The following is a 57,671-nucleotide window of genomic DNA, read 5'->3' as shown; positions in this document are numbered from 1 at the left end:
TGGCAGAGTGGAGGTTTTGGCCATTAGGCGCTTTCTTGACGTTTGTCACCAAAACTTTCACACCCATAGCTTCAATGTATCCTTTATCTCCGATTTGTCCGCCGCTCTCTGCGTAGAAAGGTGTCTGGTCGAGGATGAATTGACATTCCTGTCCTTTATCAACTTTCGGTTGGCGCTCATTGTCAACCAACAGTTCAAGAATAGTAGCAGTCGTTTCTAAGGTATCATACCCTACAAAGCGACTTTCTACCGTGATGTCACTAAGGACTCCACCCTGCACCTGCATGCTTCCTACATCCTGGCGAGCCGATCTCGCTCTTTCACGCTGAGCTTCCATCTCTTTCTCAAAACCATCATGATCAACTGTTAATCCCTCTTCTTCTGCATATTCTTCCGTTAATTCAACCGGGAATCCGTACGTATCATACAAACGGAAGACATCCTCACCAGGAACGATCTTGTTACCTGCAGATTTTTGTACCTTGATGATGGAAGAAAGAATAGCAAGCCCCTCGTTCAATGTTTCGTGGAAGCGATCTTCTTCATTTTTCACTACTTTTTGGATGAATTCCGCTTTTTGCTTCACTTCCGGATAGAAATCCACCATGATTTCAGAAACAACCGGAACCAACTCATACATGAATGGACGGTTGATTTCAATTTGTTTCGCAAATCGAACCGCACGGCGAAGCAATCTTCTTAATACATAGCCGCGGCCTTCATTGGATGGAAGAGCTCCGTCACCGATCGCAAAGGAAACCGTTCTGATATGATCAGCGATGACCTTGAACGCTACGTCGATTTCACTGTCCTTGCCGTATGACTTACCGGAAATTTCTTCAGTAGCAGAAATGATCGGCATAAATAAATCAGTATCAAAGTTTGTAGGTACTTCCTGAACCACACATGCCATACGTTCAAGTCCCATACCGGTATCAATATTCTTCTTAGGGAGTGGAGTGTACGTTCCGTCAGGGTTATGGTTGAATTGTGAGAACACGAGATTCCATACCTCAAGGTAACGATCATTCTCCCCACCCGGATATAATTCAGGGTCTTCAGGATTGTCCCCATATTCCGACCCGCGATCGTAGAAGATTTCTGTATTCGGGCCACTTGGACCTTCCCCGATATCCCAGAAGTTCCCTTCAATGCGGATGATTCGTTCAGCTGGTACGCCTACTTTTTTGTTCCAGATGTCAAATGCTTCATGATCTTCAGGGTGAATGGTAACCGAAAGCTTTTCGGGATCAAAACCGATCCATTTCGCGTCAGTCAAAAATTCCCAAGCCCATTCAATTGCTTCTACTTTAAAATATTCTCCGATCGAGAAGTTTCCAAGCATTTCGAAAAACGTGTGATGGCGTGCTGTTTTCCCTACATTTTCAATATCATTAGTACGAATCGACTTTTGGGCATTCACGATCCTTGGATTTTGAGGGATGACACGTCCATCAAAATATTTCTTTAATGTCGCTACCCCACTATTGATCCATAAAAGGGACGGATCCTCATGCGGAACCAATGATGCACTTGGTTCCACCCCGTGTCCTTTTTCCTGAAAGAAATCTAAAAACTTCTGACGAATTTCTGCGCCTGTTAATTTGTTCATTTCAAGCTTCCTCCTTTATATGTATGGTTAAAAAAGAATACAAAAAAGCCCTCATCCCTAAAACAGGGACGAGAGCTGTTTCTCGCGGTACCACCCTGGTTATGAATAAAGGAAAGCCCTTCCGCTTTTCTTATATTCATCCCTCAAAACACCTTAACGCGGATAGACGGCAGGCTTTACCTGCACTCAGGATTAGCATTCGGTTATCCTTCATCTAAAATCCCTTACAGCCTGGGGGATTCCTCTCTGGTAGATGGGCTATAACGTACTCGATCCTTCATTGCTTTCATTTTATACGAATACTTGTATATGTTGGATTATAGAAATATTCACTGTATTTGTCAATGTTGATTCTTATTTTTCTAGTCAATCTTCACCATTTGCATGAATGAAATGGGTTCGTCCATGTAATATCGCTACTTTTACCACCGCTAAAAAAGGTACTGCAACAATCATGCCGATCACACCCCCTACCTCACCACCAAGGATAAGGGCACCCATAATAAACAGTGGATGCATATGTAGGCTTTTTCCGACAATGAGGGGCGATAAGATATTCCCCTCAAAGAATTGGAGAACTATGACCATGATGACGACATATATCATCATATTGACTGAAATCGTACTGGCCACAATGGCAGCAGGAACGGCTCCGATAATCGGTCCGAAATAGGGTATTACATTGGTTACTCCAATGATCAACCCGAGGATCAAGGGATACTTCATACCGATCAACCAGAGTGTTAATGCTGAAAGTCCCCCTATGATCAAACAAACTAAAAGCTGTCCCCGGATATAGCCTCCCAGCGATTCATCCACATCCCTTGAAAAAGAGATTGCGCTATCCCTCCATTTTTTAGGAGTAAGCTGCCACAGGAATTTTTTCACTTTCGTAATATCCTTTAATAAATAAAAGGATACGAAGGGAATGATCGCAACAAGCAGCAAGCTGTTCATAAACTTCATCACAGTGGCCAGAACGACTGCGACAAGCCCCGTCAACCAGGCTTCGATCCCGTCGATTCTTTCCTCTAATTGAGATTGTATTCCGTCAGGCCAAGTGGAGGTCTCGCTTTGCACATAGTCCAGCCACCTCTGGTATTGTTTTGTAAAAAGTGGCGCATTCTCTGATAAATCTTTCAGCTGATGTATGATGATTGGAGTCCCCTTATAGACCGCATACCCTAATCCTCCGAAGAAAAGGATGTAGATGAGCATGATCGCTATCCCTCTATGAATGCCCGCCTCATGGATTTTTTCTACTATTGGATGAAGCAAATAGGCAATGAATCCCCCTATCAAAAAGGGAAGGAGCGAAAAGAACAATACTTCCAGGACCGGATGCCATACAGGCTTTAATAAGTAGAGAATATATAGGAATATAGCAAGAATAAGAGCTATTGAAAGTCGGTACAACCATTTGGCATAGGGTTTCTTTTCCATCATCAACACTCCCTTCTCTTCTATATTGTTGGAAGATAGAAGGGTATTTTATTCATTTAGGTATAACATAAAAAAAGACTGACCCGAAAGTCAGCCTTTTAGCTGTTAAAAAAGTTTCTTTACTTGTTTACGAATTCGTTTCATTTGTCTTTGGTTCATCATATTGGATCTTTGTGAATAGATAGAAGCAGCGATTCCTGCTCCAAAACCAACGATGGATGCAAATGTTTTGTTCAAGAAAGACACCTCTTCCTAGCTTAGTCGGCGTTCTTCCTCATCAAACAAGTCGTCTAAGGAGCTCAGTGATCCATCCTCTTCCACTTGATGAGTATGAATGACTCCCTTTGACAAGGAAAGCTCTATATAGCAACCCCAACAATAATATTGGTTGATGCCGATCTTTCCGATATCTTTGCTCTGACAATTTGGACACTTCATCGGTAAGGTTCACCTCTATTACACCAAACCTGGTGTGTATTCCCTACCATCATGACCAATCAGAGCTCATTTTATACTTGTTCAATGAGAATATCCGCTAAAAACGATGTTAGATCACCGTTCTTATATAGTGTGGGATATTTTCTTGATTTCATAAGGAGTAACCTTTTCCAAAGCACCCACCTAAATTTATTTATTCAATTTTCATGATGTTGCCTGCTCACTTACTTCCTTCACATAATCAACCTCAAACCCAAGATCTTCAAGCATCTGGTGATCGGCTGTCCCTTCCTGGCCGGCTGTCGTTAAGTAATCGCCAACAAAAATCGAGTTGGCCGGATAAAGTCCCAGTGGTTGTAAACTGCGAAGATTCACTTCCCGCCCACCTGAAATTCGAATCTCTTTTGTCGGGTTGATGAAACGCATTAAACAAAGGACCTTCAAACAATATCTCGGATCGAGGTCGTTTGTCCCTTCAAGAGGGGTACCATCTATAGCATGTAAAAAGTTCACGGGAATGGAGTCGGCATCAAGCACCTTTAAACTGCGGGACATATCAACCACATCCTGCAATGTCTCTTTCATGCCGACAATGATTCCGGAACAGGGAGAAATCCCTTGTGCTTTCGCTTGTTCAACGGTATTCACCCTGTCTTCATATGTATGGGAAGTGGTGATGTTTTCATGATGATTCTCTGAAGTATTGATGTTATGGTTATAACGGTCCACCCCTGCTTCCTTTAACCGTTTCGCCTGATCGTCTTTTAATAACCCTAAACACGCACATACTTTTAAGTTATACTGCTCTTTGATTTCCTTTACTGCCGAAACCACATGATCGACTTCACGATTGCTCGGGCCCCTTCCACTTGCCACAATGCAATATGTTCCCACATTTAGCTGGTGAGCATTTTCAGCTCCTTTTAGAATTGTCTCTTTATCCACCATGCGGTATTTCTCAATCGGAGCATTTGAAACAATGGACTGTGAACAATAGCCGCAGTTTTCAGGGCATAAACCCGATTTCGTATTGATGATCATATTCAATTTCACTTTGTTCCCATAATAATGTTTTCGAATCAGGTAAGCGCTATGCAATAATTCCAGAAGCTCATCATCCGGACTTTGTAAAATCGATAAAGCCTCTTCATTTTTGATTTCCTCTCCGTCGATCACTCCAAGTGCCAGTTCCTTCCACGTTTTCATGTGAAATTCCTCCCCTTTTATGCCGCTCTTTTTATATTTTTAAATGTACTCTTTGATAAGACCGATTTCTCCAGGCGATGAGCCATAATTCCAGCACACACGGCTAATATGATATCCTTCGGTAGAGGGACCACCATCCAGGCCCATGCAAGTTTATAAGTAAACCCTTCAGGAGCTGCAGCCCATAGCTTGTATGCAGCATACATCCAGTTCGTTCCCACCACATAATTGACAGTCATCCCGACTAGTGCGGCGAAAATGTAGACCTTGATTCCTTTATGTTTTTCTACGATTTTACCTGTAATGTAAGCTGTGAAAATAAACGAAACGATAAATCCGAATGTCGGACTCACAATAGAAGATAACCCTGCTCCAAATCGTGCAAAGACAGGAACACCCACTAATCCTACCAGCGCGTACACTGTCATGGAAATCGCCCCGACCCTGCTTCCAAGGATCGCTCCTGCTAAAATGGCGAAGAACGTTTGTAACGTAATGGGTACACCGCCCACTACCATAAAAGGTACGAATGTGGTGATGTTGGCACCTATCGCCATAAGAGCAACAAACATCCCTGCCAGTGTAAGATCGATTGTCCTTAATTTTCTGTTCATCTGTCTTCCCCCATCTGTCTTTTTTCTACAAGATAAGGATATCCCTTTCCTTGAATATATGTCAACTTAATTTATTTTTACGTTAACAATTATTGTTATCAATAGGCTCATCGCAATGATTGCTTATATTTATAAACTGAAGATCTGCTTAGGCTCTGTCCATTAGTGTGTGCTGGATGGTGAGGGGAACCGCTTCGCTTTCCGCGGACGTTCGGCCGAGCCTCCTCAGCTTCGCTTCCGGGGTCTCGGCACGCCCGTACTTCCGCAGGAGTCTACGCAGTTCCCCTCACCATCTATAAGAAATTCGCCTGACAGAGATTTAAAAGTGACAAAAACAAACTATAGAAAACAGAATTTCAGTACACTATTGAAGATCGACCACTACTCTTCACTAAAGGTTATTTACCGCGGAGCAAAAAAGATTATCTACAGAAAAGAGTGATTTTCGAACTATTTTTTGTCATTCAAGGAACAGATATAGCTATTTATGCAGTAAACATTTGCTACCAAATATAGACCAAATGAATTGTCTGACCCATTTGAAAGTTAGTTCAATATGCTTTTCCTAATTATGAGTTAACACTCATTTTTTTGTACTCTTTCGTAGAAAATTTGTTTATCTATACATACAAGCAGAAACAAGGTAGTAGCACAGAGTGGATTGCAGCGGAAGGCACTTGACTCCTGCGGGAGATAGAGGAAAGGTCGAGACCCCGCAGGGCAAAGCCCGAGGAGGCTTGACTTCCTCCCCGCGGAAAGCAAGTGCCTGGAGCGGAAAGGAACGGTCCTCGTTATGTTCCCACCTTCATCTAGAACACAAATTCACTTATTTGAAAGATGTGCAAAACCAGTGGGCGAGACAGTAAACCAATAGAAAAAGGTCAACGAATGAATAATTTCTACTAGAGAAATATTCATTCGTTGACCTTATGCTTTCATGAAATCATAGGGGCTGATGCCTTCCATTCCAATCATTGGATCCTCATTCAGCAAGAATTCTTCAATGGGTAAACCTTCTACAGGAGAAAGTGCCGTATTCTCTTCACCAGCGGTTATACCGTTCAGTTTTTCGCTTAGAGATGTTTTGCGGAGAAAATCATCTTCCCTCTCCACTCCAAGCTTAAAAGCATCAAGCTCACCGCAAAGAATGAGGAATTGCTTGCTCCTGGTGATGGCAGTGTATAGAAGATTTCTTCTCAGCATCCGATAATAGCTTTTCACGACAGGTAAAATCACAATGGGAAACTCACTACCTTGTGACTTATGGATCGAGCAACAATATGCATGGGTAATTTGCATGAGATCCTGCCTCGTATAGGTGACTTCATTTCCTTCATATGAAACGATGATCATATCTTGCTTCTCGGTGTTTTCCTTCGCATAAAAGATCGAGACGATTTCACCGATATCCCCATTGAAAACATTGTTTTCGGGTTGATTGACCAGTTGAAGAACCTTATCCCCGATACGATATTTCACATCTCCAAAGGCGATCTCTTTCCGGGTACCGTCATTGCTATTGAAGATTTCCTGAAGGAGTTCATTCAATCGATCGATACCTGCAGGGCCTCGATACATAGGAGCAAGGACCTGTATATCCTTTGGGGAGTACCCTTTTTTCTTCGCGTTCTCAACGACTTTTTGAACGACTTCGGATATCTGATTGGTTCTGCACGGGAAGAAGGATCGATCCTTTTGCTGTTTGGTCAGATCTGGAGGAACCTGTCCCTTTTTCATATAGTGGGCAAGTTCAATAATGGAAGAGCCCTCTTCCTGTCTATAAATATCCGTTAACCTGACTGTCGGCACCACTTCCGATTTCAATAGATCCTTCAGTACCTGGCCGGGACCTACAGACGGTAATTGATCCTCATCCCCGACAAATATCACTTGAATATCTTCAGGCAGGGCCTTCAATAATTGATGGGCAAGCCATGTGTCGACCATGGACACTTCATCCACAATTAACAGCTTCCCTTCAATAGCCCGTTCTTCATCGCTCTGAAATCCTTCTTGACCGTTCCAGCCTAAAAGACGGTGAATCGTCATGGCAGGGAGGCCCGTGGATTCTGTCATTCTCTTCGCCGCTCGACCAGTCGGGGCTGTCAGTAAGACAGGGAAGGGTTCATCTTTGTAATCCTTGGGATCCAGGGAACAGCCATGGAGATCAGCAAACAGCTCGACAATCCCCTGAATGACGGTCGTCTTACCGGTACCGGGTCCTCCCGTTAACAGAAGCATGGGAGACATTAACGCTGTTTCGATGGCTTCTTTTTGGGAAGGTGCGTATTGAACCCCCAGTCGGTCCTCTAATGCTCCAAGTGACAGAAGAAATTCGGATTGAGGAAATTGATCTTTATATTGGGTTTGAGACAAAATCTTTTCGATGTTTGTCACGATCCCTTTTTCCGAGAAATAAAGAGAAGGAACATACACCTTTGTGCCTTCTCCAATGACTTTTCCCTCTTCCTCCAAGGAAACCAGTTGACTGGATATTTCAGTGTAATCGACCTTTTCGGGCTGACTTTTCTCAAGGAGCTCCTTCACAGTTACAATGAGTTCTTCTGCCTCGAGATACACATGGCCCTGCTTTACACAAGTTTGTTCAAGGGTGTATAAACAGCCTGCTTTGATCCGGTCGGGATGACTGCCTGTCAAACCAATCTTAGAACCAATCTCATCGGCCCGTGTAAAGCCGATCCCTTCAATATCTTCCACGAGCTTATAGGGGTTATTTTGAATGATCTCAAGTGCCTGCTCTTTATAGGCTTGATAGACCTTCATGGAAATTTGGGGTCCAAAACCCAGATCATTCAGCATGATCATGACCCGCTCCAAGCCTTGATGCTCGGAAAGCGTATCATAAATACTTTTCGCCTTTTCCTTTGGAAGTTTGGGGATTTCATCAAGGAGGCTTGGATTTTCGAGTATTTTCGTGATGGCGTTTTCCCCGATATGCTCCACTATCTTCTCAGCTGTTTTCTTCCCGATCCCTTTAAATAAATCACTTGATAAATAATGGACGACACCTTGTGTGGTTTGTGGGATTTCTTTCTTGAAATGCTTCGCATGAAACTGCATGCCAAACTTTGGGTGTTCTTGAAATCTTCCGTAAAACACATAAGTTTCATCTTCATGTATCTTGGGAAAATTCCCGGTTACGACCGCTTCTTTGTCTTCATAAGAATCATTCGTTTCGTCCACCCGGATACGGACGACGGTATAGAGATTTTCCTCATTATGAAAAATCGTGACAAGGTGTCTTCCTTTTATATAGATTTCTTCCTCACCAAACAGCTTTAAAGAATCTTGCTGGCTCAAATCAGTGAACCTCCTAACTATTCACTTTGTTCATTTTTCAGCTTTTCGATCATCTTGATGCCATAGCCCGCCAGCATATGATCTGGTTGAACTTCGATTGCTTTGTTGAAATACATCAGTGCCGTATCTGCATCATCCTTATGACCTGCATAGGCAACCCCTAAGTTGTAGTAAGCATCTACGTGAGTTGGATCTGCTTCCACTACTTGAGACAAATGCGCAATCGCTTCTTCATATGCTTCAACCTTCGCTAAACATAGACCTAACTGGAAGCGTGCCTCCACGTCATCTTCATTCAGCTCGACGCTTCGTTGTAAGTAAGGAAGTGCGAGTCTCGGCTGCTCTAATTGAAACAGGCTTACTCCAAGCATGAAGTAAACGTCGGCATTCTCCATTCCCTTTGAAACGGCCTTTTCAAACTGATCCTTTGCTTCATCAAAGTTATTTTCATTAAAGTACAGGTTCCCCAGGGAATAGTATGCTGCCCCTGCATTCTCGTCGATCGAGATCGCCCGTTCGAAAAACTTCTTCGCCTTATCATTGTCTCCAACCGACATTAATACGTTCCCGAAATTAATATATCCGACAGGATCCTTAGGATTTTCTTCGATGGTTTCTGTAAAGAGCTTCACAGCCTCTTCTACTTTTCCTTCTTGTAATAACTCAATTCCTTTTAGATTCTTATCCATTTAAAACACCTCTATAGTAGTATGGTTTATGTATGCTTTATCGTTACTAGTATAACATAAGGCACTCCCAATATTGTTATACATCAATGATGAAAAAAGGACTGAGAGAAGAGAGGTGATACATCTCTTCTTCTCAGTCCTTTTTTGTGTTCAGCCTTAACCTACATACGTAAGTTTCTTCTCATCTTTATAAATGGTATCGATCGTTCCTCCACCCAGACACTCATCACCGTTGTAGAAAACAACGGCTTGTCCTGGTGTAACAGCACGTATAGGCTCGTCAAAGATGACTTTCACCTTACCATCTTCCAAAGGAATGACCGTTACTTTGTTATCATCCTGACGGTAACGGAATTTGGCCGTACAGGCGAATTCAGCTGGTTTCTCACCATTTGAAGTCCAGTGAACATCCGTTGCGAGGATGGAATCTGAATAAAGGGCGGGATGCTCAAAGCTTTGACCTACATAGAGCACGTTTCTTTCAAGGTCCTTACCGATGGCGAACCACGGCTCACCTGCTCCACCTATACCCAGTCCATGACGTTGGCCAATCGTATAGTACATCAATCCATCGTGTTTTCCCATCACTTTACCGTCTAATGTTTCCATCGTTCCCGGTTGGGCAGGTAAGTAATTGCTTAAGAAATCTTTGAAGTTGCGTTCACCGATGAAGCAAATCCCCGTACTGTCTTTCTTGGCAGCTGTGGCAAGGCCCGCTTCCTTCGCAATTTCCCTAACCTTTTTCTTATCGATGCCGCCTAGTGGGAACATCACCTTTTCAAGTTGCTCCTGCCCTAACTGATTGAGGAAGTACGTTTGATCCTTATTGTTGTCGACACCTCGGAGCATCTTGTATTCTCCATCACGGTATTCAACCTGTGCATAGTGGCCGGTTGCCAAATAATCTGCACCAAGTTTCAATGCATGGTCAAGGAATGCTTTGAACTTGATTTCCTTATTACACATCACGTCCGGGTTTGGTGTTCTTCCCGCTTTATATTCATCCAAGAAATACGTAAACACTTTATCCCAATATTGTTTTTCAAAATTCACAGCGTAGTAAGGAATACCAATTTGGTTACATACCCGAATCACATCGTTGTAATCTTCTGTTGCGGTACAAACCCCATTTTCATCGGTATCATCCCAGTTTTTCATAAAAATCCCGATGACTTCATAGCCTTGTTGCTTTAATAATAATGCGGCCACAGAAGAGTCCACCCCACCAGACATTCCAACGACCACTCTCGTATCCTTTGGTTCTTTTTTCACTAACGCCACACCTCCTTATTCGTTCAATCGCCCGTTTCAGGCGAGTTTTTTATGTTGTTAATCGCTTCACGATCTTTGCGACTTCATGGGCAGTCCAGACAATCTGCTCATCCGTGTTCCCCTGACCAAAGCTGAAACGGATGGAGTTCCTTGAATTCACTGACTGTTTGCCAAACATCGCGACCAATACATGTGAAGGCTCTATAGATCCAGCCGTACAAGCAGAACCGCTTGAAACAGCGATACCTGACATATCTAAATTCACCAGCATGGATTCTACATCCGTGCCGGGAAAGCTTAAGTTTAGCACATGGGGCAATCCATGCTCAAGAGATCCGTTCTCCTCAAAATCAATGCCTTCTCCGGCTAAGGTCTCTTTCAGTAAAACCTTGAAACGAGAGTAGTGAGAATTCTTCTCTTCAATGGCTTTTTGAGCAATTTCTACAGCCTTCCCCAGACCAACAATGGCCGGGACGTTTTCTGTACCTGCTCGGCGCTTTCTTTCCTGTTCTCCACCATATAATCCAGGCTGAAGTTCCACGTTTTTGTGTGAATAAAGAAAGCCTATTCCTTTAGGACCATTTATTTTATGACCCGAAACCGAAAGCAAATCGATTCCAAGCTCTTTCACGTCAATGTGTGTCAAGCCAAACGCTTGTACAGCATCTGTATGAAAATAAGTTTGATGATTTTGCAGAAGCTGTCCAATCTCTTTAATCGGCTGAATCGTTCCTACCTCATTATTTCCAAACATAATCGTAACAAGGATTGTATCGTCTCGAAGTTCCTTTTGCAGTTCCTCCACCGATATCCTGCCTGTAGGGTCTACAGACAGATAAGTCACCTCAAACCCTTGGGATTCAAGAAATTCACACGCATGTAAAACAGCATGGTGCTCTGTTTGTGTCGTAATGATATGATTTCCTTTTCGTCTATTCGCCTCGGCAGAACCGATGATAGCTAAATTATCCGCTTCAGTCCCACCGCTTGTAAATATGATATCATTGTAATCTGCATGAATACTTTGAGCGATGATGGTACGTGCACGGTCGACAAGATGTCGTGATGCACGCCCAAATGAATGAATGCTCGATGGATTACCAAAGGACTCCTTCATCACTGAAGTCATTTCTTCAATTACTTCAGGATGCATGGGAGACGTTGCAGCATGATCCAGGTACACTCTTTCCATTTTTCGTTACCTCCTAGATATAGAACATGTACGCATCTGATTCACCGTCATCTGAATGACTGGCTAAATCTTCTATCGTTGTATTATCGAGTACTTCTTTAACGGCATCCCTGATCCGGATCCATAGCTCACGTTTTGCCGGTTCTTCATCTTCAATTCCTTCTACAGGACTAATGGGACCTTCAAGGATCCTGATAATATCTCCCGCTGTAATTTCAGATGGCTCATGTCCCAATACATAACCACCGTACGCCCCCCGGATACTTCTAACAAGACCGCCATTACGCAGTGGAGCGACCAGCTGTTCAAGATAATGTTCCGACAGCTCATGCTGCTGTGCGATCGTCTTCAGTGAAGTCGGCCCTTCACCATGGCGTTTTGCTAATTCAATCATAATCGTTAAACCGTATCGGCCTTTAGTTGATATCTTCATGTCCAGCACCTCTACTATATTTAATAACGTCACGTTCAGACGTATTTTTTATTCTGTATAGACTTTTGTTATTATAGCATATCCGTCCTCTAACTGTGAAAGGGGCGGCATCAATCACTTTCCCCACCCCTTTCCTAAAGCCACAATATTTCCTTATGAGAACCTCCTATGATAAAGTGAATTTAACTAGAACGTCAGTTTGGAGAGATGTTTCATGTCGATTAAACCACTTGCCTTTAAGATGAGACCGAGGACCATTGATGAGATCATCGGTCAGCAGCATTTAGTTGGAGAAGGAAAAATCATAGACAGGATGGTAAAAGCGAAGCAGCTGTCATCCATGATATTATACGGTCCACCGGGTATAGGAAAAACATCCATCGCGAGCGCCATTGCAGGAAGTACGAAATACCGTTTTAAAACATTGAATGCCGTAACCAATAATAAAAAAGATATTCAAATCGTTGCAGAAGAAGCCAAGATGTCCGGGAAAGTGATCCTTCTATTGGATGAGGTTCATCGCTTGGATAAAGGGAAGCAGGATTTTCTCCTTCCTTATTTGGAAAACGGTATGATCACATTGATCGGGGCAACGACGAGCAACCCCTACCATGCCATTAATCCAGCAATCAGAAGCAGATGCCAAATTTTCGAGCTAAAGCCACTTACGATTGATGAAATGAAAATCGCCTTGCATCGAGCCATAAAGGATGAAGAGCGTGGATTAGGTGGATATTCACTTGATGTAACCTCTGATGCCATTGAACATTTTGCAAGCAGCAGCTTTGGAGATGTGAGGAGTTCGTTAAATGCATTGGAACTGGCTGTCTTGTCCACTTCACCGAAAGAGGACGGTGTTATTTTTATTGATGTCAATATCGCAGAAGAGTGCCTGCAAATGAAAAGCTTTTCCCACGATAAAGACGGTGACGCCCATTATGATGTCGTAAGCGCGTTTCAGAAATCGATCCGCGGGAGTGACGTGAATGCCGCTCTTCATTATTTAGGCAGACTCGTTGAAGCCGGGGACCTTCCGAGCATCGCCCGCAGATTATTGGTGATTGCCTATGAAGATATCGGACTTGCCAACCCCCAAGCGGGACCAAGAACACTGGCGGCAGTCGAAACAGCTGAGAAAATCGGGTTTCCAGAAGCCAGAATCCCTTTAGCCAACGCGATCATAGAGCTTTGTCTCTCACCTAAATCGAACTCGGCGATCACTGCCATCGACCTTGCACTCGGTGATATCCGTAAGGGAAAAAGCGGTGAGGTTCCGGATCACTTGAAAGACGCCCATTATCAAGGGGCAAAAGAACTTGGTAGAGGGATCGAATACAAGTATCCACACAGCTATGAATCAGGGTGGGTACCTCAAACCTATTTACCAGATAAACTTAAGAACGCTCAATACTATACTCCTAAATCCACAGGCAAGTTTGAACAGGCGATTGCACAGGTGTATGAGAAGATTAATAAGCAGATGAAATAATGGTTTTCTCTGCTTTACAGCAATTTTTAATGAAGATAAAAAAACTTTTGCCACCCTTGGTCTTACTTGTTCCACTTTTCCCCAAACTTGTGCCAGTTTGGGGATTTGTTGTGCAAAATTGTGAACAACGGGTTAATTGCCCAAAGGTCTAAGCGCACATATTCAATCATAAACTTTCAAGAGTCAATGCCATATCACACCACCCCATCATACATTAGTAAAAAGGCCTGGAGGTGTATGGATTGATTATCATTGAAAATGGATTGTCCAGTAGTGGGTTGCAGAATCTATCACCTGTAGAAGAAAACATCGTTAAGGCGCTGGAAAGCAGTCCTACAGAGTATCGTTATGGTAATTTAGGCGAGCTCAGATTTGAGTTGAAGATGCGGGAACGGTTCATTGCCAATGCTAGGAGCATGGATGAAGGTGACGCCAAATTCGCTGCTTTTGAACACTCCTATTTCAACTCTACTTTTTGGATCAAGACTCCCTACGGATATAGACTTCGCGACTCGAAGCTTCCATCAGAGGCCATTGAAGATATATTCACAAATAGCTCTGCCTATAGCTTCGAATGCGTCACCAGCATTGTCCTCATATACTATAAATCGATTCTTGATACGATCAGGACTTCTTATTTCAATCAACTGTTCTCCCCCCTATTAGTCTGGGGTCACAATTATGACGATGATATGAGTATGGTCACCTATGAAGGGGTGGACTATATTCCAGGGGATGTTTACTATTTCTCAAACCCTGACTATGACGATCCGATATGGATGGGGGAAAATTCTGTGTTTTTAGAAGAGGATCAGTATTTCGGGCACGGAGTGGGGATCATGACTCATGATGAAATGATAGAAGCTTTAAATACTCTTCGAAAAAAAGATGCCACTGAACCAGCCTTTCTCCTGCAACAGGTCACACGTTTGAAGTTCTCAGATTTATACCGATATGCATAAAAGTGACGAACTCTGATGAGTCCGTCATTTTTTAGTGCTTTTTTGTTGTCCAGCTACGGCGGCTAGGCCCTCGAGGTCATAAGTCAAACCACCCATAAAGGCAAAGGGCGCCTTTCAGGGTGGTTCGTCTTATGCTTGTCGGGCCTGACCAAGCCGCCTCCGCTTTTCTATGCCGCTACATCTCTTTTATTAAAGACGATGAATGCAAGGAGCTGGAAGATGATGAAGTAGATGATGAGCATGGTGATGGAGAAGCCCATGGTCATTCCGTCCACTAGCGGTGGTGTGAAACCTGTATATTGAGTCAGATCAGTGTTTGCGAACAAACTGAATTTTGCCCAGTCGAATCGAAGAGCCAGCAGACTCGTTGCATTGGCTCCCACAAATAATAGAAACAAGGAGATCCCGATAGCCAGTGAGCTGCTTCTGAACACAGTTGAAATCATGAAGGCCATTGTAGCCATCATCACGACATCAATGGTTTTCAACAAGTACGTTTTGATCAAGTACCCGACAATGTTCTGCTCAACAACCTTGCCATCTACATACGCCAAGTGGGTGGACTGATCTGTTCCGCCAAATAATAGAAGGCCGATCAGGAACGATACGACAAATAATATAAGCAGCATGTTCATTCCGTATAAGATGACGGTGAAATACTTCGATAGAAGAATCTTTGTTCTTGAGATGGGACGAATGAGCAAAAGCTTGATCGTCCCCCAGCTAAACTCACTTGCCACTATGCCTGCTGCCACAATGATGGCAAACAGACCGACAACAAGTACGGAAAAGGCATTCGTTTCAACAAACGTCCAGACCGTTTCTTTTACTTTCGGTTGAATATCATTTTCAATACGATATTCATTCAGGGCAATTCTTCGTTCAGTGTCCTTCTCTATGAATTTGTTCATATTTGGATTTTCAGATAACATTTGTTTATCCGCTTCCACTTGCGCTGAGAGTTCCTGCTTCCAGTTTTCCGATTCCTTGGCTTTCCCGTCATCATATTTCGTAAAAGCTGCTGTCACTCCAATGATCAGAATAAGCAATCCGAGCATGACATATGTTCCGACCCGTTTAAATATTTTTGTCCATTCATTTCTAATGAGACTAAGCATGCACGACCTCTCCTTTTTCATTCGTGATTTCTAAGAACCTGTCTTCCAGTGTCTTGGCAATTGGCATGACACTGAAGATTTGAACATCCGCATCCACTAATGCCCGTATGACATTCGGTACTTGTTCCTTCGTTAAAGCGACCTGTACTTCCGAACCCTTCGTTTCATATTTGATTCCCGGATCGAACTTATTGAGTACAGCTTTGATCTTTTCTACATCATTCACCTCAAAATGGTAAACCTGTTCGGACCCTTCAACGAAATCACGTACCTGCTGTACATCCACAAGCTTTCCGGATTGGATGATCCCGATTCGATCGCACATCATTTCCATTTCAGATAATAAGTGACTGGATACGATGACCGCCATACCCTCTTCCTGGGCTAGCTTTCTGATATACGCACGAATTTCGCGGATACCGGCTGGATCCAAACCATTTGTAGGCTCATCGAGAATGAGGAGCTTCGGTTTATGGAGCAGGCATTGCGCAAGACCCAAGCGCTGTCTCATCCCAAGCGAATAGGTTTTCACTTTATCATTTATACGGTCCGTTAAACCGACCAGTTCGATGACTTCCTTCATTCTTTCTTCTGTGATTCCATTTTGCATGCGGGCAAAATGCTTTAAGTTCTGATACCCGGACATGAATTTATAGAGCTCAGGGTTTTCTACGATGGCACCGACATCCTTTATGGCACCTTCGAAATCTTTTTTGATGCTTTTCCCAGAAATCAGGACGTCTCCTTTTGAGATATTCATTAGTCCTACTATCATTCGGATCGTCGTTGTTTTTCCTGCTCCATTCGGTCCCAGAAAACCGAATACTTCCCCTTCATACACATCAAAGGATAAATTATCGATAATGGTCTTGCCTTTAATGACTTTCGAGACACCCTGTAATTGCACAACCGTCTTCATCACTTCATCTTCCCTTCTTTTTTCGTTGTTTGTTTCAACCACTGCAGGACAGACAATCCTTCTATTTCTCTAAGCTCCTCTACCTGACAGTGCCCTTTAATTTCACCATCATGGATGATATAAGCTTCATCCAGAATCCCTTCAATTTCATCAATTTCATGGGTTGCAATGATCACTGTTTGATTTCCGAAATCGATATAGGATAAGAGACCTTTTACGATGGAGTCCCTTACCATGGGATCCAATCCTGAAAATGGTTCATCCAGGAGCAGGACCTCAGTATTTCGGGACAAGGTAAGAACAAGTTTCAGTCTGCCGCGATTTCCTTTTGATAAATGCTTGATTTTTTTCTTACTTTCCAGATCCATGAATCCCACTAACTCATGTGCACGCTGTATATCAAAGTCGGAGAACTGAGAGGCGTAAAACCGGATCATCCCATCAACGGTAAAGGCTTCATAAAACATATCCAGTTCTGTTAAATAAGCCACTTCACTGGCTCGCTTCCTGGTAATCGGCCTACCGTTCATGGTCACTGTACCTGAATTAGGTAGAACCAAGCCTGCGATCATCTTTAAAGTGGTCGATTTCCCGCTGCCATTTGGGCCAAGCAAACCATAAATCTTCCCTCTTTCGAAGTGAAACGACGTTTTTTTCAAGGCCAATTCATTGCCATATTTTTTGGTCACAGCTTCAAATCTCACAACCAATCCTATTCCCCCCCTCTTTGAACAAAATATCTCTCGACTCTTTTAATCATCTGTTCTTTTGTTAACCCCAGTTCTTTCATGTTTTTAATGAACAACTCGATTACTTCCTCTTGAACTTTTTCGTTCAAAACCGAAAGAACCTCTTCCTTTTCCGTGACAAATGTTCCCTGCCCTCTCCTCGTCTCCACAATGTCCATCCTCTCTAATTCGCTATACGTACGCTGAATGGTATTTGGATTCACCCCCGATTGAACGGCCATTTCCCTAACAGAAGGCAGTTTGTCCCCAGGAGATAATTCTTTTCTTACAATCTCTCGTATGATCCGGTCAGCTATTTGAAGGTATATAGGCTTGGAAGCTGTATATTCTTCTGTCATATACTACACCTCAACCTTACGATCTAATAGCCAACAGGAAATGATAAATACGATAATCATGATCATTCCTTCGAATACAAACGGCAACAACGGGAGCGGGATCATTTCAGGGTCAAAACCTGCATTCGCCTCATTAGATCCAACCGAGAGAAAGACGCCGGAACTCACTTCAACTGTAAAAGTATCGAAAAGTAATCTTTCCACCCACTTAATGCTCATAAGAAATGCGACCACACTTTGATACAAAATGATAAAACCAGCTACAATGATCCATCGTATGTTCTTAATGGATGGATACTTTGAAAGTGAGTGGTAGAAAGTCCACAGGAAAATCGTCCATCCGGAAAAATATAGACCTACTACAGTTACTCCTAAATTAAATAGGACACCTTCTTTAATTGGCCAATAGGAGAAAAGAGAGTCATCAGGGAAGACCGCCATCGTGATCACCCCTAAAAGATCCACTAATAGAAGGGACAGCGTAGAGTATATAAAGGCAATAATCAGTTTCGGCAACAAAAGCATAAATCCACTATTAGGACTATGGAGCCAAAGCTGCGTCTTTCCTTCTAATCGAAGCATGGACAAGACAATACCCGGCAAAAACGCAAAGTGAAACACGCCGATCATGATAATAAACACTTGAACGATTATAGGCTCGTTGACGAAATTTCCGATCACCATTCCTATGATGTAAATCAGAAAAATTATGGCAATCCAGCCATAGAACCAAACCTTGGAGGTTTTGAAGTCTTTCCAAAGAAGACCTTTAAAAGCGTTCATACTTGCACTCCTTCATAACGTGTTTTAGTGTTCTAGTTAGATAGTACACTATGACACGTTTTACCGTCAATCCTTTTTTGACCCAATTAATGGAATTATTTTCAAGAATGTATTCCGCTAAGAGGAGGCTGGAAGTTAGAATTCACCAAACTGTTTAGAGCAAAAAAGACTGAATCCATATGGATTCAGTCTTTTTCTGGGCATTATTTGTCTTTTACCCTTTTGATTTCAATATGCTTTAATAGCTGATTCATCACATGACTGGCTGCAACAAGACCTGCAACGGATGGGACAAATGCGTTTGAAGATGGTGGAAGCTGCGCTTTACGAATCTTCGCATCATCATTACCTACTTCTTTTCTGATTTCTTCACGGATGACGATGGGACTCTCATCAGAGAAAACAACAGTCACGCCTTTTTTTATGCCTTCTTTTTTCAGACGGGTCCGGATCACCTTTGCGATTGGATCCGTATGAGTCTTGCTGATATCCGCAATTTTGAAGCGTGTCGGATCGTTTTTATTGGCCGCTCCCATGCTCGCGATCAATGGAATATCGCGTTTTAAACATTCTTTCATTAAATGTATTTTGTACGAAATCGTATCAGAAGCATCTATGACGTAATCCAATCCCTGATTGAAGAATTCCTCGTAGGTTTCTTCCGTGTAGAACATTTTTAAGGCGATGACTTCACATTCAGGATTAATATCCTTGATGCGGTCCCTCATCAGATCGACTTTCGGCTGACCTACTGTAGAAAGCAATGCATGAACTTGACGATTCACGTTTGTAATATCCACATCATCTTTATCCACTAACACAAGACGGCCTACACCTGACCTGGCTAAAGCTTCGGCTGCAAAGGATCCCACTCCCCCGATTCCGAGTACTGCCACGGTACTATTCTTAAGGGTTTGAAGACCTTCCTTACCGATCGCTAGTTCATTCCGTGAAAACTGGTGTAGCAAAATAATCAACTCCATTATAAGTATTCAACTAGGTTTATACTGAATTAGAATAAAGGATACAGGACTGAAAATCAATATGAAATGTTGTCCTCCTCATTCGTTTACCCTATTGAGAGGAGGTTTAGCCTCAACAAAAAAAGCCAGGCAACTTTCAGCCTGACTCTTCATTCTATAGGATCTTCATTAAAAATCATGTTTGGACGAGTCCCAATCGTGCCGTCGCCATCATTTCCTTCGTTTTGAACCCGCTCTCGGCAGGTGGGTGCTTTATTCCACTATTTGTTAGTCCTCGGCATGAGGCATGAACGCCTAGCAGAAACGTCAAGCTCCCAAAGTTTGAAGTGTTCGGTCAAAACTGTTAGGTAAAAACGTCGCACACATCAGGACTCGTTTGTGATTGTTTAAATAATATCATATCACCTTGATGATTTCAACGAATGACCCTCGGAACTTATTTACATTATTCTACATCCAGCGACAAGGATAACTCTTTTAATTGAGCTTCACTCACTTCACCAGGAGCATCCGTCAACACACAGCTGGCACTTGCCGTTTTAGGGAACGCTATGGTATCACGGAGATTTGTTCGTCCCGCAAGGAGCATCACTAAACGGTCGAGTCCAAGGGCGATCCCGCCATGTGGTGGTGTTCCATATTCAAAGGCCTCCAATAGGAACCCAAACTGCTTTTCTGCTTCTTCTTTTGAGAAACCAAGTACTTTAAACATCTTTTCTTGAATATCACGCTCATAAATACGAAGGGATCCCCCTCCAAGCTCGTATCCATTCAATACTAAGTCATATGCTTCCGCACGGACCGAGGAAGGATCTGTCTCGAAACGTTCCAGGTCTTCTCTCACCGGCATCGTGAATGGATGGTGGGCTGCATAATAACGATTCTCCCCTTCATCAAACTCAAGCAATGGCCAGTCGGTCACCCATAGGAAATTGAACTTTGTTTCATCAATCAGTTTCAATTCTTTCCCTAACTTCAGGCGAAGGGCCCCCAGGGCATCTGCCACTACTGATTTTTTATCAGCCACGAACAGCAGTAAGTCTCCCGATTCTGCATTCGCTGAAGCAGAGATTTGCGCAGCGTCCGCTTCTGTCACAAATTTAGAAATAGGTCCTTTTAAGCCTTCTTCTTCTACCTTTAACCATGCAAGCCCTTTTGCACCGTAACGTGCAACAAACTCTGTCAACCCATCGATGTCTTTACGGGAATACTGGGAAGCCCCGCCTTTTACATTGATCAGTTTCACCTGACCACCGTTTGCTACAGCGCCAGCGAATACTTTAAATCCGGATTCCTTCACGATTTCCGATACGTCGATCAGTTCCATTCCAAAACGCGTATCCGGTTTGTCTGAACCGTAACGACTCATGGCATCATCATACGTCATTCTTTGGAATGGTAATTGAACATTCAGGTCTTTCACATCAGTCATCAGCTTCTTCATCATATCTTCTACAAGGGAAATGATTTGTTCTGTATCCATGAAACTCATTTCCATATCGATCTGAGTGAATTCCGGCTGACGATCTGCTCGAAGATCCTCGTCACGGAAACAGCGGGCAATTTGGTAATAGCGGTCGAAACCGGATACCATCAGCAATTGCTTGAAGATTTGCGGTGATTGTGGCAGCGCGTAAAATTCACCTTGGTGAACACGGCTCGGCACTAAGTAATCACGGGCACCTTCAGGCGTACTCTTCGTTAAGATCGGAGTTTCCACATCCAGGAATCCGTTTTCGTTTAAAAAGTTACGGAAAGAGGTGGTAACATTATGACGCATTTTTAATGTTTCCATCACCGCTGGGCGGCGAAGATCTACATAACGATATTTCAAGCGGACATCATCAGACACTTCCATCTGATCATCTATCATGAAAGGAGGCGTCTTCGCTTCATTAATGATTTGAACCTCTTCTACATGAATTTCCACTTTCCCCGTTTTCAGGTTAGGGTTGACCGTTCCTTCTCCTCTTGCCACGACATTACCTGTCACACTAAGTACGTACTCATTACGAATTTTCTCCGCAAGGGCGAGGGCTTCTCCGGATAAGTCCGGATTAAAGACGACTTGTACGATTCCTTCTCTGTCACGAAGGTCGATGAAGATTAATCCACCTAAGTCCCTTCTCTTTTGTACCCAGCCTTTAATCGTAATTTTTTCACCGATATATGATTCTGTGATATCTCCACAATACGCTGTTCTTTTTGTCATCATGTTCTCCTCCTTGTCAAAATCAACGGGTTCTATTTACCAAGTTTGCCTTTCACAATCTCTACAAAACGATCAAGACTTACTTCTTCCTGCTCACCAGTAGACATATCTTTCAGGTTGATTTTATTTTCCTGTAATTCATTGTCGCCAATGACGGCTACATATTTCGCTTCATAGCGGTCCGCTGCTTTAAATTGACCTTTCACCTTTCGATCAAGGTAATCCTTTTCCGAAGAAATCCCCACCTGTCTTAAATTGTGAAGAAGCTTAACTGCATAGTCCTTCGCTTCTTCTCCCATCGAAACGATAAAACACTCAACGCCTTGCTCGATTGGAAGTTCAACGTTTTCAGCTGCGAGTGCGGAAAGTAGTCTTTCGATACTGAAGGCAAAACCGATTCCTGGAGTTTCCGGACCACCGATCATTTCCACCAGCCCATTGTAGCGTCCTCCACCACAAAGGGTCGTGATGGCTCCAAAGCCTTCTGCATCACTCATGATTTCAAAGGCTGTGTGATTATAATAATCAAGGCCGCGAACAAGAGTCGGGTCGACTACGAATTCAACATCCATACCGGTTAAGTGGGTTTGGACTTTTTCAAAATAGGCTTTCGATTCATCATTCAAGTATTCGAGAATCGATGGCGCCGTAGCCATCAATTCATGGTCACGATCTTTTTTACAATCGAGAATACGCAACGGATTCTTCTCTAAACGATTCTGACAGTCTCCGCAGAATTCATCGATTCTTGGTTTAAAGTGATTGATCAGCGCTTCTCTGTGGGCGTTTCGACTGCCCGTATCACCAAGACTATTAATGACTAACTTTAATTGAGTGAGTCCCAGCTTCTTGTAAATCCCCATCGCGAGTGAAATCACTTCTGCATCAATCGCCGGATCTTCACTTCCCAATGCCTCAACCCCGAACTGTACAAATTGGCGGTAGCGGCCGGCTTGTGGTCTTTCGTATCTGAACATTGGACCGGAGTAAAAGAGCTTCGTTGGTTGATTTGGAGCCCCGAACATCTTATTTCCTACAAATGAGCGAACAACAGAAGCGGTTCCTTCAGGTCGGAGCGACAAGCTTCTGCCTCCACGATCTTCAAACATATACATTTCTTTTTGAACGATATCCGTGGTATCCCCTACGCCTCTGGTAAACAATTCGCTCGCCTCAAAGATAGGTGTGCGGATTTCTTTATACTGATAGGCGTGGCAAAGATTCTTCGCCACTTCCTCTACGTACTGCCATTTTTCTACTTCACCTGGTAGAATGTCCTGTGTACCTCTTGGAATCTGAATGGACAAGTTGATTTCCTCCTTTTATCAAGCAAATTGATATTTATGTAAATAAAAAAAGCCCTCAGTCCCTTGTATATCATACAAGGGACGAGAGCTGTTATTCCCGTGGTGCCACCCTAATTGAAGTCTATCAAGACCTCCACTTAGCCAGTTAACGCCTGGTACGTTCATCTCCTACTAAAGAATCTTTTTCAGAGAGAAACCTCCTGAGTGTTCATTCACTAAGTCACATTGTAGAAATGCTCTCAGCCAAGGCATTTCCTCTCTTTACACGTGGGTGTCAGCTACTATGCTCGATCAACGGTTTTTGTAAATGTTATTTTATTTCTATAATGATACGGATGCCGTTAGTTCATGTCAAGAGGTTAAAGAAAATTTCGTTACGATCTTTCCATTTTCTTTTTCAGTAGCTTAACTTCTTTCAATGATAACCCGAACTCGGAAGCAAGTTCCACGTTTAAGGCATCTTTCTCTCGTTCTAGAAACTGGTGAAAATCCACACCGAACAGCTGGTTATCACCATTTGCATTCATAAACCCTTTTTCACTTGACCTCAATTCCATCATCCTTTCAAAACAATCCTTTACTCTATCATTTCCAATTACCTATTTTTATTTCGTTTTAGAGGAATTTAATTTTTTTTATCGTATTAAAACCATAAGGGATTTTTTTGATATATCGCCGGAATTTTGATCAATATCTACGTGAAAAGATCCGATATTACTATTGGCGTTTGTATTTTAAACAGGAGGTGAAGATGATTAAGAAATTAATTGCAACGATACTGATTGTGCTCATGATCATTCCTTTTCAGTCACTCGAAGCTGATCATGCACATGCAGAAACAGGCACGGCCACGATCAGTGTTTCGACTCTGAATGTCCGTACGGGGCCAGGACTCAGTTACCCGGTTCTGACGAAGGTACATAGAGGGGAAGAGTACAGTATAGTAGACACACAAAATGAATGGTATAAGGTCAAGACCGGTAGTGGAGAGGGCTGGGTGGCTGAGTGGCTTATCTCGGTAGAATCTGCCGCTTCCGATGTTTCTCCCAAACAGGAAGCACGGGTGAACACCGACGGGTTACGCGTCAGAAAAGGGCCCGGCACCTCTGAAGGAATCGTGACGGTTTTAAACACGGGTGATAGAGTATCCGTTTCCGACGAAGAAGGTGACTGGCTGTTCATCGAATCGGGAAATGACAGCGGCTGGGTACATGAGGAATACGTGTCGAAAAACGACACAACTTCTTCCCCATCGAAAAAGAGTGAGAATAAACAAGGGATCATCACCGACAACTCCCTTAATGTACGAACCTCCCCTTCTCTTCAAAGTTCCGTCCTGGGAGTATTGAACAAGGGAGATCACGTAGAGGTAACAGGAAGTGTCAGCGGGTGGTACGAGATTCAATTCGGAAGCGACAAGGCATGGGTGAACGATGCATATGTAGAATTCTCTACGGGCGCTAATGAAGATGAGCCCTCCCCCTCGTCCTCAGATCTTATTGGAATCATTACGGTTCACGGTTTAAATGTCCGTGATGAAACCTCTTTAAACGGGAGCGTGGTTGGAAAGGTCTCTAAAGGGGAGAAATATACCTTATTAAAAAAGAAAAACAATTGGTATCAGATTAAGCTCTCAAATGGAGAAAAAGGCTGGATTGCCGGTTGGTATGTCCAAAAAACCGTTACTGCCTCCGCCCATGAGAGTGAACCATCTTCAGAAAATGAAAACGTCACAGTCCTATATAATGGTACCAACATCAGAAGTGAAGCAAACGCCCGGGCAAGCGTCATCGAACGGGGCTCCAGTGGTGACACCTTCCCCGTCATCAGCAAAAACGGGGATTGGTATGAAATTGAATTAGAGGACGGCAGTGCAGGTTTCGTTGCCGGCTGGGTGGTGTCCATCCGATCCAGCACCGGGGAAAACACCACTCCTTCACGCAAGCGGAGCGGCGGCTTACAAGATAAAGTCGTGGTGATTGATCCCGGACATGGAGGCAGAGACAGTGGAACGACCGGAGCAAGTGGGACATTGGAAAAGCTCCTTACCATGAGAACCGGAGAACTCCTTGCCGAAAAGCTAAAGAGCGCTGGAGCCAAAGTGGTCTTAACAAGGAAAAACGATGAATATCTTTCATTACCATCAAGGGTATCATTATCTCATTATTATCAGGCTGATGCCTTTATCAGCCTACATTTTGACAGCATTCTTGATTCATCTATCGTCGGCCATACTACCTACTATTATCAAAACCAACAGAAAGAACTTGCAGATGATATTCATGGGAGCCTGGCAGATCGATTACCGACGAAAGACCGCGGAGTACGAGTAGGAGATTATCACGTTGTACGTGAAAACAATCAGCCGGCTGTTCTTTTGGAGCTGGGATTCTTAAGTAACCCGGCAGAGGAAGCCAATGTCAACACACAATATTTCCAAGACCTGGCGGCTACGGCTATCTATCATGGATTAGGGGATTATTTTTCCGACTGATGCTGCGATCTGAATAAAAATAAGAAAAGCTGATCCTGATTATTTGCAGGATCAGCTTTTCTTATTTACTTTCTATTATTAACGTAACAGGACCATCATTTGTTAATTTCACGTCCATCATAGCTCCAAATACGCCCGTTTCCACTTTAATACCTTTTTCTTTTAATACTTTATTAAAGTGGTCATAAACAGACTCCGCGTGATCTGGCCTCGCTGCATTCATGAAGTTTGGCCTTCTTCCCTTACGGCAGTCCCCGTAAAGAGTGAATTGAGAGATGGAGAGAATCTCGCCTTCTACATCCAGCAAGGAATGATTCATCTTCCCCTCTTCATCTTCAAAAATACGCAAATTCACTACTTTGTCTGCAACATAACGAGCATCTTCTTCCGTATCTTCATGGGTGATCCCTACAAGTAATACAGCACCTGAATGAATGGCTCCCTTTACTTCTCCATCAACAGTGACGGAGGCTTCTTTACTTCTTTGCAGTACAACCTTCATAAAGAAATCTCCTTTAGTTCATGATTCTTCTTACAGCGTAAATATCAGAAATTTGTTTAATTCTTTCCACGACTTTGTGCAAATGGGAAATATTGTGAATCGAAATGGACATATTGATGGTTGCCACTTTGTTTCGATCGGATTTGCCACTTACAGCCGATATATTCGTCTTCGTCTCGTTTACCGCCTGAAGAACTTCATTCAAAAGGCCTCTTCGATCGTAACCGGAAATTTCAATATCCACATTGTATTCTTTCCGGTCATTCCTATCACTTTCCCATGACACTGGAATGAGGCGCTGCTCTACTTCATCCGCCATTACGTTTGTACAATCAGCACGATGCACAGAAACCCCACGGCCTTTCGTGATAAACCCAACGATCTCATCCCCGGGAACAGGGCTGCAGCAACGGGATAAACGGATAAGAAGATTGTCAATCCCCTCTACCTGGACACCGGCATCTTTTTTACGTTTGACCGGTTGGGCATTCAATTCCTTCATCGTTTCTTCCAGGCTGTCTTCCTGTTCACGTTTTTTCCGGTCTCTCTCCGTTAAGCGGTTGGCGATTTGAGCCGCCGTAATCCCGTTATAGCCAACGGCTGCATACATATCTTCTTCGTTTGAAAAGTTAAACTTCTCAGATACACGTTTAATATTTTCAGGAGTAAGGATTTCTTTCACATCGAAATCTTGATTCTTGATTTCTTTTTCTACTAAATCCCGGCCTTTTTCAATATTTTCTTCTCTTCGCTGTTTTTTGAAGAATTGCTTGATCTTATTCTTCGCTTGGGATGTTTGCGCAAGCTTCAACCAGTCCTGACTGGGGCCGTAAGAATGCTTGGACGTGAGAATTTCAATGATATCCCCCGTTTTCAACTTATAGTCAAGAGTGACCATCTTACCATTTACCTTGGCACCGATCGTTTTGTTACCGATTTCTGAGTGTATACGATAAGAAAAGTCAATCGGAACAGATCCTGATGGGAGTTCCAGTACATCTCCTTTAGGTGTGAACACAAAGACCATATCTGAGAAGAGATCAATCTTAAGAGACTCCATGAACTCTTCCGCATTGGCGGACTCGTTCTGGAACTCCAATATTTCCCTGAACCATGAAAGCTTCTTCTCGAAGGAAACTGTTTCGTCCGCTTCTTTACCTTCTTTATATGCCCAGTGTGCCGCCACACCGTACTCAGCGATTTGGTGCATTTCAAGCGTTCTGATTTGCACTTCAAGAGGATCGCCTTTAGGACCGATGACCGTTGTATGAAGTGATTGATACATATTCGGCTTCGGCATGGCAATATAATCCTTGAACCTGCCGGGCATTGGCTTCCAGCACGTATGGACGATTCCTAATACAGCGTAACAATCCTTGATGCTGTCAACTACGACACGGACGGCGAGCAAATCGTAAATTTCATTGAATTGTTTATTTTGAAGAGCCATTTTGCGATAAATGCTGTAAATATGTTTAGGACGGCCAGAGATTTCAGCTGTAATTTTCACATCCCCCAGCTTATCCTTAACCTCATTTACAACATCATCTAAATACTCTTCACGCTCCGCACGTTTTTTCTTCATTAGGTTGACAATACGATAATATTGTTGAGGATTTAAATATCGGAGCGATGTATCCTCTAATTCCCACTTAATCTTCGATATCCCTAAACGATGTGCCAAAGGAGCAAAGATTTCCAGTGTTTCATTTGCAATTCTTCGCTGCTTCTCCTGTGGCAGATGTTTCAACGTTCTCATATTATGCAGACGGTCTGCCAATTTAATCAGAATGACACGGATATCCTGAGCCATCGCCACAAACATTTTCCGGTGATTTTCAGCCTGCTGCTCTTCCTGTGACTTGTATTTAATCTTTCCAAGCTTTGTGACCCCATCTACAAGCATGGCCACTTCGGCATTGAATGCTTCTTCAATTTCTCCAAGAGAAACACCCGTATCCTCCACTACATCATGAAGAAAACCGGCAGCGACGGTTGCCGGATCCATTTCCAGATCCGCAAGTATTCCCGCTACCTGGATGGGATGAATGATATAGGGTTCACCAGATTTACGGTACTGCTCACTATGAGCATCCCTTGCATACTCATAGGCTTTCTGGACCATCCCTACATGCTCGTCGTTTAAGTATTCTCTTGTTTTATCAATAACCTGTTCAGGGGTTAGTACTTGATCTTTAGCCATGATCAAAATCACCTTTGTATTTTATTATATTTCACTAGTGTTCGATTTTAATGATTGTTACTATTATCAAAAAAAAATAGGGTTATGTAAAGGGGTTAGTGTAAAATTCTCAGATAACATCTATTTTCGTCGATAATTGTCGATGAAAAAATCCGCATTACCCACATCCACCATAGATTTGACCCTTCCAAATAAAAAATAAGGGCTGACATTCAAAACCAGATGTCAGTCCCTTAAGTTAACAGTATATCACATAGTATATACGTGTATTAGAATTGATAAACAATATTAGTATTGCATTAATGTAAGAATATCATAGTTGTCAAGCTTGTCGCGTCCATCAAGGTACGTTAATTCAATTAAGAATGCAGTCCCAGCCACAATTCCACCTAATTCTTCTACAAGCTTGATGGTCGCTTCGATCGTGCCACCCGTTGCAAGCAAGTCGTCCGTGATCAGAACCCGTTGTCCAGGCTTGATTGCATCTTTATGAATCGTCAGAGCGTCTTTACCGTACTCTAATCCGTATTCTTTTTGAATGGTTTCACGCGGTAACTTACCAGGTTTACGTACAGGGGCAAAACCCACTCCCAAGGCATACGCCACTGGGCACCCAATGATGAACCCTCGTGCTTCCGGTCCCACAACCAAGTCGATTTGTTTCTCTTTTGCATACTCTACGATTTGATCTGTCGCGTATCTATATGCATCACCATTGTCCATTAATGTAGTGATGTCTTTAAACCTGATTCCTTCTTTAGGCCAATCCTCAACGATCGTAACATATTGTTTTAAGTCCATGCTTTTACTTCCTCCTCAATTGTAACAGACTCTTCTATCCTTTCATTAAACCAAGTCTTCAACTCTTGATAGGAAGAATATAACAATTCGTTTTCAAGCTCGTATTGTTGTTGTTTCTTCTGATATGTTAGAGATTCAGAAAGATCTTTCTTGGTTTTCTCAGGATTGAGAGAAATAAATCCATTCACTATTGTAACAAACTTCAAATCAAAAAACACCTGTGACATGAAATCTATTGTTTCTTTTGACCAGCCTTTGTATTTAGCCAGGTCATCACCGTGTTTATTTAAATCAAATGATCCACGCTTTGTTAGAAATCCATAGTACCATTTGAAATGCTCACGCGTTGGCATCGTACTGAAAAAATGATCTTCATCCTGGAAGAAATGGGCATAGATCCGGTGAGGTTGACCTTTCTTCAAGAGCTCTTCAAGTATTGGTTTGGAAGTAGGCAGATCCAGAAGAACCAGGCTAGCCTTATCGGTTGCAAGTCCTTCAAGTGAAGAACCATCCTCAAGTAGCATCACATCATCTTTTTCCAAATTCATCTTTTCTAAAGTAGCCGGATTAAAACAAATAATTATTTTATTTTCATGGGGAATTAGCCCATTCCATTTATGCACTTGCTTGATCCCGCGAACGTCAAATAATTGCCAATGCTCAATTTTCACATCTTGTAAAAACACCTGAGGCTTCTTGCGATTATTCCATTCATTGATCGATAATTCACCTATAACAGAGGCATTCGAAAATGGCGTCATATGATCGGCCAGTTCTCCCAATCCAAAACCTACACCGTCCAATTGTACGCCCTTATCTTCTAAGACCAGCTTCAGATGATTTTGTGCAGACCCGATTTTTTTATAGTGTTCGATGCTTACATTGTCTATGATCCACTTCGGTTTTGGATTATGCATCCCAAAAGGGGCAAGAAGCTGAAGCTTTTCTATCGACTCTACTGAGATTTCTTCCACCGTAACAGAAGCATCAAGCTGTGTGACTGGTATAAAGTCATCTTCCGTTAATTCAGTCGAAGCCAACTCATTTAATCGGTTCCTGAACTGGGCTACATCGTCTAACTGTAAGGTCATACCTGCAGCCATCGGATGTCCTCCAAAATGCGGAAGGATATCACGGCAGGTTGATAAATTCTTGAACAAATCAAACCCTGCGATACTTCTTGCCGATCCCTTTGCGGTTCCTTTTTCAGAGTCAAAGCTGAGCACGATGGTCGGACGGTAAAACCTGTCGACTAAGCGTGAAGCTACAATGCCGACTACTCCAGGATTCCAGCCTTCTTTCCCGATTACAAGTACAGAGTTATCCTCCAGGGGAAAATCATTCTCCACCATCTCAACCGCTTCTTCGGTCATTTGAGACACGATCGCCTGTCTTTCTTTATTCAAGCGGTCAATTTCTTCAGCCAGAGCCTTTGCTTCCTCGGCATCTTCTGTAAGCATAAGATCGACGGCAGGGTCTGCATCCCCTAACCGGCCGACTGCATTTATACGGGGAGCAATCATGAATCCAATGGATTCTTCCGAGATTTCCTGTTGTTGAGCATTTGCAATCCTGCATAATGCTTTGATTCCCAATCGGCTTGAAACCCGTAGTTGCGCAATCCCACGCTTGGCCAGAAGGCGATTCTCCCCTCTTAATGGTACTAAATCAGCGATGGTCCCAATCGCAGCAAGATCAAGCAGGTGGACAGGCAGTTCCCCGTAAAGAGCATGAGCCAGTTTGAATGCCACCCCTACTCCTGCCAGTTCTCCAAACGGATAGGTGGTACCCTCGACTTTTGGATGAATCAAGGCAAAAGCCGGAGGTAATTCCGGTCCGGGTTCATGGTGATCAGTAATGACCAAATCGATTTCCAGTTCTTTTGCCAATTTTGCTTCATTCACAGCGGATATTCCCGTATCGACTGTTATGATGAGCGTGAATTCCTCTTCCTTTGCCCAGCGAAAGGCATCTTCATTCGGGCCATATCCTTCGCTGAACCGGTTAGGGATATAGAATTCGACATCTGCACCCAAGTCCCTTAACACTGTCATCAATACGGACGTACTACTTACACCATCAGCGTCGTAATCACCATAAACAAGAATCCTTTCCCCATTTTCAATGGCTTTATGGATTCTTTCCGTTGCTTTTTTCATATCTTCAAAAAGAAATGGGTCGTGAAATGAATCACCTGTATCAAATAAAAAATTCCGGGCTTCTTCTACATCGTCCAAGTCCCGGTTGATTAATAGTTTCGCCACAAGCGAAGGTACTTTTAATTCATTTGCCAGTTCTGATATTTTATGTTGGTCTGATTCTTTCATCATCCAACGTGTTTTTGAGTTTAACATACGTTCACCCCTCAGCCTTACTCATTATACAAAAAGGAGGGTGTGGTTTCAATCTTAATAGAAGGAGGGTTTTTTTCTTATTCAATAAAAAAACAGCCTGGTGGCTAAACCACCAAGCTGTTTACTCTCCCGTTTCTCCTACTGAGCCGGGAGCACTCTTTTTCAAAGGGACTTTTTCGGCCTTTTCTTTATGCATTCCTTCAGCTTGTTCTTTTAACAGTAAATTTTCTTTCTCTAAAGCCTTTACTTTTCGTTGGACGACGAATAATCGAAACAGTCCAACCGACCCGATAATGATTCCGCCCATGAATACAGATCCAAGTATGACTAATATAAGAGGCCAATCAGCTTCACCAAAGAAATAATTGACGGTGACAGGGTCTACATTGATGACAGCGAAAACGGAAACGACCAATGCAAAGAAAATACCTAATAATAACGTCCACTGAAATTTCATCGGATTCCCCTCCTTATGATAAGTCTATTTGTTCATCCCTTTCTTCAGAAGCCGGATTGTACGGATTAATATGAATGAATACATCATTCACATTGGACTCCTCCAGAAGCTTCTTCTTTACCTGCTTCCCGACGCGATGACCATCCTCGACAGTCATATGCGGATCTACGCTGATTTTCAAATCAATGATGACGTAATGCCCATGTTCCCTGGCATGGAGTTCATTGATTTCCTTCACTTCGGGTACAGAGTCCACTATTTTACGGAAGGGTACGATATCCTCCTCGTGCATGACGTGATCCAGCGTATTATGTATGGATTCCGCTCCCAAGTGCCAAGCCATCCTGAGGACAAGGAGTGAAACAAAGATACCGGCTACCGGATCGGCGTATACAAGAAAATCAATATCGAATTTCCCTCCGAGGATGGATGCGGAAATCCCGACAAGTGCGGCAATGGATGAAAAGACATCTGATCGATGCTCATATGCATTGACGATCAAAGCATCACTCTTTATTCTTTTACCCAATCGATATTTATATTGAAACATTGCTTCCTTCACAATAATGGAAAAGATGACGGCATAGATAGCAATTGCTGTCGGAGGTGTTAGAGGATGAAAGAAAGATTCTATGGACGATTTTCCAATCTCAATCCCGACTAAGAACAATAAGACGGCCACAATGATCGCTGCTATGGACTCGGCCTTCCCGTGCCCATAAGGATGATCCTGATCAGGAGGCTGCTTAGCTGCACGTAATCCGATATAGACGGCGAGTGACCCTGCAACATCCGAGGCAGAGTGAACGGCATCTGCAATCAACGCTCTACTATTCCCTAATATACCGGCTCCCCACTTAATAACCGCCAGTACAATATTCCCTACAACACCAATCATTGCAGCTATTTCAGCTTTCCTAAAACGGTCTTCATGATTCAAGCGGTGTCGCCTCCTTTCAACTATTAGTATTGTAACCCAATACCGAAAAAAAACAAAAAAAGACAGGTCCGGGGAGAAACTCTCCCCGGACCCATTCCTACTCTTATACTTGCGGTTCGTCTGACCACGTTTTCTTTTCTTTCACGGTTTTGATCGTACCTTTTTTCTTAAGTTCTTTCTTCTTCAACACAAGCCAAACTTGAGAGGCAATGAATACAGAAGAATACGTACCTGAAATCAACCCGACTAATAAAGCAATGGAGAAGTTACGGATGGACTCACTACCAAAGATCATGAGAGCAAGAACCGTAAACACTACCGTTAATACGGTATTCACTGAACGCCCCATCGTTTGTCTGATACTTTGGTTCACTACATCTTCAATATCTTTATCCGTTTTCAGCCTACGCTTCTTATGAAGATTTTCCCTTAGCCTGTCAAAGGTAACGATCGTATCATTTATCGAGTAACCTACAATGGTTAAGACCGCTGCGATAAATGTAAGATCTACTTCTAGTCTTGTTAAACTGAAGAAGGCAATGATAAAGAATGCATCATGCAGGAGTGCAAGGATAGCACCGGCTGCCATTCTCCATTCAAAGCGGAACGTCACATAGATGACAATTCCGATCGATGCGATCGCTACAGCGATCATTGCATTCTTAGCAAGCTCTTTCCCGATAACTGGTGATACGGTGCTGATGCTTGGTTCAGCTCCATACAATTCGTTAAATCGGTCCTTTAATGCTGCGATTTCATCTTTGTTTAAATCTTCCGTATAGCGAACGACGGCAATATTCCCATCGTCCCCTGAAATCACTACATCTTCAGAAGGCAATTTCATTTCTTTCAATTCGTCTTGAATTTCTTCTGTCTTTAAGCTTTGATCAGCAAGGATTTCCATACGTGAACCACTCACGAAGTCGATCCCCAAATTCAATCTGAAAATGGCCAGGATGATGATTCCCGCCGTGATCAGGATAGCTGATAATCCGAAGAATTTTTTGCGCTGTGCAGCAAAGTCAAAGCGATCGAAACGAGTTGGCAGATCCAGCGTATCGTAATTTTCCGCCAGGTCTTTGATTTCGTTTTTGTTCACGCCGAACCAGCCTGGTTTTTTATTAAAGAAACGGCTGTTTACCCACAGTCCCAGTAATAAACGCGAACCCCATACAGCAGTAACGAAGCTTGTCAGGATACTGACAATCAACATCGTTGCAAATCCTTTTACAGAGCTTGTTCCATATAAGAATAGTACCGTTGCTGCAAGGATCGTTGTGACGTTAGCATCCAATATCGTTAAGAACGAAGATTTATTACCCGCTTGGAAAGCTGAACGAATAGGCTTTCCAACGCGCATTTCTTCTTTGATCCGTTCATAGGTAATGATATTGGCATCGACGGCCATACCGACCCCAAGGATGAGGGCTGCAATTCCTGGAAGTGTCAGGACCCCATTCATTAAGTCGAAAATCAATAGAATTAAGTAAATATAAACAGAAAGTGTAATCGTAGCAATCAGACCCGGGAAACGGTAATATGCAATCATGAATAAGAAGATGATTGCAATCCCGATGATACCGGCAGTGACTGTTTTATCAAGTGCCTGTTGACCGAACTTTGCCCCGACTGAAGTGGAATATTTTTCATCCAGCTTTACAGGGAGTGCTCCTGCATTCAATAGGGAAGCAAGATTCTGGGCACGCTCAACGGTGAAATTCCCTTCAATGATGACTTCATCGGAGTTGATCGGCTGTCTTACAGCGGGATCTGACAAGAATTTCGGATCTTCTTTCCCGACTTCCGCTTGATAAGAATCTTTTCCTTCCTCGAAATCAAGCCAGATCACCAGCTGATTTTGAGGGGCCATTGCAGATATTTCCTTCGTCAATTCATAGAATTTTTCACGATCTTTTAATTTCAAGGAAACGATTGGATTGTTCTTGTCATCGAAGGTTTGCTTCGCAGAACCGGATGCAAGATCCGAGCCATCCAACCGGACTTTATCATTTACGTCGCGGAACGACAGGTTGGCTTGAGTGGACAAGATTTCTCTTGCTTCGTTTTGATCTTCCACTCCCGCTAATTGAACACGGATCCGGTTTCCATCTTCAATTTGAATATTAGGCTCACTGACACCCAATACGTTAATACGCTTGTCCAATGCATCTGCTGTATTGGACACCGTTTCTTTCGTAATTTCCTGACCCTTCTTAATCGGTTGAACTTCATAAAGAACTTCAAATCCGCCTTGCAGGTCCAAACCTAATTTAATGTTATCGACAATACTCTTCGTTGTTCCTCCCATAGTACCTGCAAGTAATACCACAAGTATAAAGAAGGCAATTATTCGGCCACGCTTTACCATTATGTATAGATCCTCCTTGCCGTTTTAAAAACCATACGAACTATGTGCTTCAAAAAGTAATATAATTCCTAAAAAATTCAGGCATTCTCATTATCTATGAGAACGAAAAAGGTGTCAATTTCTTTTCAGGCTATTTTCCGTGCTTATTAGGACGTAGAAGTTCGTTCAACTCATCTTCATTCACATCTGCGAACCAATTGGGGGACCTGTATGCTTCAATCGTTTCAAAACTCATATACTCCCCGGGTTTAACCGTTAACACATCGCTCACTAACTGAAAGAATTTCACATCCGTTTCGGGTTTCTTCCATTTCTTCTTCGTTAAGTAGGACCAAAGTCGGCCGACATCTGCTTTTCCATAGCCAAGAATTTCAAATTCTTCTACTTTGCTTATTAGTGCTGGTTCTAACGATTCATAGAAACGATCATAAGGATGCTGATTACTCTTCATTCCCCGTTCACCCCATCTGGGCTAAATATAGCCGGAATTGTTCACTACTTGTCATGCTTTGTCCACCCTTGTGCATATACATCATTGTATACGATAATACCAATTTTGAGAAGGCAGGGAATTTTATGTCAAAATTTCTTAAGGGCACTATGATCTTAATGATGGCAGCCTTTATTACTAGAATATTAGGGTTTGTTAACCGGATCGTCGTCGCAAGATTCATCGGTGAAGAAGGCGTCGGTCTTTTTATGATGGCTTTTCCGACCCTGATCCTTGTCATCACCATCACTCAAATGGGCCTTCCCGTAGCCATCTCAAAAAATGTGGCTGAAGCTGAATCCAAGGGAGATATCCGGAAGGTCAAAAAAATATTGGTGGTTTCCTTATCGATCACACTTGGGCTTTCCCTCATTTTCACTCCGGCTCTCATTCTGCTTGCCCCATACTTGACAGAAGCTTTATTTACTGATGATCGAATCTATTATCCTTTGGTTGCCATCGCTCCAATTATTCCGATTGTAGCAATTTCCTCTGTCATCCGAGGTTATTTCCAGGGAAGACAGAACATGAAGCCTTCTGCATATTCCCAGGTCATTGAGCAAGTGGTCCGGATTACGTTGATTGCCGTATTAACGAAAACCTTCCTTCCATATGGGATTGAATATGCAGCCGCTGCTGCCATGGTGGCGTCTGTATTAGGAGAACTCGCTTCTCTTCTTTATCTATTTGCCAGCTTTAAAATCAAGAAAAAATTCAAGATTAGACGAAATTTCTTCACCTCGATCCGAAACGGCCGTGAAACGTTTAATGAATTGATGAGTGTGGCCCTTCCTACAACCGGGAGTAGAATGATCGGGTCGATCGCCTGGTTTTTTGAACCGATAGTCGTTGTCAACAGCTTGGCCCTTGCTGGAGTGGCGGCCGGAATGGCAACGAAGCAGTATGGATCCCTTACAGGATATGCGCTGCCTCTCTTGTTCCTCCCGTCATTCATTACGCTCTCATTATCTCAGTCTCTTGTACCAGCCATTAGCGAAGCCAACTCTCAAAAAAACTTCACATTAATTGAGCACAGGCTTCAACAGGCGCTGAGATTCTGCTTGATTACGGGAGGCATATCCGTCGTCATCCTTTACGTCTATGCCAAGCCTCTCATGCAGGTGATGTACGGAAGCGAAAGTGGTGCTGGTTTCTTAATGATAATGGCCCCATTCTTTATATTTTATTACTATCAAGGGCCCCTGCAAGCTGTTCTCCAAGCTCTTAACCTTGCAAGAGCCGCAATGATCAACAGCCTGATAGGAGCCGTGGTAAAAACCGGGGTCATCTTCATTCTTGCCTCTCAACCCGCTTTTGGCATCAATGGGGCCGCTCTCGGGATTGTTACAGGATTCATGCTCGTCACCTTGCTTCATTTCATGACCATCCTTAAATATATTCCGATGACGATTTATTTAAGGGATTACTTAAAGACCGGCTTCGTACTGATTGCCACAGGATTATGGGCTCATTATTCGTATCTATACGTATTTAGCGGTGAAGGCCTGGTTTTCCGCTTATTGTTTGGAGTCATGTCTTCAACGATTGTATACCTTATCCTCTCCATCGTGCTTAAGCTTATCGTGAAAAACGACCTTGCACGCATTCCATTCATCCGCCGATTTATTACGGTATAATCATCACACGAGGCTGGGACATAACTAAAAAACTACCATATAAAGACGAACAATTTCAGTGTATGCTCTTAATATCGCTAATGATTTCCGTGCAAGACTACGCTTTCCGCGGGTAGCTCGTGAGCCTCCTCGGCAAGCCTGCGGGGTCTCACATAAGCTACTTTTCCCGCAGGAGTCTTCGTCTTGCACTCCAATCAACCGCTGGAAAGCGCTAAATCTAAATGTTCATTGGAACAAATAAAAATCCGAACTAATTTGCCTCTAAGAATGCAAATTAGTTCGGGTTTTACTTTTACTAAAACACTTTTGCCCCAGCCTCATGAACGTTAACGAATAGACTAATGATTTTTTTCATCAATATAAAATTGTCCATTTTGAAAGCTGCAAAATGAAATCTCCTGTATATTTTTAAAGCCCCTATCCCTCATTTCCTTCCGTAACCAGAAAACCGTTTTCCCGATCATATCCAGATGAGTGGTCTGGACCTCGCCATCTAATATCAACGGCAAAGTCATGGACTGGGACCCTTCCTCCTCTTCGTCTTTCTTTAATACCGATAATTTCCCTGAAGGTTCCAAGATTGCAAATTCCACATCTGCCAGATTGAAGATATCTTTTTCTCTTAATTGCAGGAGTAGATCATCATAGTTATACCTCTGTTTTCTCATCACCTTATCATCAATTTTCCCATTATGGATGATAACGGAGGGTTTACCATCCAACAGTTCACGAAACGGTTTGGACCTGAGGGAAAACCAGGCAAATACGATTTGGATCATCACAATGACCCCCATTGGAAGCAACGTGTGGATGATGGGGTCCTGAGGTTGTTCAATGGCCATGACAGCCATCTCGGCAATCATGATAAAGACCACTAAATCCAGTATGCTTAGTTCACCGATCTCTCTTTTTCCCATGATTCGAAAAATAAAGATGATCAAAAAATAAAGAAAAAGAGTGCGTATAATAATTAGGAAATATTCCTCCACTACTTTTCCCCCTCATACATTCGTCTTTTGTAGTATCGACAGATAGAGAAAATTAATGGGAGGAATAATTATCCACCTAAAAATGGCCGGATATATTTGAAATACACATAAATGGTTGAAACAGCGAGGGAAATCAACGTCACGGGAACACCAATAAGTAAATATTGATAAAACTTGATATGTACATTTTCTTTCGATGCCAGTCCTGCTATCACAAGATTTGATGAAGAACCAAGCAATGTACCATTCCCCCCTAAACACGCACCCAGAGCCAACGACCACCATAATGGATCCATATTGACCATACCGAATTCACCAAATTCCTGGATGACCGGAATCATGGCAGCTACAAATGGAATGTTATCTACAATGGCAGACAATATACCGGTTCCCCACAAAATGACGAATGCCGTTTTCTTCATATCTCCATCTGTCATCCGCAAAATTTCACGGGCGATTTCATCTATGAAGCCCGCTTCTTCGATCCCTCCCACAAGAAGGAATAAGCCCATAAAGAAAAACAGCGTCCCCCACTCCACCTCTTTTAATATCGATTCCGGGGGATAAATCTTTTCGAGAAGCAGCATCAACAGAACAGCCCCTGCGAGGGAGACGGTCGTCACATCGAGATGAAACATCGGATATAGGGAAAATCCGACCAACACCAGGCCAAGCACAAACAGGGACTGAAGGAGCCCCCTGTCTTTCTTTAAATACTCCTCTGCCTTAATTCCTTTTAGGAGTAACTTTCTGTCTTCCTTGACAAAGAGGACTTCTTTGTACAGGACACACATGATAAGTAAAGTAACGACGTAAACCATCAAAACGACGGGTAATAAATTTTCAATAAAGGCATTAAACGTAAAGTGTTTAACCGCCTGACCGATCATCATATTAGGCGGGTCTCCAATTAAAGTCGCCGTTCCGCCAATGTTACAAGCGAGGATTGTCATAATGAGAAATGGGATGGGAGGAAGTTCAAGCAGCTTCGTCAGTTTAAAAAGGATCGGTACTAATAACATGGCAATCGTTACGTTAGCCAAAAAGGCAGAGCCTACCGCAGCCAATAAGGAAAAAAGGGTCAGAAGAGCCAGTCCATTTCCATTCACCCATTGTGCAAACCTGATGGCGATATACTCAAAGAACCCCGTTTTACTCGTCAACGTTACAATTAACATCATGGAAAAAAGCAGAGTGATGGTCTTCCAATCTATATACGTAAACAACGCCTTCTCAATGGGAAATGCCCCAATTAAAAGCATGGCGACACCGCCTGCCATGGCAGCGAGTACCCGGTTCCACTTCTCAGTCATCAGCAGGATGTATACCGAAACAAACACAATCAACACGATCATCGGAGACATGGTCACAGCCCCTCCTTCTCAAGGAAGTTTCATACTAGTCTATGAGGCTTGACCATGAAAAATTTCTAGTCTTTTTCACGGGATGGATGAATATGCTTGTACTATCACATGAATAAAATTTATTGAGTTAGAAGGGAGAGGACCATCATCGAGGCGAAAAAAATGGGAGGTGCCGTTCTATACGGGACAACAACCATATTTGTCATAGCGATTGTCGCAAGCTTATTATTCTCTTTGCTGCTTCGGTTTACGGAACTGACTGAGGGCTCCATCACATTATTTGTCACCATCATATCGTTTCTGTCTTTATTTGTTGGCGGATTTATGTCAGGTGGAAAAGGAAAGACAAAAGGATGGGTTCTGGGAGGATCAACAGGGCTCATTTACACCCTGGTCATCTTCTTATTTCAATACCTCGGGTATGATAGTCTGTTTTCAATGGAGCAGCTTATCTATCACGGTTGCTACATCCTCACAGCCATGATGGGAGGGATCCTCGGGGTGAATATGAGTGGTGGGAAAAGGGATAACTAGTTTCCGGACCAAATAAAAAAAGGGTACCTCCCAATGTGCCTTGGCACAATGATGAGGAACCCTTTTTTATTATACTTGATCTGCTCTCACTACTTCTCTGATCGCATTACGATCATATGTAAGACGGCTGCCGTCACCACATAGAATGACTACTTTTCCTTCTTCGATAGCATCGATCGCTCCATGCAATCCACCGATCGTGATGATTCTATCACCCTTCGCAAGCTCATTTTGCATTTTTGAAATGGCTTTTTGACGCTTTTGCTGAGGACGGATCAGTAAAAAGTAAAACAGAACGAACATTAATACTAAAGGTAAAATTGTTCCTAAACTTCCTCCCATTCTTTTCCCCTCCTTTCATCTATCTATTTATGGTTTAGCTTTTAGAAGTTTTTCGCATCAGGTCGGTTGAATCCGTATTGCTCGAAAAATTCTTCTCTAAAGTCTCCCAGACGATCTTCACGAATCGCTTGTCTGACTTGCTCCATTAATTTTAACAGAAAATGAAGATTATGATAAGTCGTAAGGCGAATTCCGAACGTTTCGTCACATTTAATTAAATGACGGATATACGCACGGCTATAATTTTTACATGTATAGCAATCGCAGTTCTCATCAATCGGTCTGAAATCCCTTGCGAATTTAGCGTTTTTCACAACAAGGCGGCCCTCGCTTGTCATAAGGGTACCATTACGGGCGATACGGGTTGGAAGCACACAATCGAACATGTCAATTCCGCGCATCGAACCATCGATCAGTGAATCCGGTGATCCAACCCCCATCAGGTATCGAGGTTTATCCGACGGAAGATGTGGCGTAGTGAAATCAAGTACTCGGTTCATGACGTCCTTCGGCTCGCCTACAGAAAGTCCACCTACAGCATAGCCTGGAAAATCCATGGATACAAGGTCACGGGCACTTTGCTTACGAAGCTCTTCGTACTCCCCACCTTGGACGATCCCGAATAACCCTTGATCCTGCGGTCGCTGGTGAGCTTCCAGACAGCGCTCTGCCCAACGTGTCGTACGCTCCACAGAACTCTTCATATATTCATATTCAGCTGGATACGGTGGACATTCATCGAAAGCCATCATGATATCAGAGCCCAATGCGTTCTGAATCTCCATCGCTTTCTCCGGACTGAGGAAGAGCTTATCCCCATTCAGATGATGACGAAAATGGACTCCTTCCTCTTCAATCTGACGAAGCTTACTCAAACTGAACACTTGGAAACCGCCTGAATCGGTAAGGATGGCACGGTCCCAGTTCATAAATTTATGAAGGCCCCCGGCTTCCCTGATGATTTCATGGCCCGGACGTAACCATAGATGATAGGTATTACTAAGAATGATGCCGGATTCCATGGATTTCAAATCCTCCGGTGACATGGTTTTCACAGTGGCCATGGTTCCTACGGGCATGAAGGCCGGCGTTTCGAATGAACCGTGTGGCGTATGAACGCGGCCCAGTCTTGCACCGGTTTGTTTACATGTTTTAATCAATTCATATTTTATTGCAGTCAACGTGTGAAATCTCCTTCCACTTTCCATAAAGGGGTAAATAGTTTGTTTAGCGCATTACTTAATAAACATTGCATCTCCAAAGCTGAAGAAGCGATATTGTTCTTTGACGGCCGTTTCATAGGCATGCATTACGTTTTCCTGCCCCGCAAAGGCACTGACCAGCATGATCAGGGTCGATTTCGGTAAATGAAAATTCGTGATCAGCCCATCGATTCCTTTAAACTCATAGCCTGGATAAATAAAAATATTGGTCCATCCATTTTCTTCTACAAAGGTTCCGTGTTTTGATGCAATGGTCTCAAGAGTACGTGTTGACGTTGTTCCGACCGTTATGATACGGCCTCCCTTTGCTTTCACATCGTTCAAAAGACGGGCCGTTCCTTCAGAAACCTGATAGAACTCAGCATGCATATCATGTTCCTCGATCGTATCGACGGAAACCGGTCTGAACGTACCCAGACCAACATGAAGGGTAATAAACGCAATATGTACACCCTTTGCTTTTAGTTCTTCCAGCAGTTCTTCCGTAAAGTGAAGACCGGCAGTCGGAGCAGCCGCTGACCCTCTTTCCCTTGCAAATACGGTTTGGTAGCGGTCCTGTTCTTCCAACCGCTCGCGAATATATGGAGGCAGGGGCATTTCCCCCAGTTCATCAAGAACTTCGTAGAAGATCCCTTCATAATGGAATTCAAGTATCCTTCCCCCATGCTCTTTTAAACCAACACAGGTTGCTTTTAACTTTCCGTTTCCAAAGACGATCTCCGTGCCTACGCGTATTCGTTTGGCAGGCTTTACAAGCGTCTCCCACTGATCTCCATCCTCTTGTTTCAAAAGAAGCACTTCAATATTGGCACCCGTATCTTCTTTTTGTCCAAAAAGACGTGCCGGTAGTACTCTTGTGTCATTTAAAACGAGACAATCCCCTTCGTGAAGAAAATCAACGATATTTTTAAAATGGAGATGATCCATGGATCCATCCTTTTTATCCAACACCATCAGTTTACTCTCGGAACGATTCTCCAGGGGAGTTTGGGCAATCAGTTCTTCCGGTAAATGAAAATCAAAATCTTCTACTTTCACAATTTGTCACCTAGCTTATTTAAATCTCACCCATGATTCCTATTTAAATCGCCCAATTAAATAAAAGACAACGGAAAGTATAACACTTAACAGAATAGAAGTCATAAGTGGAAAATAAAATGTTGTATTTTCTTTTTTAATCATAATGTCTCCAGGAAGCTTACCTATTTTGATAAATTGCATCAGGAATCCGATAATAAGAATGATTCCACCTATAATCATTAGTAGCTTAGGCAATCCCGTCAATTGTTTGGCACCTCCAGCTGGAAATGTTCATACACAAGATGTGTGACGATCCTCCCTCTTGGAGTCCGTTGGATAAACCCGATCTGCAAGAGGTACGGTTCGTATACATCTTCTATCGTGTGGGACTCTTCCCCGATACTCGCGGCGATTGTATCAAGTCCTACTGGCCCGCCTCTAAAGCGCTCGATTATGCCCTTCAGAAGCTTATGATCGATATGATCAAGGCCCAGCTTATCCACTTGAAGAAGCTCAAGGGCTTCCCTGGAAAGGTTGGTCGTAATATCCCCATTGCCCTTCACCTGAGCAAAATCCCTCACCCTGCGGAGTAACCGATTGGCGATACGCGGGGTTCCCCTCGACCTCTTGGCCAATTCTTCAGATGCACTTGCTTCGATCTTTGTATTTAAAATCGCGGCTGTCCGCTGAACAATTTCATTCAACTGTTCCTCATTATAATATTCCAAACGGCACAAAACTCCAAATCGGTCACGAAGAGGGGCTGATAATGCACCGGCTCGAGTCGTCGCTCCCACGAGTGTGAAAGGCGGAAGATCTAAACGAACAGACCGGGCACTCGGGCCATTCCCTATGACAATATCCAAACAGAAGTCTTCCATTGCCGGATAAAGAACCTCTTCGATGGCCCGTGGCAAACGATGGATTTCATCGATGAACAGCACATCACCGGGCTCCAGTGCCGTCAGGACGGCAGCTAAATCTCCCGGTCTCTCAATGGCAGGGCCGGATGTGGTGCGCAGGTTTACGCCCATTTCATTTGCAATGACAGCAGCGAGGGTTGTTTTCCCCAATCCCGGTGGCCCATAAAGAAGAACATGATCCAGTGTTTCCTGACGCATCTTTGCCGCTTCAATGAAAACCTCCAGGTTATGCTTTACTTTATCTTGCCCAATATATTGTTTTATTGTCTGAGGACGCAAGGAATATTCAAAGGAATCTTCATTTAACTCTGATTCGCCTGATACGATTCTTTCTTCCATCCAGACTTCCTCCCTTCATGGAATCCACTTATTTCAATAGAAGCTGAAGAGCTTTCCTGATGATTTCGTCTGATGTATGCCCTTCTCCTTTTAACTTTGGTGTGATTTTCTTGATTTCACGTTCTGAATAGCCAAGGGCTTTAAGGGCAAGAATCGCTTCATCAAATGCTTCATCCTTCCCTGAGGACACATCGGACCCCTCCGGATTTGAGAATAAACTTGGAAAATAATCAGGCACAACATCCTGAAGCTTCCCTTTTAAGTCCAGGATCATCTGACGTGCTGTCTTCTTACCCACACCGGGAAACTTCGTCAAGAAACTCTCATTCTCTTCTTCAATGGCGGTGATTACCTGCTGGGGAGCACCCGAAGCAAGAATCGCTAAAGCTCCTTTTGGACCAATTCCTGAAACATTTAATAGTTTCATAAATAGCAGTTTTTCTTCCATTGCCAGAAAGCCATAAAGGGCAATAAGATCTTCACGCACATGCTGATATGTAAAAATCTGAATCTCTTGATTTTGATATTTAGAATAAACAAACGGATTCGCCGTATACAACTGATACCCGATCCCATTATTCTCCACCACTACATACTCGGGACCCACTTGAGTCACTGCCCCTTTTATATATTCATACATCTCATTCTCTCCTTGTTCCCACTATCACTATTTATCTAAAGTCTTTCATACCATGTTAAAAAGTTATATAAAACCTATTGTATCATATCACTATTTGAAGTGATGGGAAAGGGAGACATAAAAGAAACACTTGTTCTAATTTTATCAGATTGCGAAAGGCTTTTGCAGGCAAAAATTAAACGATAAAAAAACCAGTGGCATGTGCACTGGTTTTACACTCTTATTTAGGGACGGAGTACGCTTTAAATTGTTCGAGTACCTCTTCATATTCCTGCTTCGACTTAATGGGGATGCCCTTGACTAAATCATCATGCCGCTTACTTTCAAGCTTCTCTACATCAATCTGGAAGAAGGATTGAATAATCTCTGCCTGTCCCGGTTTTCCATTAAAAATGGATAGAACACCATTATCGGATATACCGAAGTATCCATTTGTCTTTAGGAGAGGGGATATATCATCCATCTGCTTTTGAAACACGACCTGTTCTTCCGTCATATCCATCAGCTGCCAATCCTCGTATGCAGCCCAGAAGTCTTCCATGCTCCAAATCGTTTCCTGCACGATTTCCTCACTGACCTCACCATCCAGATATACTCTTTCCAGTATCACCGTGATTGTGTGGGCGGACGCAACCTCTGCCGGTGTTTCATTCAGCTCGCCTCCATCAGCGGCCTGCTTCTCTTCTGTATAAAAGAACGTGAAGTAAAAAGCACCTATTAACAACATCACCATAAACACGATTCGAACCTTAATCGTCATCGTGATCACCTCGAACTTAAATTATGTAACGCTCTATCCACTAGTCTTGCCAAACCATGTTAAGAATATCCAGTCTGAAGTGAATTTTTTCGAGGGACGGACCTCAGGGAGTGCTGTTTCATCTTTCCCTTCTTAAGTAAGTGAACTTTGAATGAACAAAAAAAGACTACCAAAGAGATTGAACTCTTTAAGTAGTCTCACCTTGCTTATTCATTGATGCGGTGCTTTACTGACTTAAACATATCGTGCATATCAAAGTTAATTCCTTCTCTTGGGCCGCCGTCACGTAAATCATTGTCAATGTTCCTTACTCGACTGAATGTACCTTCATCGGTCACGACCGAAACCGTTCTTCCATGAAGATATGGCTGTACGGCTTTTTTTACTCTGGTTTTCGTTTCTTCTATTTTGCTATGGTCATCAAGCTCTACAGCGATCAGGACATCAGAACCATAAGCTACCGCACGAACGTCACTGACATTTTCAACTTTTCCTGTGACATCGCCAATTTTCTCAGCCAAGTCACCTTCATAAGCTGTATAGTAAGATCTCTTCGCATTTCGCGTATTATCATCAAGATGGCCGTGATAATTCGCATCACCATGGCTCGCGCGACCGTCCTGGGCCATGAAGTTCTCGTCATAGTCAGCGAGTGGTCTTGAAGGGTTTTGAGGATTTCCATCTTCATCCTTCACTTGAAGGAAATCACGTTTCTTTTGACGTATATCCTGCCCTTCTCTCCCAACAGAGTGATCGTACATTTCAGTTAGAGGTCCGTCCCTCTCATCTTCCTTATCTCCCCCGTGGCCTTCGTTTGAATAGAAGCCTAGGGGCTCATAGGAGTCTGTATAGCGATCTTGGGCTTCCTCTTCTCCACTATTACATGCAGCAAGGCCCAATGTCATGACGGCTGTTAATGGTACCATGAATAATCGTTTATTCAATGGTGATTCCTCCTTCAACCCAATACTTGAGCATATTTTGTGCTCACCATTAGGTTGTGAAAGGATCTCACCTTTCATTCGGGTCAAAGTTTGGAGACATCCCCTACAATTGGGTATTGATCCTTTTCACTTCTCCATGCAGCTCTTGATTGAATTGCATTCGCTGTGAAAATTGATGAAGGGTTAAATTGATTAAGTAACCCCACACACGCTGCTTATAGGATTGATCTTCTCGGATGAATCGGTTCCACTCCCGAAACACATCTGATGGATACATTAATCCAAGATAAAAGATGAGCTCATCCTCGTATGATTTGAATGGTTTCAGGCGTTTGACGTCACTCAGAGACCAATTTAAATAAGGTAAAATCCGGTTGCAAAACTGCAGGTCATCGGTTAACTCTGTTGAAAGTGACATTAAATCAAAGTCAATCATATACACCATACCGTTCTTTCCTCTTAAGAAATTATGGTGTGCAACATCTCCATGTGTAATGCATTTTCCATACTCATCGATGTCGATTGATTTTAATTCTTTCAGTGCCCACTTCCCCCATTCTAAATACGTATACAAATAATAAGGTTGAATGAAGGCTTGCAAATAGGGAAGATTATATTGAAACTGCATCATTCGTTTTTTCCATTTTTTCAGCCACTTGTACCGTGGAATTTCAGTTGTCCATGAATGGTTGATTTTTTTTGATACTGAATGAAATTTTTTTAGTACCTTTAATGCATCTTCCCGATCTTCAGGGTGATCATAACGGATGGAACGGGACGTTTCTAACCATGTGGTAATACCGATCGGAAATCCTTCAAATAGTAATATCTCCCGCTCGTGAATTGGATGGAACGGCAGTACGTGATAAAACCTTTCCCTTAACAATGTTGAAATCAGCCGTTCCTGATGTAAGAATCTCATTTGATTTGGAAACCGCTTCACAAACCACTTTCTTCCATTGCTTTTGAGCTTCCACTTTCCTTCTTTTAACATTTTCAGGGATGCTCCGGGATCGTTTAACTTAGATTGTAAAAAAGAAAGGAGACGATGTGAATAATCGTCCCCTCGTACATGCATGTTAGCCCTCAAAGTCATCGTCATTGAAGTTCGGCATGGAAAATGCTCTTGGACCAAACATTCCTTGCGGTCCCATCGGCATGCCCATTCCCTGACCTTGGGGTCCCATCGGCATTCCTTGGCCAGGCATACCTTGGCCAGGCATTCCCTGCCCCATCATTCCCGGTCCGAAGCCGTATGGTTGTTGCTGCATTCCTTGAGGCATTTGTTGTTGCATTTGCTGTTGCATCATTGGATGATGCATCATTGTGCCATACCCTTGAGGTCCACCGCATCCGCAATCACCTTGATCGCTTGCTCCCATTACTCCGGACGGCTGACCCATCGGCATTTGACCACCCATTTGGGCTCCCATCACTCCGGATGGCTGACCCATCGGCATCTTGCCACCCATTTGGGCTCCCATTACTCCGGATGGCTGACCCATCGGCATTTGATGTCCATACATCGAAGAAGGAGACTCATCTGACATTGCTCCCTGAACTTGACCTCCCGGCCCCATTGGATACCCGCCTGGCATCCCACCATGGAATCCCGGTCCCGGCATGACAGGAGAGACTGGATAGCAATTCTGAGGATACATCATGGCAGGTGATACTTGTTGCGGCATTTGAACGGATGGGTAGTCATTTTCATCTGACACACCCATTACTCCCGACGGCTGACCCATTGGTTGTTGCATTGGCATTTGCATCGGTTGTTGCATATGCATCGGCATTTGCATCGGCTGTTGCATCGGCATTTGACCATGCGGCATGTATGGCATGACAGATGAAGATTCTTCTTCATGCCCCATTTGCGGCATCATTGGCATCTGCTGCATTCCAGGCATCATGGAAGCACCCTGAACCCCGCTTCCAGGTCCCATTGGCATTCCTTGACCCATTGGCATTCCATATCCTCCTGGCTGCATTCCCCATCCATGTGGTGGACAGAAACCTGATCCTGGCATTACCGGTGATACGGGTACGCAATTATTTGGGTTAAACATAGGCTGGGTGTTCCCTCCTTGTGGTTGAGATGGCATTTGTAAGCTTTCTTCTTCTTGAATACCTTGAACGGCTTCTTGCTTCGGTTTTGGTTTTGGCTGTTCTTTTGCTTTTGGAAGTACATTAGTAGGTTTAGGCGGCGTTTGAGGTTTTGGTTTTGGCTTTGGCTTTGCTTGCTGCATAGGTTGTTGCATTGGTTGTTGCATTTGCATATTCGCCATATTCATCATGTAGTAGTTGTTAATATCTATTTCCGGCACTACTGGTTGAGGCATTTTAGGTGCAAATGGCTTTTGTACTTCTTTCGGCTTTTCTTTCTTTGGCTCTTCTACCGGCATGGCCATAGGCTTTTGCTCTTTGAACGGATGCTCTGCTTTAGGCATCTCCTTCTTTGGCATTTCCTTAGAACCGTACTTGATCTGTGTCTCTTTCTTTACGGATCCGCCTGTAGTCGGCACTTTAATTTTCATGCCAGGCATGATCATGTCTGGGTTTGATAGCTGGGCATTCATCTGTTTTAACTCTTCGAAATTCACGCCATACTTCTTGGCGATCTTCCAAAGAGTATCCCCTTTTTGAACAATATGGATTTTCACTCTTTTTCCCTCCTCAGGCATAAGTCTATATATCCTATGACAAGATAGGCAAATTGCTAATCATCTACATAAAAACTTATGAGTGATTCAAAAAAAATATACCGTCCCAGGAGATGGGAAGGTATATTTCAGCTTGGTCGTACGATTATTTAACTTCATCAAGCACGGGCTAACATGCGTTCTAAAGCGAAAATTGCATTTTTAGCAGTATCTTCATCCACTTTAATGACATTTTCGGATTTCCCCTCCATAATCTTTTCCAAAGACCATACTAAATGGGGTAAATCGATGCGATTCATCGTTAAACAAGGACACATATATGGATTTAGGGAAACGATCGTCTTATCGGGATGTTGATTGATCAGTCGTTTCACGAGATTCATTTCTGTTCCTATCGCCCAGGAAGATCCCGGAGCCGACTGTTCAATCGTTTCTATAATATATTTCGTGCTTCCATTAAAATCTGATTTCTCCACCACTTCACGGCGACATTCAGGATGAACGATGATCTTCATGTCAGGATGATTTTTTCGGATTTCCTCTATATTCTTCTCTGTGAAGTTTTCATGTACGGAACAGTGGCCCTTCCAGAGGATCACTTTCACCCCATCAAGGTCTCCATCATGGATCAGCTCGTTTCTAATCGGATCCCAGACAGCCATTTCACCTAATGTAACACCAAGATCAGCCGCTGTGTTACGTCCTAAGTGTTGATCAGGCAAGAAGAGAATCCTTTCCTTCTGCCCTAATGCCCATTCGACCATTTTGTGTGCATTTGAAGAGGTAACCGTAGCTCCTCCATTCTTTCCAACAAAGCTTTTGATTGCTGCGGTGGAATTGACATATGTGAGGGGAATGATGGTGTCACCGAATTGCTCCATCAGTTTGATCCATGCCTTTTCCGTTTGATAAATATCTGCCATATCTGCCATGGAACACCCCGCCCTCATATCGGGTAAGATGACAACTTGATTTTCGTCCGTTAAAATATCTGCCGTTTCAGCCATAAAATGGACCCCGCAAAACACAATGAATTCCGCTTCTTTATTTTGAGCGGATATTTGGGCGAGTTGGAGGGAATCCCCGACGGCATCAGCAAATTGAATCACTTCATCTTTTTGATAATGATGCCCCGGAATGAAAAGCTTCTTTCCTAATTGAAGTTTGATTTCCCTCACTCTGTTTTCCATTTCTTCCGTTGTGAGGCTTGTAATCGATTCAGGCAATACACCCGTTTCTTTTGTTAGTTCATCCAGTAACCCCATGTTCATACCCCTTTCGCTATTCTTACTCTTGCGCTGATATCAAGTGATTTCACCGAGTGTGTCAAGTACCCGAGGGAGATATAATGAATACCGGTCTCTGCATAAGCACTGAGACTTTCCCTCGTGATCCCACCCGATGCTTCCGTCACGATATGAGAGGGAACAAGGGGGATCCACTTCCGTATCACCTCTGGACTACAGTTATCGAACATAATGACATCTGCTCCGCTTTCGATCGCTTCCACCAACTGCTCCCTAGTTTCGATTTCCACTTCAACTTTCACCATATGACCGATTTGACTTTTCACCTTTTTCACAGCATTTGTAATCGACCCCGCAAATGAAATATGATTATCCTTCAGCATGACAGCATCATAAAGGCCATTTCTGTGATTGAATCCCCCACCGGTCCTTACGGCATATTTCTCAAGCATCCGTAATCCGGGGGTTGTTTTCCGTGTATCACATAATCTGACTCCACTCCCTTTCACCTGCTGTACGGCTCGATGGGTTTCGGTGGCAATACCGCTCATGCGCTGAATCAAATTGAGGACAACTCGTTCAGCCTGGAGAAGATCCCTCATAGGACCTTTGATTTCAGCAATCAATTGTCCCGTTTCCACCATTTCTCCATCTTCAACGAGCACACTTGCTTGGATTGATGGATTGAAGAGGCCGAAACCAAGCTCAATCACATCTTTCCCACAAAATATACCGCTCTCTTTCATCAGGAATGAAAACGATCCTTCATCGTCTTTAGAAAACAGAATTTCTGAAGAGTGATCTCCATCACCCAGATCTTCACGGTAAAACTCTTCAAGCATAGATTTTAGTTTCATTTTGTTCATGATATTCCACCCTCAATCTACCATCATTGTTTTGTAAAACCATTTTCCGTTTTAACCATTGATTATTATCTTCACGAGGGAAGTCCGATCGAATATGACCTCCCCTGCTTTCCTTCCGCAATAAAGCAGACTCGGTCACAAGCAAGCTTACGATCCACATGAAATATTTGTGAATTTCTTCACGTGAATTAAAATCGAGAAGCTCATGAAATGTAAGAGGCTGTGCCTTTAACCACTTCAAGTGAGCGAGCAGCCCTTCTTCATCCCGAATGATCCCGACACGATTCATCATACCTTCTTTTATATCTGCAGATTGAAAGGGGATATTCAGGGACTGTCCCTCTTTAATCTGGCCGGATGTGGAGTGGAAATGAGGTGTGTGACTGACTCCCTTATGAATAAGAAATTCACCCAGGCGTTCCCCGTACACCAATCCTTCTAATAATGAATTGCTTGCCAGTCGATTAGCCCCGTGAATTCCGGTGCATGCAACTTCCCCGATGGCATATAAACCTGGGATGTTCGTTCTCCCGGCATGATCTGTTACGATCCCACCCATCATAAAGTGACATCCTGGGGAAACAGGGATCATCCCGTCCTTGATGGAAATGTTATGTTTCAAACAAAGAGTGGAGATGGAAGGGAATTTCCCCTGGAAATCTTCTATTCTACTAATATCCAGATACACTTTCCTTCCCCTTTGCAGCTCCTTATAAATACGTTCAGCGACAATATGCCGGGGAGCAAGTTCAAGTTGTGGATCGACTCCAGACATGATCCTTTCTCCCTTATCATTTAACAGTAGTGCGCCTTCCCCTCTGACGGCTTCTGAAATAAGTCCGCAGGTTTTCCCGTCCAGCCAAAGGAGGGTCGGATGAAACTGAATGAATTCCATATCTGATAGCTTTGCCCCTGCAAGAAAGGCAAGCGCCATTCCATCTCCCGTCACAGCTGGATGATTGGATGTAGAGGAATATATACCGCCGATTCCTCCTGTGGCGAGAACGACATGGGAAGCATAGTAATAGCGGATTGAATCATTCTTATCCTTCGTTTTCACCCCGCAGCAATGGCCATTGTCGTCTTTAACAAGCTCGTAAACCATTTCCCCTTCGATGAATTCAACCTTTTCCATTGAAAGGGTATTCAATAAATGCTTCACTAAATATTTCCCCGTTTGATCTCCACCACTATGCAGGATCCGATGTGCACTATGCGCCCCCTCCATGCCCAGAGAGAGACTCCCATCCTCTTTTCGATCAAAGGGTGCTCCTTCATCCACCAGGGATTGAACGATTCTTTTTCCATCTGCTATGAGTCGATTCACACCCTCTTCATCCTGGTGATAGCGCCCTGCTTCCAATGTATCTTTAAAATGAGCATTTACAGAATCCATCAGTCCTAAAGGTGCCGCAATCCCGCCTTGAGCGAGGTAAGAGTTACCACTTTTGATTTTATCCTTTGTGATAATCATCACATAAAAATGATTTTGAAGTTGACGTGCCAATTGCAAGGCGGCAATGCCACTTCCTACGATGATAATATCGGTTTTTTTCATCAAAAACCCTCCTGATTATTTACAGGTGTCTTGACACATATATTTACACATATTTAAACTAATGACAAGAGTTTTTTACCAGACTTATATATTCAGACTATTTTATTAAAAGGCAGGTTACATGATGAACTATTTTGATTACGCCGCTACAACCCCTATAGATCCTGAAAGTTTACATGTCGTTCAAACCGTCAGTAAGGAGTTCTGGGGCAATCCGAGCAGTCTTCACGACATTGGTGGAAAAGCACTGCACTTACTGACTAAATGCAGAGAAAAATTGGCTGGAATGCTTGGGGTCCCATCCAAAGGAATATACTTTACCTCCGGAGGGACAGAGGGTAATCATTTAGCCCTTGTCACACTTTCACTAAGCAGACAAGAGAAAGGAAAACACATCATCCTGGGTGGCGCTGAACATTCATCCCTGCATTCCTCTGCTGCTTTTCTTGAGCAATTTGGCTTTACCGTTACGAAAATCCCATTCACATCTCAAGGGCTGATCGACCTTCAAATTTTAGAAGAATCGATTTCGGAAGAAACAATCATTGTCAGCATCGGACACGTCAACGGAGAAATCGGCACGATCCAGCCATTGCACGATATTAAGAATCTATTGAAAAACCGTGACATATTGCTGCACTGCGATATGGTTCAATCATTCGGTAAATTGGACATCACGGAATACACTTCCATCGTCGACAGCTTTACACTCTCTTCTCATAAAATATATGGACCAAAGGGAGTCGGCGCTCTTTATATCAATCCTTCCCTGGATGTATCTCCCATGATCCCGGGACAGACTCATGAAGACGGGTTCAGGGGAGGAACGGTGAATGTGCCAGGGATTGCGGGATTCGTGACTGCCGCATCTATATGTCATGACTCCTTATCAACACCGCATTTTATTCGACTGAGAGCGCATTTCTTATCACAATTAGAAGAGCAACTGTCAGGTACTTACACCCTCTATGAAGGGCCTGCACCATCACAGCTTCCCCATGTGATCGGACTTGGCATTCACGGGCTCGAGGGTCAATGGCTCATGCTCGAATGCAACAGGCATGGATTTTGTATTTCCACAGGCAGTGCGTGCGGTGCGGGATCACAGGACATGTCTAAGACATTAACAAGTATGGGAGTCGGGCACAGAGCAGGAAAAGAATTCATCCGGATTTCATTTGGCATAGATACGAAGGAAGAACACGTAGAAGCATTGGTACAAACTTTATCTGAAATCCATGCGACTCATATGTCTTCCTTAACTTGAAGAACGAGTTGTGGTATGATTTCCTATATAAAATTGGGGACGGAGGAGATATCTTTGGCAGGAAAAAAAATCCTTGGGGATGAGAGAAGACAATGGATCCTCGATAAACTAATTACAAAACAAGCCCCTGTAACAGGTGGAGATCTCGCTAAACAGACCAATGTCAGTCGACAAGTCATCGTAAGTGACATCACATTGCTGAAAGCAAAAGGAGAGCCCATCATTGCGACCAGTCAAGGCTATCTGTACATGCCAGCTTCCAATCAGGAAACGCTGATTGAACGCACGGTTGCCTGTCAGCACACGCCTGAACGATCCGAAGAAGAATTATTTTTACTTGTCGATCACGGCGTGACGGTTAAAGATGTAAAGATCGAACACGGCGTTTACGGAGATCTAACCGCTTCGATCATGGTTTCAAACCGTAAAGAGGTAGAACAATTCATGAACAAAATTGAGGATACAGGAGCTTCCTTTCTATCGGAACTAACAGATGGAGTTCATTTACATACGCTAATGGCTCCAAATGAAGAAACGCTGGAAAAAGCAGAAAATGCCCTTCAGGAAGCAGGGTTCCTTATTCAATCTTAATAAAAGAGGCAGATTTCTAATTGGAAATCTGCCTTTTCACTGTTCAATTATCTAATAAATAAGAAGAATACGTCCCGATCATTTTTACTTTGCATCCGAGGGCTTCCATTTCACTGATCGCTCCCGGCAGGAGAACATCATCCATTTCATGGGCCACATCAATCAAGAAGAAATAATCCCCTAAACCTGTTTTCAACGGTCTTGATTCAATTTTGCTTAAATTCAATTGTCTCCAGGCAAAGGTTGATAATACCTGATGGAGAGCTCCTGACCGATCTTTCGGGAGAGTCACCATCAAGGTCGTCTTCTCCATGCTTTTTTCCTGGCAAAGTGATAAGGGATCGGCCGTCTTATGTAATACGATGAACCTTGTATGATTATAGGCAAAGTCATGAATGTTTTCATGCAGAATCGTCAACCCGTATTTTTCAGCCGCCAACTCGTTTCCGATCGCACCGAGAAACGTGTCAGGGTTCTCACTCACGAATTTGGCTGCGGCTGCCGTACTGGTCGTTTGTTCTAAAGAGACGCCACGAAACTGCTTATGTAAAAACTTATGGCACTGGGCCAATGCGTGGGAATGGGAAAGGATTTTTCGAATCGATTCTTCGCTATCTCTCCATTCCGGATGTATCATTAAGTGCTGCTGAATCGCCGACGTCAATTCTGCTGTAATCGCTAAATTCGCTTCATGAAACAAATAATCGACTGTAATATGTACCGAGCCTTCCAAGGCATTTTCTAATGGAACAACGGCATAGTCCACCTCATTCTCTATCACCGCTTCAATGCAATCGGGAATCGTTACATACGGTACAGTATCTTGTTCTGGGAACGCCTTCTTGACAGCTAAATCTGTAAAGGAAGCCTGGGGTCCTAAATATGCAATTTTCACTCTGATCTTCCTCTCACTCTCACCAAATTTATTGAACATTCTAACACGTATAGCATCAAAGAGGAAGAGCTTTTAAGCAAAAAAAAGAAGCATCAGGCTCCGGAACCCAACACTTCTACTTTCTCTACAAATTCTAATCGTCTCAGCTTTGAAAGTAAGTCTTCCAATCCTATCGTAAGGTCTGTCACATTTAGTGATAGCGTGACATTGGCTCTTCCTTGCAATGGAATTGTCTGATGTATCGTTAAAATATTGCATCCATGCTTGGCTGTTTCACTCAGTAAATGAGACAGCGTCCCTGAACGATCTTCCAGATGGAAGAATAGCGTGATGATTCTCTCCTTCACAACGGTGTGAAATGGAAACACAGTATCACGATATTTATAAAAGGCACTCCGGCTTAAATCCACCCGATGGACCGCTTCCCATACTGAATCGGCTTTTCCTCTTTCAATCAATTCTTTCGCATCCAGGGTTTTCTTCATCGCTTCGGGCAGCACATCTTCACGTACTAAATAAAACTTGCCCTCTTGAAATTTTTTCCCCAATGACTATTCCTCCAATTGTCTGGCTCGAGAGGCTCGAGGCAGCAAGCCCCGTATAAAACCGCTTTCGCTTACTATTGTAGAACAGGTGGCGGCAGATTTCAGCCGCCACCTGTCATTTAGTCTGAGTAGATAAAGGATGAAACTTAATCTACAAATTCGAACTCATATTTTATTAAACGGATCGTATCGCCATTTTCGGCACCGCGTTCACGAAGGGCATCATCTACACCATACGAACGAAGCTGTCTGGCGAAACGTCTTGCAGAATCTTCCCGGGAGAAGTCCGTCATCTTGAACAATCTCTCAATTTTCGCACCGCTGACAACGAATGTTCCATCAGGATCACGAGTGATTTCGAATTCTCTTTCCTCTTCCTCATGTTTATAAAGAACACGGTGAATACCCGTTTCTTCTTCTTCATGAATAGGAAATTCAGAAGTCGTTTCCACTTTATCAGCTACCGCATAAAGAAGCTCACTTAGCCCTTGACGCGTAACAGCTGAAATTGGGAAGACAGGGAAATCTTCCTGCAGTTTCTCTTTGAAACTCTTCAGGTTTTCTTCTGAATCAGGCATGTCCATTTTATTGGCAACTATGATTTGAGGTCTCTCCGTTAAACGAAGATTGTATTGCTTAAGCTCTTCATTGATTGTCAGATAATCCTCGTATGGATCTCTTCCTTCCATTCCGCTCATATCAATCACATGAACAATAACACGTGTACGTTCAATATGGCGGAGGAATTGGTGACCGAGTCCCACACCTTCATGGGCTCCTTCAATTAATCCAGGCAAGTCAGCCATGACAAAGCTTCTTCCATCTCCAGTTTCCACCATTCCAAGATTCGGAACGATGGTTGTGAAATGATACGAAGCAATCTTTGGTTTGGCAGCTGAAACAACTGAAAGCAATGTGGATTTCCCGACACTCGGGAATCCTACCAGTCCAACATCTGCAAGTAGCTTCAATTCCATCACGATATAACGCTCTTGTCCCGGCTCCCCTTTTTCAGAAAGCTCAGGGGCAGGGTTGGCAGGTGTAGCGAAACGGGAATTCCCTCTCCCTCCGCGACCACCTTTCGTGATCACGGCACGCTGACCATGCTGCACAAGGTCGGCAATCGTTTCCCCTGTATCATCATCCTTCACGACTGTTCCAGGTGGAACCTTTACAACCATATCTTCCGCATTGCGTCCATGCTGATTCTTACTCATCCCGTGCTCTCCACGAGTTGCTTTGAAATGACGCTGATAGCGGAAATCCATCAACGTTCTTAAGCCTTCATCCACTTCAAAAATGACGTCTGCACCGTGACCGCCATCTCCTCCGGCAGGACCACCTTTAGGTACATATTTCTCACGACGGAAGGCAACCATACCGTTTCCCCCGTCACCGCCCTTTGTATAAACCTTGACCTGATCTATAAACATACTCTCACTCCTAACTTATCCGTGAAATCGCCTCATCGGGCGACTACATGAATGACAAGAACCTCTTCTTGAAGTTGTTCAATTTCTATATTTTCTCCGTTTGATCGTTGATACTTTATCCAGTCTTCCACCAAGCTTATACTCTTTAGTATACCTGTGAAATCAAATATAAAACGGGATTGTTCTTTTGTAATGTCCAGTA

General features: G+C 43.3%; 54 protein-coding genes, 1 other RNA gene and 2 other annotated features (2 of these 57 running past the window's edge). Of the genes, 7 read left to right on the top strand and 48 right to left on the bottom strand.

Annotation, left to right across the window (positions count from 1 at the left end):
• From alaS to cymR, 11 genes are all read right to left on the bottom strand, one after another.
• On the bottom strand, positions 1–1,612 hold the 5' portion of the coding sequence (gene alaS / locus ACQKFO_RS00820) for an alanine--tRNA ligase (protein ID WP_427596465.1). It extends 1,022 nt beyond the left edge of the window; 1,612 of the gene's 2,634 nt are visible here — the first part of the coding sequence; the start codon lies at positions 1,610–1,612; its stop codon lies beyond the left edge, outside the window.
• A gap of 61 nt (positions 1,613–1,673) precedes the next feature.
• Positions 1,674–1,902, bottom strand: a binding site (T-box leader).
• A 76-nt stretch (positions 1,903–1,978) separates the two neighbouring features.
• Complete coding sequence (locus tag ACQKFO_RS00815) at positions 1,979–3,058, bottom strand: AI-2E family transporter (RefSeq protein WP_427596464.1); 1,080 nt, start codon at positions 3,056–3,058, stop codon at positions 1,979–1,981.
• Positions 3,059–3,160: 102 nt separating this feature from the next.
• Positions 3,161–3,301 (bottom strand): YrzQ family protein, encoded by a 141-nt coding sequence (locus ACQKFO_RS00810; RefSeq protein ID WP_113971292.1) that lies wholly within the window; start codon positions 3,299–3,301, stop codon positions 3,161–3,163.
• Positions 3,302–3,307: 6 nt separating this feature from the next.
• Positions 3,308–3,493, bottom strand: coding sequence for a hypothetical protein (locus ACQKFO_RS00805; protein WP_034757353.1), 186 nt, complete (start codon positions 3,491–3,493; stop codon positions 3,308–3,310).
• Between the two features lie 204 nt (positions 3,494–3,697).
• A complete protein-coding gene (gene bioB, locus ACQKFO_RS00800; protein WP_427596463.1) occupies positions 3,698–4,699 on the bottom strand; it encodes a biotin synthase BioB in 1,002 nt (333 codons plus the stop codon).
• Positions 4,700–4,716: 17 nt separating this feature from the next.
• Positions 4,717–5,313 carry a biotin transporter BioY gene (locus tag ACQKFO_RS00795; protein WP_148995798.1) on the bottom strand — a complete coding sequence of 199 codons (597 nt, stop codon included), beginning with the start codon at positions 5,311–5,313 and terminating at the stop codon, positions 4,717–4,719.
• Between the two features lie 927 nt (positions 5,314–6,240).
• Positions 6,241–8,634, bottom strand: a complete 2,394-nt coding sequence (recD2, locus tag ACQKFO_RS00790) for an SF1B family DNA helicase RecD2 (RefSeq protein WP_427596462.1) — start codon at positions 8,632–8,634, stop codon at positions 6,241–6,243.
• 17 nt (positions 8,635–8,651) lie between these two features.
• Positions 8,652–9,323 (bottom strand): tetratricopeptide repeat protein, encoded by a 672-nt coding sequence (locus tag ACQKFO_RS00785; protein WP_427596461.1) that lies wholly within the window; start codon positions 9,321–9,323, stop codon positions 8,652–8,654.
• Positions 9,324–9,479: 156 nt separating this feature from the next.
• Entirely contained in the window at positions 9,480–10,595 is a 1,116-nt protein-coding gene (mnmA, locus tag ACQKFO_RS00780; protein WP_427596460.1) for a tRNA 2-thiouridine(34) synthase MnmA, read from the bottom strand.
• 49 nt (positions 10,596–10,644) lie between these two features.
• Positions 10,645–11,787, bottom strand: coding sequence for a cysteine desulfurase family protein (locus tag ACQKFO_RS00775; protein ID WP_427596459.1), 1,143 nt, complete (start codon positions 11,785–11,787; stop codon positions 10,645–10,647).
• A 13-nt stretch (positions 11,788–11,800) separates the two neighbouring features.
• Positions 11,801–12,220 (bottom strand): cysteine metabolism transcriptional regulator CymR, encoded by a 420-nt coding sequence (gene cymR / locus ACQKFO_RS00770; protein WP_044339554.1) that lies wholly within the window; start codon positions 12,218–12,220, stop codon positions 11,801–11,803.
• 214 nt (positions 12,221–12,434) lie between these two features.
• Here cymR and ACQKFO_RS00765 point away from each other — a divergent pair, with 214 nt between their 5' ends.
• Complete coding sequence (locus ACQKFO_RS00765; RefSeq protein ID WP_427596458.1) at positions 12,435–13,709, top strand: replication-associated recombination protein A; 1,275 nt, start codon at positions 12,435–12,437, stop codon at positions 13,707–13,709.
• Positions 13,710–13,951: 242 nt separating this feature from the next.
• Entirely contained in the window at positions 13,952–14,671 is a 720-nt protein-coding gene (locus tag ACQKFO_RS00760; protein WP_427596457.1) for a protein-glutamine gamma-glutamyltransferase, read from the top strand.
• A gap of 167 nt (positions 14,672–14,838) precedes the next feature.
• Here the strand turns inward: ACQKFO_RS00760 and ACQKFO_RS00755 are convergent, their stop codons facing one another.
• From ACQKFO_RS00755 to ACQKFO_RS00710, 10 genes are all read right to left on the bottom strand, one after another.
• The gene (locus ACQKFO_RS00755; RefSeq protein WP_427596456.1) at positions 14,839–15,789 is read right to left on the bottom strand and encodes an ABC transporter permease; all 951 of its coding nucleotides are present in this window, start codon (positions 15,787–15,789) and stop codon (positions 14,839–14,841) included.
• Positions 15,782–16,708, bottom strand: coding sequence for an ABC transporter ATP-binding protein (locus ACQKFO_RS00750; protein ID WP_427597746.1), 927 nt, complete (start codon positions 16,706–16,708; stop codon positions 15,782–15,784). Before ACQKFO_RS00750 ends, ACQKFO_RS00755 begins: the two co-directional genes overlap by 8 nt.
• Entirely contained in the window at positions 16,708–17,418 is a 711-nt protein-coding gene (locus ACQKFO_RS00745) for an ABC transporter ATP-binding protein (protein WP_427596455.1), read from the bottom strand. Before ACQKFO_RS00745 ends, ACQKFO_RS00750 begins: the two co-directional genes overlap by 1 nt.
• Positions 17,419–17,420: 2 nt before the next feature.
• On the bottom strand, positions 17,421–17,795 hold the full coding sequence (locus tag ACQKFO_RS00740) for a GntR family transcriptional regulator (RefSeq protein ID WP_427596454.1): 375 nt from the start codon (positions 17,793–17,795) through the stop codon (positions 17,421–17,423).
• Positions 17,796–17,798: 3 nt separating this feature from the next.
• Positions 17,799–18,578: a hypothetical protein gene (locus ACQKFO_RS00735; protein ID WP_427596453.1), complete on the bottom strand. Its 780-nt coding sequence runs from the start codon at positions 18,576–18,578 to the stop codon at positions 17,799–17,801.
• A gap of 203 nt (positions 18,579–18,781) precedes the next feature.
• Positions 18,782–19,546, bottom strand: a complete 765-nt coding sequence (locus tag ACQKFO_RS00730) for a tRNA threonylcarbamoyladenosine dehydratase (protein ID WP_427596452.1) — start codon at positions 19,544–19,546, stop codon at positions 18,782–18,784.
• A 200-nt stretch (positions 19,547–19,746) separates the two neighbouring features.
• Positions 19,747–19,936: non-coding RNA, 6S RNA (ssrS, locus tag ACQKFO_RS00725), on the bottom strand.
• Between the two features lie 70 nt (positions 19,937–20,006).
• Positions 20,007–21,773, bottom strand: coding sequence for an aspartate--tRNA ligase (aspS, locus tag ACQKFO_RS00720; RefSeq protein WP_427596451.1), 1,767 nt, complete (start codon positions 21,771–21,773; stop codon positions 20,007–20,009).
• 32 nt (positions 21,774–21,805) lie between these two features.
• On the bottom strand, positions 21,806–23,080 hold the full coding sequence (gene hisS / locus ACQKFO_RS00715) for a histidine--tRNA ligase (protein ID WP_427596450.1): 1,275 nt from the start codon (positions 23,078–23,080) through the stop codon (positions 21,806–21,808).
• Positions 23,081–23,154: 74 nt separating this feature from the next.
• Positions 23,155–23,384: a binding site (T-box leader), on the bottom strand.
• Positions 23,385–23,454: 70 nt separating this feature from the next.
• A complete protein-coding gene (locus ACQKFO_RS00710; RefSeq protein ID WP_397540966.1) occupies positions 23,455–23,637 on the bottom strand; it encodes an RNA polymerase subunit sigma-70 in 183 nt (60 codons plus the stop codon).
• A 194-nt stretch (positions 23,638–23,831) separates the two neighbouring features.
• Between ACQKFO_RS00710 and ACQKFO_RS00705 the strand changes: the two genes are divergently transcribed.
• The gene (locus ACQKFO_RS00705) at positions 23,832–25,574 is read left to right on the top strand and encodes an SH3 domain-containing protein (protein ID WP_427596449.1); all 1,743 of its coding nucleotides are present in this window, start codon (positions 23,832–23,834) and stop codon (positions 25,572–25,574) included.
• A 61-nt stretch (positions 25,575–25,635) separates the two neighbouring features.
• Here ACQKFO_RS00705 and dtd read toward each other — a convergent pair whose 3' ends face one another.
• From dtd to ACQKFO_RS00665, 8 genes are all read right to left on the bottom strand, one after another.
• Positions 25,636–26,076: a D-aminoacyl-tRNA deacylase gene (dtd, locus tag ACQKFO_RS00700; protein WP_427596448.1), complete on the bottom strand. Its 441-nt coding sequence runs from the start codon at positions 26,074–26,076 to the stop codon at positions 25,636–25,638.
• 13 nt (positions 26,077–26,089) lie between these two features.
• A complete protein-coding gene (locus ACQKFO_RS00695; RefSeq protein ID WP_427596447.1) occupies positions 26,090–28,279 on the bottom strand; it encodes a RelA/SpoT family protein in 2,190 nt (729 codons plus the stop codon).
• Positions 28,280–28,567: 288 nt separating this feature from the next.
• On the bottom strand, positions 28,568–29,080 hold the full coding sequence (locus ACQKFO_RS00690; protein ID WP_427596446.1) for an adenine phosphoribosyltransferase: 513 nt from the start codon (positions 29,078–29,080) through the stop codon (positions 28,568–28,570).
• The gene (gene recJ / locus ACQKFO_RS00685; RefSeq protein WP_427596445.1) at positions 29,071–31,434 is read right to left on the bottom strand and encodes a single-stranded-DNA-specific exonuclease RecJ; all 2,364 of its coding nucleotides are present in this window, start codon (positions 31,432–31,434) and stop codon (positions 29,071–29,073) included. Before recJ ends, ACQKFO_RS00690 begins: the two co-directional genes overlap by 10 nt.
• 121 nt (positions 31,435–31,555) lie before the next feature.
• A complete protein-coding gene (locus ACQKFO_RS00680) occupies positions 31,556–31,891 on the bottom strand; it encodes a LapA family protein (RefSeq protein ID WP_149156362.1) in 336 nt (111 codons plus the stop codon).
• 13 nt (positions 31,892–31,904) lie between these two features.
• Positions 31,905–32,789 (bottom strand): cation diffusion facilitator family transporter, encoded by an 885-nt coding sequence (locus ACQKFO_RS00675; protein ID WP_427597745.1) that lies wholly within the window; start codon positions 32,787–32,789, stop codon positions 31,905–31,907.
• Between the two features lie 145 nt (positions 32,790–32,934).
• The gene (gene secDF / locus ACQKFO_RS00670; RefSeq protein WP_427596444.1) at positions 32,935–35,199 is read right to left on the bottom strand and encodes a protein translocase subunit SecDF; all 2,265 of its coding nucleotides are present in this window, start codon (positions 35,197–35,199) and stop codon (positions 32,935–32,937) included.
• Positions 35,200–35,329: 130 nt separating this feature from the next.
• On the bottom strand, positions 35,330–35,650 hold the full coding sequence (locus ACQKFO_RS00665; RefSeq protein WP_149156359.1) for a post-transcriptional regulator: 321 nt from the start codon (positions 35,648–35,650) through the stop codon (positions 35,330–35,332).
• Between the two features lie 125 nt (positions 35,651–35,775).
• Here ACQKFO_RS00665 and spoVB point away from each other — a divergent pair, with 125 nt between their 5' ends.
• Positions 35,776–37,326, top strand: a complete 1,551-nt coding sequence (gene spoVB / locus ACQKFO_RS00660) for a stage V sporulation protein B (protein WP_427596443.1) — start codon at positions 35,776–35,778, stop codon at positions 37,324–37,326.
• 338 nt (positions 37,327–37,664) lie between these two features.
• On the opposite strand, the gene ACQKFO_RS00655 is transcribed toward spoVB, so the two are convergent.
• Entirely contained in the window at positions 37,665–38,315 is a 651-nt protein-coding gene (locus ACQKFO_RS00655; protein ID WP_427596442.1) for a DUF421 domain-containing protein, read from the bottom strand.
• A 68-nt stretch (positions 38,316–38,383) separates the two neighbouring features.
• On the bottom strand, positions 38,384–39,679 hold the full coding sequence (locus ACQKFO_RS00650) for an ArsB/NhaD family transporter (protein ID WP_427596441.1): 1,296 nt from the start codon (positions 39,677–39,679) through the stop codon (positions 38,384–38,386).
• 162 nt (positions 39,680–39,841) lie between these two features.
• Here ACQKFO_RS00650 and ACQKFO_RS00645 point away from each other — a divergent pair, with 162 nt between their 5' ends.
• A complete protein-coding gene (locus tag ACQKFO_RS00645) occupies positions 39,842–40,213 on the top strand; it encodes a TIGR04086 family membrane protein (RefSeq protein ID WP_427596440.1) in 372 nt (123 codons plus the stop codon).
• A 69-nt stretch (positions 40,214–40,282) separates the two neighbouring features.
• Here the strand turns inward: ACQKFO_RS00645 and yajC are convergent, their stop codons facing one another.
• The 13 genes from yajC to nadB form a co-directional block, all read right to left on the bottom strand.
• Entirely contained in the window at positions 40,283–40,555 is a 273-nt protein-coding gene (yajC, locus tag ACQKFO_RS00640) for a preprotein translocase subunit YajC (protein ID WP_148969794.1), read from the bottom strand.
• 41 nt (positions 40,556–40,596) lie between these two features.
• Entirely contained in the window at positions 40,597–41,763 is a 1,167-nt protein-coding gene (gene tgt / locus ACQKFO_RS00635) for a tRNA guanosine(34) transglycosylase Tgt (RefSeq protein WP_427596439.1), read from the bottom strand.
• Between the two features lie 27 nt (positions 41,764–41,790).
• Positions 41,791–42,816: a tRNA preQ1(34) S-adenosylmethionine ribosyltransferase-isomerase QueA gene (gene queA, locus ACQKFO_RS00630; protein WP_427596438.1), complete on the bottom strand. Its 1,026-nt coding sequence runs from the start codon at positions 42,814–42,816 to the stop codon at positions 41,791–41,793.
• A gap of 39 nt (positions 42,817–42,855) precedes the next feature.
• Positions 42,856–43,062 carry a DUF2905 domain-containing protein gene (locus ACQKFO_RS00625; RefSeq protein WP_113971485.1) on the bottom strand — a complete coding sequence of 69 codons (207 nt, stop codon included), beginning with the start codon at positions 43,060–43,062 and terminating at the stop codon, positions 42,856–42,858.
• Positions 43,059–44,060 (bottom strand): Holliday junction branch migration DNA helicase RuvB, encoded by a 1,002-nt coding sequence (gene ruvB / locus ACQKFO_RS00620; RefSeq protein WP_427596437.1) that lies wholly within the window; start codon positions 44,058–44,060, stop codon positions 43,059–43,061. The genes ACQKFO_RS00625 and ruvB overlap by 4 nt, the downstream gene beginning before the upstream one ends.
• A gap of 28 nt (positions 44,061–44,088) precedes the next feature.
• Positions 44,089–44,700, bottom strand: coding sequence for a Holliday junction branch migration protein RuvA (gene ruvA / locus ACQKFO_RS00615; protein WP_427596436.1), 612 nt, complete (start codon positions 44,698–44,700; stop codon positions 44,089–44,091).
• A 220-nt stretch (positions 44,701–44,920) separates the two neighbouring features.
• Positions 44,921–45,460 carry a BofC C-terminal domain-containing protein gene (locus tag ACQKFO_RS00610; protein ID WP_427596435.1) on the bottom strand — a complete coding sequence of 180 codons (540 nt, stop codon included), beginning with the start codon at positions 45,458–45,460 and terminating at the stop codon, positions 44,921–44,923.
• Positions 45,461–45,666: 206 nt separating this feature from the next.
• Positions 45,667–46,404, bottom strand: coding sequence for a YhcN/YlaJ family sporulation lipoprotein (locus ACQKFO_RS00605; protein ID WP_427596434.1), 738 nt, complete (start codon positions 46,402–46,404; stop codon positions 45,667–45,669).
• 103 nt (positions 46,405–46,507) lie between these two features.
• Complete coding sequence (locus ACQKFO_RS00600) at positions 46,508–47,482, bottom strand: phosphotransferase (protein WP_427596433.1); 975 nt, start codon at positions 47,480–47,482, stop codon at positions 46,508–46,510.
• 1 nt (position 47,483) lies between these two features.
• Positions 47,484–49,067 (bottom strand): SafA/ExsA family spore coat assembly protein, encoded by a 1,584-nt coding sequence (safA, locus tag ACQKFO_RS00595; RefSeq protein WP_427596432.1) that lies wholly within the window; start codon positions 49,065–49,067, stop codon positions 47,484–47,486.
• 158 nt (positions 49,068–49,225) lie between these two features.
• Positions 49,226–50,332, bottom strand: coding sequence for a quinolinate synthase NadA (nadA, locus tag ACQKFO_RS00590; RefSeq protein ID WP_427596431.1), 1,107 nt, complete (start codon positions 50,330–50,332; stop codon positions 49,226–49,228).
• 2 nt (positions 50,333–50,334) lie between these two features.
• Positions 50,335–51,180 carry a carboxylating nicotinate-nucleotide diphosphorylase gene (gene nadC, locus ACQKFO_RS00585; protein WP_427596430.1) on the bottom strand — a complete coding sequence of 282 codons (846 nt, stop codon included), beginning with the start codon at positions 51,178–51,180 and terminating at the stop codon, positions 50,335–50,337.
• Positions 51,149–52,738, bottom strand: coding sequence for an L-aspartate oxidase (nadB, locus tag ACQKFO_RS00580; RefSeq protein WP_427596429.1), 1,590 nt, complete (start codon positions 52,736–52,738; stop codon positions 51,149–51,151). Before nadB ends, nadC begins: the two co-directional genes overlap by 32 nt.
• Positions 52,739–52,859: 121 nt before the next feature.
• On the opposite strand from nadB, the gene ACQKFO_RS00575 reads away from it, so the two are divergent.
• Both ACQKFO_RS00575 and ACQKFO_RS00570 read left to right on the top strand, forming a co-directional pair.
• Entirely contained in the window at positions 52,860–54,005 is a 1,146-nt protein-coding gene (locus tag ACQKFO_RS00575) for an IscS subfamily cysteine desulfurase (RefSeq protein WP_427596428.1), read from the top strand.
• A gap of 15 nt (positions 54,006–54,020) precedes the next feature.
• A complete protein-coding gene (locus ACQKFO_RS00570; protein ID WP_427596427.1) occupies positions 54,021–54,596 on the top strand; it encodes a transcription repressor NadR in 576 nt (191 codons plus the stop codon).
• A 43-nt stretch (positions 54,597–54,639) separates the two neighbouring features.
• Here ACQKFO_RS00570 and pheA read toward each other — a convergent pair whose 3' ends face one another.
• The 4 genes from pheA to ACQKFO_RS00550 all read right to left on the bottom strand — a co-directional run.
• The gene (pheA, locus tag ACQKFO_RS00565; protein WP_427596426.1) at positions 54,640–55,491 is read right to left on the bottom strand and encodes a prephenate dehydratase; all 852 of its coding nucleotides are present in this window, start codon (positions 55,489–55,491) and stop codon (positions 54,640–54,642) included.
• Between the two features lie 92 nt (positions 55,492–55,583).
• Positions 55,584–56,039 (bottom strand): ACT domain-containing protein, encoded by a 456-nt coding sequence (locus ACQKFO_RS00560; RefSeq protein ID WP_044339521.1) that lies wholly within the window; start codon positions 56,037–56,039, stop codon positions 55,584–55,586.
• A gap of 143 nt (positions 56,040–56,182) precedes the next feature.
• Positions 56,183–57,469 carry a GTPase ObgE gene (gene obgE / locus ACQKFO_RS00555; protein ID WP_427596425.1) on the bottom strand — a complete coding sequence of 429 codons (1,287 nt, stop codon included), beginning with the start codon at positions 57,467–57,469 and terminating at the stop codon, positions 56,183–56,185.
• 32 nt (positions 57,470–57,501) lie between these two features.
• Positions 57,502–57,671: the 3' end of a Spo0B C-terminal domain-containing protein gene (locus ACQKFO_RS00550; RefSeq protein WP_427596424.1), read on the bottom strand. 364 nt of this gene lie beyond the right edge of the window; the window shows 170 of its 534 coding nt (coding positions 365–534); its start codon lies beyond the right edge, outside the window; it ends in the stop codon at positions 57,502–57,504.

The organism is Rossellomorea sp. NPDC071047 (assembly GCF_050270195.1).
Taxonomy (GTDB): Bacteria; Bacillota; Bacilli; order Bacillales; family Bacillaceae_B; genus Rossellomorea.
The sequence above is the reverse complement of the archived record's forward strand: the minus strand, read 5'-3'. Positions and strand labels throughout refer to the sequence as shown.

Bases quoted from the DNA above. Each gene is read 5' to 3' on its own strand.
- nadB (WP_427596429.1), bottom strand. From the start codon at position 52,738: ATGAAAAAAACCGATATTATCATCGTAGGAAGTGGCATTGCCGCCTTG.
- ACQKFO_RS00695 (WP_427596447.1), bottom strand. From the start codon at position 28,279: ATGGCTAAAGATCAAGTACTAACCCCTGAACAGGTTATTGATAAAACA.
- ACQKFO_RS00570 (WP_427596427.1), top strand. From the start codon at position 54,021: ATGATTTCCTATATAAAATTGGGGACGGAGGAGATATCTTTGGCAGGA.
- dtd (WP_427596448.1), bottom strand. From the start codon at position 26,076: ATGAAGGTTGTACTGCAAAGAAGTAAAGAAGCCTCCGTCACTGTTGAT.
- yajC (WP_148969794.1), bottom strand. From the start codon at position 40,555: ATGGGAGGAAGTTTAGGAACAATTTTACCTTTAGTATTAATGTTCGTT.
- secDF (WP_427596444.1), bottom strand. From the start codon at position 35,199: ATGGTAAAGCGTGGCCGAATAATTGCCTTCTTTATACTTGTGGTATTA.
- tgt (WP_427596439.1), bottom strand. From the start codon at position 41,763: ATGGAAAGTGGAAGGAGATTTCACACGTTGACTGCAATAAAATATGAA.
- ACQKFO_RS00775 (WP_427596459.1), bottom strand. From the start codon at position 11,787: ATGGAAAGAGTGTACCTGGATCATGCTGCAACGTCTCCCATGCATCCT.
- ACQKFO_RS00805 (WP_034757353.1), bottom strand. From the start codon at position 3,493: ATGAAGTGTCCAAATTGTCAGAGCAAAGATATCGGAAAGATCGGCATC.
- spoVB (WP_427596443.1), top strand. From the start codon at position 35,776: ATGTCAAAATTTCTTAAGGGCACTATGATCTTAATGATGGCAGCCTTT.
- ruvA (WP_427596436.1), bottom strand. From the start codon at position 44,700: ATGTATGAATATATAAAAGGGGCAGTGACTCAAGTGGGTCCCGAGTAT.
- ACQKFO_RS00665 (WP_149156359.1), bottom strand. From the start codon at position 35,650: ATGAAGAGTAATCAGCATCCTTATGATCGTTTCTATGAATCGTTAGAA.
- bioB (WP_427596463.1), bottom strand. From the start codon at position 4,699: ATGAAAACGTGGAAGGAACTGGCACTTGGAGTGATCGACGGAGAGGAA.
- ACQKFO_RS00735 (WP_427596453.1), bottom strand. From the start codon at position 18,578: ATGAACGCTTTTAAAGGTCTTCTTTGGAAAGACTTCAAAACCTCCAAG.
- obgE (WP_427596425.1), bottom strand. From the start codon at position 57,469: ATGTTTATAGATCAGGTCAAGGTTTATACAAAGGGCGGTGACGGGGGA.
- ACQKFO_RS00650 (WP_427596441.1), bottom strand. From the start codon at position 39,679: ATGTCTCCGATGATCGTGTTGATTGTGTTTGTTTCGGTATACATCCTG.
- ACQKFO_RS00750 (WP_427597746.1), bottom strand. From the start codon at position 16,708: ATGAAGACGGTTGTGCAATTACAGGGTGTCTCGAAAGTCATTAAAGGC.
- ACQKFO_RS00675 (WP_427597745.1), bottom strand. From the start codon at position 32,789: ATGATTGGTGTTGTAGGGAATATTGTACTGGCGGTTATTAAGTGGGGA.
- recJ (WP_427596445.1), bottom strand. From the start codon at position 31,434: ATGTTAAACTCAAAAACACGTTGGATGATGAAAGAATCAGACCAACAT.
- nadA (WP_427596431.1), bottom strand. From the start codon at position 50,332: ATGGGGTTACTGGATGAACTAACAAAAGAAACGGGTGTATTGCCTGAA.
- ACQKFO_RS00610 (WP_427596435.1), bottom strand. From the start codon at position 45,460: ATGACGATTAAGGTTCGAATCGTGTTTATGGTGATGTTGTTAATAGGT.
- ACQKFO_RS00765 (WP_427596458.1), top strand. From the start codon at position 12,435: ATGTCGATTAAACCACTTGCCTTTAAGATGAGACCGAGGACCATTGAT.
- ACQKFO_RS00690 (WP_427596446.1), bottom strand. From the start codon at position 29,080: ATGGACTTAAAACAATATGTTACGATCGTTGAGGATTGGCCTAAAGAA.
- ACQKFO_RS00795 (WP_148995798.1), bottom strand. From the start codon at position 5,313: ATGAACAGAAAATTAAGGACAATCGATCTTACACTGGCAGGGATGTTT.
- ACQKFO_RS00600 (WP_427596433.1), bottom strand. From the start codon at position 47,482: ATGCATGTACGAGGGGACGATTATTCACATCGTCTCCTTTCTTTTTTA.
- ACQKFO_RS00645 (WP_427596440.1), top strand. From the start codon at position 39,842: ATGGGAGGTGCCGTTCTATACGGGACAACAACCATATTTGTCATAGCG.
- ACQKFO_RS00815 (WP_427596464.1), bottom strand. From the start codon at position 3,058: ATGATGGAAAAGAAACCCTATGCCAAATGGTTGTACCGACTTTCAATA.
- ACQKFO_RS00785 (WP_427596461.1), bottom strand. From the start codon at position 9,323: ATGGATAAGAATCTAAAAGGAATTGAGTTATTACAAGAAGGAAAAGTA.
- ACQKFO_RS00710 (WP_397540966.1), bottom strand. From the start codon at position 23,637: ATGGAATTGAGGTCAAGTGAAAAAGGGTTTATGAATGCAAATGGTGAT.
- ACQKFO_RS00575 (WP_427596428.1), top strand. From the start codon at position 52,860: ATGATGAACTATTTTGATTACGCCGCTACAACCCCTATAGATCCTGAA.
- cymR (WP_044339554.1), bottom strand. From the start codon at position 12,220: ATGAAGATATCAACTAAAGGCCGATACGGTTTAACGATTATGATTGAA.
- ACQKFO_RS00680 (WP_149156362.1), bottom strand. From the start codon at position 31,891: ATGAAATTTCAGTGGACGTTATTATTAGGTATTTTCTTTGCATTGGTC.
- ACQKFO_RS00705 (WP_427596449.1), top strand. From the start codon at position 23,832: ATGATTAAGAAATTAATTGCAACGATACTGATTGTGCTCATGATCATT.
- ACQKFO_RS00740 (WP_427596454.1), bottom strand. From the start codon at position 17,795: ATGACAGAAGAATATACAGCTTCCAAGCCTATATACCTTCAAATAGCT.
- aspS (WP_427596451.1), bottom strand. From the start codon at position 21,773: ATGACAAAAAGAACAGCGTATTGTGGAGATATCACAGAATCATATATC.
- nadC (WP_427596430.1), bottom strand. From the start codon at position 51,180: ATGAACAAAATGAAACTAAAATCTATGCTTGAAGAGTTTTACCGTGAA.
- ruvB (WP_427596437.1), bottom strand. From the start codon at position 44,060: ATGGAAGAAAGAATCGTATCAGGCGAATCAGAGTTAAATGAAGATTCC.
- ACQKFO_RS00755 (WP_427596456.1), bottom strand. From the start codon at position 15,789: ATGCTTAGTCTCATTAGAAATGAATGGACAAAAATATTTAAACGGGTC.